Genomic DNA, 55470 nt, shown 5'->3' with positions numbered 1-55470 from the left:
TGTAGCAACTGGAGGACACAGAGCGGGAGTTTTAAGATCATCTTTCGTAGCTGAAGTAAAATCAGATTTAATGGGTGAGCAGACAATTCTTTGCGGATTATTGCAAACTGGTTCTATTTTATGTTTCGATAAAATGGTTGAAAAAGGAATCGATGCTGCATACGCTTCAAAATTAATCCAATACGGATGGGAAACTATCACTGAAGCTTTAAAACACGGTGGTATTACTAATATGATGGATCGTTTAAACAATCCTTCTAAAATTGAAGCTTACGAATTGGCTGAAGAATTAAAGGATATCATGCGTCCATTATTCCAAAAACACCAAGACGATATCATTTCTGGAGAATTCTCAAGAACTATGATGATTGACTGGGCTAATGACGATGTTAACTTATTGAAGTGGAGAGCTGCAACAGGAGAAACTAATTTCGAAAAAACAGCTCCACAAGAAGCTCCAATCTCAGAGCAAGAATATTTTGATAATGGAGTATTAATGATTGCAATGGTAAAAGCTGGTGTTGAATTAGCTTTTGAAACAATGACAGAAGCTGGTATTATCGAAGAATCTGCTTACTATGAGTCATTGCACGAATTGCCATTAATTGCGAACACAATTGCAAGAAAGAAATTATTTGAAATGAACCGTGTAATTTCTGATACAGCAGAATACGGATGTTACTTGTTTGATCATGCATGTAAGCCATTATTGACTGAATTCATGAAAAAAGTTGAGACTAATATTATTGGTAAACCATTTTCAACTTCAAACGGAGTAGACAATGCTGTGTTAATCGCTGTTAACAAAGAAATTCGTCAACATCCTATTGAAGAGGTAGGGGCTTGGTTGAGAGAGTCTATGACAGCAATGAAAAAAATTGGATAATAAAAAATTGGGAATTTCCGCAGAATCGGATTCTGCGGAATTTGCACTGTATCAATGATTTGTAATATTTTGAATTAGTAAGCACTTATTAAGAAAAAAGATATAGATGCATATTGCATTCACTTAACTTCAGAGAGTGAGTAAGTTAAGTGAAGCGGATCCCTAAAATGGGGTATATTTTGTAAAAAAGAATATACTTGTTGAAATTTCTGTTTTAATTAATAAAGATGCTGCTATTTTCAAAATAGAGAAAAGTCTCGCAGTGCGGTTACAAAATTAATTGTTATTGAAATTTGTTAAATTAAAAAAGGCATAATATCTATTTATTATGCCTTTTTTGCCTTTCTATTTTTGATTTAAAAAGCAAAATTTTAAATCAAACGCAAATAATTATCATATTTTATTAAAGAAATGTTTTTTTTTGATAAAATTTATGAATTAAATTATTTCACGGATACGTTCAGATTTAATACATTTATAAAAAAATTCAACAAACGATGAGCTATTACAAAATTGAAAATTTAGAACAATATTTTAAACATTACAATAAGTCAATAAGAGAGCCAAGAAAATTTTGGGGAAAAATAGCTGAGGAAAATTTTACATGGTACCAACAATGGGAAAAGGTTGTTGATTTTAATATGGCTGAAGCAGAAGTAAAATGGTTTACAGATGCTAAAGTTAACATTACCAAAAACTGTATTGATAGACATTTAAGCAAAAGAGGAGAGAAAACGGCAATTATTTTTGAGCCTAATGATCCTTCTGAAGAGGCTTTACATATATCGTATAATGAATTATACGAGAGAGTTTCAAAAATGGCAAACGTTCTTCGCGAGCAAGGTGTTCGTAAAGGAGATAGAGTTTGCATTTATTTACCAATGATTCCAGAATTGGCTGTTTCTGTTTTAGCTTGTGCTAGAATTGGAGCTATTCACTCTGTTGTTTTTGCTGGATTTTCTGCATCTGCAGTTTCTGCAAGAATCAACGATTGTGAATGTAAAATGGTAATTACATCGGACGGAGGTTATAGAGGAAATAAAACAATTGACCTTAAAGGGATTGTAGACGAAGCTCTAGAAACTTGTCCTTCTGTAACAAAAGTTTTAGTTGCAAAAAGAACTAATACTAATGTTAAAATGAAAGATGGTCGCGATATTTGGTTACAGCCATTATTAGACGCAGCTTTAGATAATAGTGTTGCTGAAATTATGGATGCTGAAGATCCGTTGTTTATTTTATATACTTCAGGGTCAACAGGAAAACCAAAAGGAATGGTTCATACCACAGCTGGTTACATGGTTTACACGGCGTATACTTTTAAAAATGTTTTCAATTACGAAGACAATGATATTTTCTGGTGTACAGCAGATATAGGATGGATTACAGGTCACTCTTATATATTGTATGGACCATTATTAAATGGAGCTACAACTGTAATTTTTGAAGGAGTTCCTTCCTATCCAGATTTTAGCCGTTTTTGGGATATCATCGAAAAACATAAAATTACACAATTCTATACTGCGCCTACAGCAATCCGTTCGTTAGCAAAAGAAAGTTTAGATTATATTCAAAAATATCCTCTTAAATCACTTAAAGTTATTGGGTCTGTTGGAGAGCCAATCAACGAAGAAGCTTGGCACTGGTTTAATGACCACGTAGGAGACAAGAGATGTCCGGTTGTAGATACTTGGTGGCAGACAGAAACAGGAGGAATCATGATTTCGCCAATTGCTTTTGTGACACCAACAAAACCAACTTATGCAACGTTACCACTGCCTGGAATTCAGCCAGTTTTGATGGACGAAAAGCGTAATGAAATTGAAGGAAACCAAGTAGTTGGAAGTTTGTGTATAAAATTCCCATGGCCTGGAATCGCTAGAACAATTTGGAATAATCATGATCGTTACAAAGAAACTTATTTCTCTGCTTTCCCAGGAAAATATTTTACAGGAGACGGCGCTTTAAGAGACGAAGTTGGATACTACAGAATTACGGGTAGAGTAGATGATGTGGTAATTGTTTCTGGACATAATTTAGGAACTGCACCAATCGAAGATGCAATTAACGAACACCCAGCTGTAGCAGAATCTGCAATTGTTGGATTCCCACATGATATTAAAGGAAATGCATTATACGGCTACGTTATTTTGAAAGAAACCGGAGAAGTTAGAGATAGAAATAATCTAACAAAAGAGATTAACCAATATATTTCTGATCACATTGGGCCAATCGCAAAATTGGATAAAATTCAATTTGTTTCTGGTTTGCCAAAAACTCGTTCTGGAAAAATCATGCGTAGAATTTTACGTAAAATAGCTGAAGGAGATAATTCTAATTTTGGAGATACTTCAACACTATTAAATCCGGAAATTGTAGACGAAATTATTAAAGGTAAAATATCTTAACCGAAAATATGTAAACCTAAAAAAAGCCTCTTAAATTTAGAGGCTTTTTTTATAGCAAATTATTGTGCATTTTTTAAACTTGCATCGTTTGCAAAAGTAAGTTGTTGCATATTACTTAAGTTAGTAAGCGACAGAATTCCATTTTTATTTTCATTAATTCCATTTATTTTAAAACAAAACTCATTTCCATCTTTATCTCGTAAAGTTATAAATTCAGCAGTATCATCTGAAAAGTTTTGACAAATGTGCGAGATTGTATATTTGTACATCACGCTCATCTTGTCGTTGTTGTAATTGTATACTTTTCCGTCAGGGGTGAAAGTCCATTTAATACTTCGGTTGGTTTTAGAGTGCCAATTTCCTAGGATACGTTTAGAAGAAGGGTCTTGATTTTGTGCAAAAGCTACTGACGCTGAAAATAAAAATAGCAATAGAAATAGTGAGTTTTTCATGGTTTGCATTTTATAAATAATTCTTTATCATAAAATTACAATTTTGCTCAATTTAAAAAATCAGTCAGCTTATAATTTTCTGTTAAAAACATCTACAAAACTATAAAAAATGCCTCTTAATAATTTAAGAGGCATTTTTTATAGTTTAAATCAAAATTTAGATTTTTTTTGAATTTTAAAAATCTACTTTATTCCCAATCTTGATTTTAATTTCAAGAATAAAAGTCCAATTCTGTACGCATCTTCAGCAGAAGAATTTCTATCGCTTTTTGGAATTTTATAAATTCCGCACAAATCATCCAGAGAAAATTGCTTATCGTTTATATCAGTCAATTTTCTGTACATGACATCAACATCCAAAGCTTCATTTTTAAGGCGACCACAATTTAAACGCTCCAAAGCGGCATTTAGCATTTCGACATCAAAATTGATGTGATGTCCAACCAAAATTGAATTTCCAATAAAATTAACCAAAGCTTCAAGAGCATCAGGCTCAGGCATTTTCATCATTTTGCTTTCAATGATAAATTCATTTGAAAGTCCATTGTCTTGTAAATACTTATATTGTAGTAAAACAGTCTCAAAACTTTCTTTAATAACAATACTGTCATCAATTATAGAAAATGCTCCAAGAGAAAGAATAACATCTTTATCCGGATTAAGCCCAGAAGTTTCAGTTGATATTACTACAAACTTATTAGGTTTAGTCTCGAATTTAGTTAAATAGTCTTTCCAGAATTCTGGATAGTCTTTGTTAATGTTTTTTAACCAGTCTAGCATATTTTATGAGAATTGTGTCAATTGAAATTTACTCTTAATCAGTTCCTCCAGGTCTTTCATTGGGGATAATGCATTTTTTAATTTCTCTTTGTCAGATTTTGACATTTCTCTTAAATTAATGTATTGGCCAGAGTCGTCATTTTTTAATCCTTCGACAGTTCTAAATTTAGAAAGGGTTAAGAAAGCTTCTGCGCAACTTAAATAAATTTCAGCATTTTTAGAATCTGTAATGGCTAATTGTTTGAATCTTAAATAAGTATTTTGAATTCCTTTTATATTAGCATTTAATATCAATAAACGTGCGCCGTCAATTAATGGCATTAAAGCTCTAGTCTTAATGTCAAATTTTTCTTTGTTAGGACCGTCTTCTTCAGTAATAAATTTCTTGAAGAAACTCAATGGAGAATTTCTTTTCAAAGCATCATTCCCTAAAAAGTCGAAGAATAAAGTGTTGTTAACGGCATTTTTGAAAATTACGTTTTCAATTGCTTCTTCTATTTTTGGTTCGCCAAAAACAATTTCATAATCAAAGAAAATACTACTTAAATCATTACTATTTTCACCTGGAGTATTCATCCAACTATTGTATTGTTTTGTCCAGTCACTCAATGATTTACACCAAAGCATATTACTTGCCATGTGTCCGTTTGGACAATAATCATATCCTACTTTTTCTAATATAGAAGTGGCGCGTTTTGCTAACCTTAAGAAATAATCTTTTACTTCTCTATATTTTTCAGGAGTAACATCTTCAAAAATTAAAATACTATCCTGATCTGTAAGTAATAATTGCTCCTTACGTCCTTGACTTCCAATGCTTAACCAGGCAAAACGTGCAGGAGGGGAGCCTAAATCTAAAATAGCTAATTCGACTGCTCTTTTTATAATTGCTAAATTAATTTCACTTGCAATATTGCTAACATGCGAAATTGGAATATTTTTTTGAATCGAATTCTGAATTAAATCAGATAAACGATCACGTATTTGTTTTAAATCTTTTGGAAGCTGTGAACGCTTAATTTCTTTGATTAATACACCTGGGTTACTTGCTTGTGCAACAATAAGATCGTGTTCAGAAATAATTCCTTTTACAACAGATTTGCTAGTACCATCTTTGGTAACGCATAAATGCGTAACATTATGTTTCAGCATTAATAATTGCGCTTCTGCCAAAGACACATTTTCTAAAACTGTAACAACAGGAGAAGACATAATTTTGTCTATGGTTTCAGTGATAGGATAGCGTCCAGTTGCAATTTTAGATGATAAATCGGCATTGGTTACAATACCAATCGGATGATTTTTTTCGCCACAAATTATGATATTATCTACCATAGAATCTGTCATTAAAATCGCAACATCTTTAATTATAGAGCTTGCCTGAGTTGTAAGAGGCGAATTATTATAATTAAGTGATTGAATGTATTGCATTTCTGTCTGCTGGTCAATGTAATCACTATCAGAGATTAGCTTGCCATTAGAGCTCATACTATCTTTTGTATGACGTGAATTTACAGCAAAACTTTCCAATAGAAAGTTTAAAACATCTGAATTATTGGCAACAAAAGGTCTAAAAACAGCAATCGGAATAGCGTAAATAATACTTTCTTCACGTGCTTTAGCCGTCATCATATAGTTGTTTTTTGCAAAAAACGGACGTAAACCAAAAATATCGCCTTCGTGACATTTGTTTATAATGGTTTCTTCAGCGTCTGCAATAGTCGTAAGATTAATGACACCAGAAGCTACAACATAAAAACTTTCATGAAGCGGATCATTATTTTGAAATAATACTGCATGCTTTTCTAAATTAATGACACGAATATTCGTAGCAATATCTGATAATTCCTGAAAAGTTAAATTATCAAATGGTTTGTATTCTTTTAAAAAATCTGCAATATGCTCAGCAACTGTATTCATATAAGTGATAATTTATTTTTAAAGTATCGAATGTAAAAATAGTAAAATAAAGTCTTACAATGAAAGTATCTTTAGCAGAAACTAATTATTTTAAAGAAATGTTAAAAGATAATGGTAATAAGACTTTAAAAAGTTTTAATCTTTTAGAATTTTGATTATTTCTAACTTTAAATATAAGCTATTTTATTGAAAAAAAATAATCCATTCTCAAGTAAGGCCTCGAATTTTTCGATATTTCAAAATTTTTCAATTTAAAAATCATACAGCCGATTTATGAGCATTTCGAATTATATAAAAAAGTCTCAACTAATAATTAATCCGTTAATAATCTCATGAGCTAAATTTTCAATATCTGAAAAAAAATAAAACTAAAACGTGTATAGCGGATTTATAAGCAATTTGAATTTTAAAAATATTTTGTTTGATGATAATTCGTGCATAATTAAACAAACCAAAATTTCAATATTTAAGAAATTTTGAAATAAAAAATCGTACAGCAGATTTATGAGCAATAAGAATTCCAGTTGAAATATCCAAATCTCGAAATTATGACCCATAAATTGGCAAGCTAAATTTTTAATATTTGAAAAAAAATAAAGTTTGAAATCATACAGGAGATTTATGCGAGTTTAGAATTTTACTCTTTTAAAGCTTAATATTTTTTTGAGAAGATTTATTTATAAGGAGAGTATGAGTTTATAATTTTTCAGTTTTCAAATAAAACTCTTAAATAAACTCATACAACGTATATATAGGAGGTTTTTAAAATATTCTATTTTACATAATATAAATTATAGTTCATTTGTGATATAACTTATTAACTATTACAAATGGCTTTAAAACGTTCCTCTTTAGAGAATTACACGCTATTACTTGTAGAACTAAACAAGATGCGTCACACAAACTTTAATGCAAAAACATTTTTGAAAAAAATGCGTCCATTTTGCAAAACCTCACATTTAAAGTTCAAAACATTATTTCTAAGAATCCGTGGTTCAAATATAGGAATTACAATTAAAGTTTGTACGGATTGCTTTATAGTAACTCAATCTTTTTGTGTTCATGAATTTATTTTTTACTGCAATTCTCAGAAAACGCTTATTTCAAAACTTCTTAAACATAATCTTCTAATACCTTAATATATGTCTACAATTTTACTTTTAATCCAAAAACGAGAAAATTTGCTTTTGGAATTGTCGGGATTAAATCATGATCTAAATGAGTATTCAAAAAATCCTGTAGAGACTGTCGATTTACTTGGTTTAAAATATCAGCATGATTTTACAATGAGAGAAATTAAAAATGTTGGTCAGCAGATAAATGTTTTTTTTAATTCTCAGATTTCAAATTATCAGCAGAAATTTTTTGAAGTCGAAAAGAAAATAACTGAGGCAATATCAAAGAAAGAATTTACAATCCATGATTTGCCAAAAAATCATTATTCACTTTGGCAAGATTCGGAAAATTGATTTTTTGCTACTCCCCTTTCGATTTTTTAATTGTTGCCGTAGGGTATAACGGCAACTAACTCACTCAAAACCTACTAAAAACAATGATTTCATATAGAGAAAGGCATCAAGCCCAAACCAAATTCAAAAACAATAATTTAAAACCTACTCTTATAAATATAGACTACTTAATTATCAATTTAGAGGGTCAACCGTTTGGAGAATTTCCTGAGCATTCAAAGTTTCGTTTAAAACCTTACGAATACGGAACTAAGATTTTTGAACTAAGAGCAGACCTATATTATGAAGATTTAAAAATCGGTATTTACACAGCAAAACCACGTTCTGCAATTATGAGCGAACAATTTGCACAGCTTCAATTTGAAAACAATCTATTTTATACATTATCTAACGACGCTTTAAAAGGTGTCATAAATGCTTTTTGCGATGAAACGAACTACTTATTTAAGTCTGTTAATAGACTGGATATATGCCTTGACAAGTCTGATATCAACAATTCTTACCGTAATTTATATAGTAATGTGGTTGCAGGTAACTACCTTATTTCAGGGCGTCCGAAAAATTTACAAAGCTATTTTGAAACGTACAAAGGAAAATCCATACTTAACGGTTTCCAAATAGGAAAAAGAACATCAGACAAAATAATACGATGCTATAACAAAACGCTGTCTTTACAATTAACTGAAAAGCCATATATAAACGAATATTACGCAAATAATGGTTTGAAAAACGACAATGTTTGGCGTTTTGAATATCAGTTAAATTCAGCGTTTTTTAGAGGATTAAACGAACATTCGAAAGGAGATATAAATATCAGTCAGGCAATGACTTGGGGTGTTTTTGATAAAGCAAATCTTTATGAGTTGTTGAAAATTGCAAATAAAGGTTTTTTTGAACTTCGTGAGAACACTGGTAAAAGTCAAATTAATAAAGAAAAGCAAATAGTTTTATTTGATTTTGATTTTTTACAAGCCCAAATTACCAAATTTAATCCTATAATCAAACGCTTGAAAAAGGTTGTTCTTTCTTCGACAACTATCAAAAAACGTCTTGCAAAATCTCTGTTTAGAGAATATTACGCAAACAATCAGGATATATCTTATATCGTTGCTTTAAATCTTTTACTTGAAGATTTAGACATGATTACCGAAAAACCACTTATAAATTGGTTCAAAAACAAATTGCATTTCTATATGCATGAGTTTAGAACAAAGGAAAAATTAGTAAATGATTTTGACTTTGAATTATTCCACGAACATCAACTTTTATTTTTATAAGCCATGAAAACACAGAATACAAGCCAAAAAGTAACTAAAACCCAGTTAATGCATATTCTTGAATTAAGCTATAAAACGGCTTGTAAAGAATATCAAACAATTATTGATTCTCTTGCTTTAAAAAGGAACTATTTAACGGTTCAAGACCTAATAAACTATGGCATATTATAGGGAAAATTAGGGAAAAATAGGGAATTATAGGGAATTTTAGGGAACGTCAATTAATAGTTGCAATAACCTTTGTGAAAGAAATTTAAACAAATAAAATTTATAACAAATGAAAATTGCAACTATTACAGGCGTTACAAAATCGCCAGAATTACAAGTAACAAAAGCAATCGGTGCTTTGATTCTTTCAAGTGATGTGGCTTTGTCAGCCTTAACTACTGAAAAAATCAGTATTTACATTGAACGTGGAAACGGTTCGAATGTCATTTTAGCAAACAAAGTGTTGCTTAAAGATTTCATTTTAGCAAGTACCTACGGAACAGAAAACACTCAATCCGATGCTGATAATGCTATGATTGCATTATGTGAATTGGCAGACGAAGGTTCTATTTATCTTGCAGATAAAGAGAGTATTAAAATTACTCTTGAAGATTTGATTTCAGATAAACGTTACGATTTGCACGGTATTGAAGAACCACAACAAACCAACAATTTATTTTTCTTCGAACAAAAATCTGTTGCTTCTGAGGAGTTCAACAAAAAAATCGATGTTCAGGGATTTGATTTGGCAGTCATGACTGTTGACGATTCAGTAAGTGATTTGTCTTACCAGTACTCAAATGGTCAGGTTGTAAAATATCTGCCATTCGAATTGCAGACTTTAAGCCGTGACATTGACCCAATCCAAGCTGTACTTTCAGACGGAAAAGTTGTTCAGGGTTTAACTGATAGATTAACCTTGCCTTTAGTAGCTGTTGTTGGTATTGAAATCAATAAGTCGCAAGGCTCAATTATTAATTTCGTCGTAAGATGTTTAAAAACTGTGTAAAATATGGGATTCTTTAAAAAAATTGGTCAATCCATTAAAAAAAATGTCTCGTTTAAAAATTTGGTAAAGGTTGCTACTACTGCCGTTGGTTTTGTACCTGGCTTTGGTGGGATTGCTCAGCAGGCAATAGAAAAAGTTACTGATTCAGTAGAGGCTAGAAAACAGCAAAAACGTGCTGAAGCTGAAGGTAAACAAGCGGAAGCTGATGCTTGGAGTGCTAAAGCAAAACAATTAGAACAACAGTTAGCAGATGGTACTGGTGCAATAGTAAATGCTGGTTCAAATATGTTTGCAAAATCAGTGGTAAAGGGTGTTAATGATGGTTTGTCAGATGGTGTTGTACAAGCTTCGGGGCAAATTGGTGCTACTGTCGTAAGTTCAACTATTAAAGTTTGGTTTGAAAGAAATTGGAAAATTGTTATTGGTGCTGTCGCTGGTCTTATTGCATTGATTTGGTTTTTAAGACGTGACCGCAATAATTCAGGCAGAAGAGTTGCTCGAAAAAGATAGCAAGCCGAAAAATTACTATCGAATCTATCTTATTGTATTTCTGATAGATTCGGCAGTAATCATAGTAAAAAAACTGACTGAAATTATATTATTAATTAAACACATTATAAAGTAATGGCACAAAATAGAAAGAATTCTAATAATCAGAATTACAACAATAATAAACAACAAAGCGTAAAGCATTCAGGAGCAAAGTATACCACTTATACTCCTGTTTCGGGGCCTAATCAAGGTGTAGAACAACACTTAACAACTGGTTGGAGATTATCAAAAGGCGAATTAATTGCAATTAAGTGCGTAACCACAACAAAATCAAATCTTTCAGATAAAGGTTGGTTCGGTTCTGTAGCATGCACTTTTACAAACACAAAAACTGGTGTTCAGTCTTTTCATTGGGGAACAATGCAGAAAAACGGCGGTAAAGTTGTAATTGACAGTATGGCGTTTGTAATTAATCCACGTGCAAAAAACGGTGGTTACGCTGGTACGTTTATCCGTTCGAACTAATGTTTAGGTTTATATTAAAGTTCCTCCCTCTTATACTTCATGAGGGAGTTGATTTACTCAAAGAACATTTAGAAAAAAGAAAACAATTAAAACAAAATAAGTCATGAAAAATTTGAAAGGAATTGTTTCGATAATTGGTATTATCGTGAAATATGGTGCGGTTGTAACTGCAATTTTAAAAGGTATTCAGGTTGTATCTGATGAATTAAGTAAGCTTGATTTTGGAAAGGATGAACCGCAATTACCTGCTAAACCTCAAACTGTAGAAGAAAATGAGTAGTTTTTTAGGTCGTAAGGATAAATCAAGGGGTATCCGCAATAATAATCCGGGCAATTTACGTTTTGTTGCGTCTAATAATTGGCTTGGAAAAATACCTTACGTAGAAAATACGGATTCCGATAAAGCCTTTGAGCAGTTTACAGAAATCAAATATGGTATTCGTGCAATGTTACGTGTTGTTATTAATAATATAGATAAAGGTAATGATACTGTTACTAAGATAATTACTCGTTATGCACCTCCTTTCGAAAATGATACAAAAGCTTATATAAGTGGTGTGTCTAAGGCGCTTGGGTTGCATCCTGACGAAAAGATTACAAATGTCGATGCTCTATTTTTAATAACTATTGCTAGAGCAATAATCAAACATGAGGTTGGAACAGATGCTTCTCTTGTTTTGGATTCGGACATACAAGATGCGATTGATGTTATCGGAACTTTTAATCTTAATAACGTTACGGTAACGGCTAAAAAGAAATTCAAATTTAATTATTTGATTATTCCCGTACTGCTTTTTTTTTATACTGTTTACAGCGTTACAGTCTAAACAAACGCCCAAAACGATAAAAATTATTAATTCAAAATTTAAACAAGATGTTAGATAAAATCAAACTTTTTTACGCAAACAATAAAACTATTGCAAATGTTGTATTAGTTGCTTTAGCAGGATTCTTAGCTTATAAATTATTTAAGAAAAAATAATTATGGCTCAAAGAGAGATAGTTAATAGAACAAAGAGCCAAGCCAATACTGTTTGGCTCTTTGATTTTCTGCAGAAATATTGGCTTTTATGTGTTGGTATCATTGTGTGTTATCCATTATTGAGAAAATGGTATGCTAAATTCACACAAGATGCTGAAGAAAAAGCTTTGGAAGATGCGGAAAAAGATTTAAAAATTGCTGTTTCTAACCCAATCACGAAAGAAATTGAATTGAACAAAATTACACTTCGTAAGGAAGTTCATAACATAGCAGAATCTTTAGCTGTTTGGTTGGGAACAAATAAGCAAACAAAAGACGCTCCTTGGTATACTTGGATAACTGAACCAATGTCGAACTTCGAAAATGAAAAAGAGACAATTAATGAGTTATTAAAAGTAAAGCAAGTTACAACTGTTCCTTTAGTAATTGGCTGTTATTATGTTATTACAAGACGTGATTTAAAAGCTGATTTGAAAAAATATTTATCAACTTCGGACTTGAAAAAAGTTCCGTTATTTAATTAATCAAGTATGAATTTTATTCAATATATAGATGATTCTTACGCAGTCAAGGTAAAAGAGATTAATTCATCAGAAGGTTTTTATATAAATGGTATTCAAACACCATTTTTTATATTATCTGTCTTTATTGGTAATAAGCGTGTTACTGGTGTGGAGTTTAACAATTATGATAGTTTACCTATGCTGTCTGTTATTAATGATTTAGGTAATATAGATTTAAATGTAATTCCTCAAAATTATTTTGCTACTGCTTTTACAGAAATTTATTTTAATATTCCTTTTGGTGGCGATTCTGCTAGTGTAGAGATTTCAAATTTTAGTGATTTTCAAACAAAACCGTTAAGGTATCTTAAAGAATATAAATTACCTCAATTTAGATTAGATGGCAGATTTTCTCAGGGTTCGGGTTATCAATTTGACACTAGGGTTTATTCGATGCTTAATATTGGTACTATTCAGGCGGATAATAAATTTTATGTAAATAGTTATGATACTTATTTAAATCATACTCATTTAGATACGGTTTATTATCAAGGGCAATCGGTTAATTACCTTCAAAATGGATATAACTTGGTTAATAGTTTTCCAGTTCAAAATAACGGTAGTATCATTCAATTTGGCGATTTTTATGTAAAAATGACAACAAATAAAACCTCTTATCCTTATGGTTTGAGAATTTACATTTTTACTGATATCCGAACTAATGAATTTTGGATTATTGTTAATTATGTTGAACAAGGTACAAGTTTAATTAAAAAAGCAGAATTTGACATTTCAACATTTGTCTGTGTAAACGGTGGTTTCAAAATCAAGAATCTTCTTCAAGATGTAGAGATACAAATCAGCACAATCTATGGCTAATACTACTCCTACTCCTTATAGCTGTACTATCTTTAATAAAGATAAAAGCATAAGACCAATAAAAGTTGAGTTTTGTAAATCAATATTTTATTTGCATAACTGGTGTAAGAATATCAAATTTGATTACCATTACATTAATATTTATAATCGAAAAACTGGAAAATACATTTCTCGACAATATTTCAATGAGTATATAATAGATAAGCCTTTGTATTAATTTACAAAGGCTTATTTATAAACTGTTTTAGATGCCTTGCAACATACCTTTAATTGCGATTGTAGAATCTTTAACATCAAGTTCAAGACCTGACTTAAGAATTAAAACTGATCCTACGCCTAATTTTTTGTTTTCATAAAATCCAGCAATTTGATCTGCTAAAATTAAACCTGTTCCACCGTTTACTACTTTGAATTCTAGTAATTTCATTTTTTAGTCTTTAATAATTAATAATTTTGAAAACTATAAAATTTATCTGACATATGCTATAGTTTTTTTAAGGTATAATTATTTATTCTTTTATAGCAATTGACAAAGTGAAATTAAAATTATTGGCACTATATTTGAAAATCTTTAGTAATTATAAACTCACAAATAAAACCACATGAAAAAAAATACTTTATTAAAAATTTTAATTGGATTAGTGGCGGTTCTTATAGTTCTAGTTTCACTATCGTTTATTGATTCTCATCGTGATTTTGAGGAACAATTAAAAATTGAAAAAGGAATTGATTCTGTTTTTCAAAATGAAGCTAAACAAAAGTATCTTCATGACTTAACTGTTAAGAATAGACAGTTAAGAAATTCTTGGACAGAATATATTGGCGTTAAGACTAATGACTATACTTATTACGAAGTTGGCGGTGTTGAAAATTTAAAAATTACTTGCACTAATGATACTCCATATAAGTTAGATGTGGTTTATGTTACTGTTTGTTATATTATCGATAATGGAACATGCTTCAAGACTGAGGATGTAACTTTTAATAATGTTCCTCCAAATTCTCAAATGTCTGTTAATGCTCCAAATTCTTCAAGAGGTAAAAAAATAAGTTTGGATATATTAGAAATCTATAGTGATGATTTGAATTTCTTATACAATCTTACTACACCTTTGCCAAATGGAACAAACGACCCTTACTTTTCAAAGCAAAGGCATAGATAGAAATCAATAAATGAACCCCAATAAAACGGGGTTTTTTTATGTCCATATTTTTTTTATACCTTTAGATTTCTACAAAATAGTGCTAAAAATTGATGTTGATAAAGTTGTTAACATCTTCTTGGACATACTGCAAATCATACTATAAATTATAGGTCAAAATAGGATAGTGGTACTTGTAGCGTAAGGCTTCGTAAAATCAGGCTTTCTATATTGTGTATTTGTATTTTAGGGAAATAACATTTATAACTTTGACAAAATAAAACCAGATCTCCTTTTAATTAAGAGGATTTGGTTTTTTTAATTTTTCTCTAAGTGATAAAATAAGCTCAATTGTTTCTGTATCTGCATCCTTTGCAATCTTATTTAAGCAAAGTTCTAAATCATAGAACTTTCTTTCTCGTAATTCCTCAATATCTTCTTGTTCTAATTCTTTTAAACAAGTTGTCAAGTTTTCTAAACATAATTTTGTATTATAGTTTACACCTGCATTCAAATAATAATCTAGTGAATAAACAAAACTCTGAAATGCCTCAAAAAATTCAGTTTTGCCAAGATGATTAATTCCATTAATATCCATAACCATTCCGCTAAGCTCATCATTTAATTTTCGCAATTTTATATCATATTCTTTTGTTTTTGCGTCAAAAGCAGTAATTAGATCTTGTGTTATACTTTTTTTCGCTTTTTTAATTTCATCAATAATCTTATTTTCCAATTCTTTTTCACTTGCTTTTATAGTTTTATTCTGAATATATTGGATTACGAAAGGAACAGCAATTGCTAAAACGGCAAAAGCGCCACTTAATACATATAGTAATTTATTCCATGAAGAATCATAAAACTCATTTACTTTGCTCAAAATCTCTAAAGTGTCATTTGAGTTGTTTACTGTTGCTTCAGCTATTGGTTTTACAGCTTCTAAAATTAATTGAATCATAATTTGAATTGTTTTTGATTGTGCGCTAATATAAATTTTTCAAATATTAAATCATTACGGAAAACCGTAATTAGAATACAATTGAAATTATTAGTTTTAAATAAAATTTTTTATGAATAGTAATAAACTGAAGAAAAAAGTACTACGTCACCTCTTGGTGTTTAAAGATGGAAGCCCTATTGATAAAATTATAGAGAAAACTGGGTTTGATGAAATAACGTTAGAGGTTGTTTTAGGTGCTTTGTTATCAGAGCAATATGTGGTCAGATCTAACGAATATAAAGGTTGTGTAATAACTTGGAAAATTACAGATAAAGGCATAAATGCATTATTGATTAAACAATTTGACAAGTTATCACTAGAAAATATTTTGAAAGTAGGACCACTTTTAATTTCAATTCTAGCTTTAATTGTTTCTATAATAGCACTTTTTGATTAACTCCGCTTACGCTCCGTCGCCTTTGCTTCGCTTCAGAAATTCCAGAATGTTAGTTTCAGTACGATTGGGGGCGTGCCCCTCAAACCCCCTGGATTCTTTTTTCAAAACGCTTTTTGGATTATAATAGAAAGTTATGTTTTCCATTAGTGGAACAATATGAGATTTATGGACACACAACAAGAATCAATAAAATGCTTCTGATTAGTAAACTTTTAAATTTTTAGAAATAACATTTATCAGTATGTTATCAATATTTTAAGTAAAAATCCTATATTTGACATTTACGATATACATCAATATGACAGAGAAAAAAGTACATCAAGGTAGAAATATTAAGCGTTTCCGGGAAATGTTGGGTATTAAACAAGAAGCCCTTGCCTTTGAATTAGGTGAAGATTGGAGTCAAAAGAAAATTTCAATTTTAGAGCAAAAAGAATTGATTGAAAATGATATTCTAAATCAAGTTGCTAAAATTCTAAAAGTACCTGTTCAAGCTATCGAGAATTTTGATGAAGATTCAGTAATAAATATAGTTACAAATACTTTTAGTGACTTTAAAGATAATGCTGTTGCTTCTCCTGTTGCGATGAATTACAACTGTACTTTCAATCCTTTAGATAAAATGGTAGAGCTTTACGAGCGTATGCTTGAGCAACAAAAAGAAATGATTGAAAAATTGGAAAAGCTTATAAATAAAGAATAAAGCTTATTCGTATAATTTATTCAAAATCATCTCTTTTGGCACAACATCACCTCCGCCATTTTTATTGAACTGGATTACGTTGTCGTTTACAAATAAAACTGCGCTAGCTGTAATTCCGTTTTTATCTTTTAGTTTTATTTGCGCTTTATCGCCATGTGGATAAACATGTCCGGTAACTTCCAAAATTCCTGAATTTAAATCTTTGTGTTCGCTTGTAACTTCTGCAGTTCCAAAAATCTTATAATTGGATTGTGCAATCGTAATGCTAAAAAGATATTCTTTCTTGCAGTCTTTGCATTTTTGACTTCCCCAAGTTCCTGAGAATTTATTCTGCTGTGCGAATGTTTGTAAAGAAATAAAAAATGCCAGGAAAAGAAATTTTTTCATTGTAGTTTGTTGTATTAAAATCTGAACCAAATATAAATCAAAAAGCATCACAAGTTTGTGATGCTTTTTTAAAAATTTTCTTAAATCTATAATTTTTTCAAATAAACCGATTTTCCATTTAATGACACGTCAACTTGATTTGTTTTTTCGTTAAACGTAGTTCGTAAAGCATTTCCGTTAAAAATAGTAACGTCGCCATATACATGGCCGGCTTCACTAGAATTATAATCAAATTTTACTTTTTTGTTTCCTGGTTCAATGCCCAATTTGTAACTTGAAAATTTTGTCCCTCTTAAATCAAAATCCTGCTGCGAATCGATAATTTTTCCGTCTGCATAGAAATTCGTAACCGATTTGCTTAATGAAATATCCGGATAATACTGGTTTACTTTTTTTAAGAGTTCGTATTGTTCAATACTAGCTTCTTCCTGTTTAGATGTAATGGTTTGCGCAAATGAAATCGTTGTGAATAAAATTGCTGCTAGTAAAAAGTACTTTTTCATATTTTCTAATTTAAAGATTAATAAATAGTTACACTAAATAATGCTGCCAATTAGTTTAATTTATTGTTATAAACTTTCTCAAGTTATACTACAAGGTATGAAATCTTTACCTTTGCAAAAAATTATAAGCCACTTTTTAAGATAATGACAACAAAAAAATATATTCAGCTGATCCTGATTTTAGGTTCTTTAACTGCGCTTGGTCCTTTTTCAATCGATATGTATCTGCCTGGTTTCTCAGGAATTGCGAAGGATTTAAATACTTCTGTAGCTAAGGTCTCTATGAGTTTATCCAGTTATTTCATCGGAATTTCTGCAGGACAATTGCTTTATGGACCTTTGTTAGACCGTTTCGGACGTAAAAAACCTTTATTTATAGGGCTCCTAGTCTATATTTTAGCTTCTTTAGGATGTATTTATGTTGCTGATATTGATGCTTTTATAATGCTTCGTTTTGTTCAGGCCATCGGAAGCTGTGCTGCAACGGTTGCTTCTGTAGCAATGGTTCGTGATTTATTTCCTGTAAAAGATATTCCGAAAGTATTTTCTCTGCTAATGCTCGTTGTTGGACTTTCTCCAATGCTGGCGCCAACTATTGGCGGTTATGTTACTGAGGATTTAGGCTGGCACGCTGTATTCTTTATTTTAATGTGTATGGGAATCGTGATTCTAACCGCTTCACAATTAGGACTTCCAAATACGTATCAGCCAGATACTTCTATTTCGTTAAAACCAAAACCAATTATTTCTAACTTTATTTCTGTTATAAAAGAGCCTCAGTTTTATACTTACGCATTTACAGGTGCAGTTGCATTTTCTGGATTGTTTTCTTACGTAGCCGCTTCTCCACTTGTTTTTATGGATATTTATAAGGTTGATGCTAAAACTTACGGATGGATTTTTGCCCTTATGTCTGTTAGTTTTATTGGTTCTAGTCAGCTAAATTCTATGCTACTGAAACGATTTTCTAGCGAACAGATGATTTTTGGAGCTTTAATTTCTCAATCTATTATAAGTATCATATTCTTGATTTTGGCTTTGAATGATCTTTTAGGATTGTATGAAACTATCGGAATGCTATTCTTGTTTTTAGCTTGTTTAGGAATTTCAAACCCAAACACAGCAGGTTTAACGCTTGCTCCTTTTGCTAAAAATACTGGAAGCGCTTCTGCATTAATGGGTGCTATTCAGCTTGGAATTGGAGCTTTGGCTTCATTTGCGGTTGGTGTTTTTGTAAAAAATTCTGTAACACCAATGGTGGCTATTATGACAACAACAACTATTACAGCATTTATAATTTTAAATATCGGTAAACGATTTATCAAACAAAAAGTAGAATTATCTGATAATGATGATGTCATGATTGGACATTAAAAGTTTTAAATTACAAAAAGAATTCCAAACTCTACAGTAAGCAAAAAGCCAAAATCAAAATGATTTTGGCTTTTTTTATTTTAGAATTTAAATTTTTTCTAAACCTAGCTTTGTTGTCTTTTTTCAGGTCTAATAATCATTCTAAGCGATTGATCTTTTGCAAAATAGGCAACCATCCAGTTCCAGAATGTATTTAGCCTGTTTCTGTATGTAATTAAAGATATTAAGTGAACGAATAGCCAGATAAACCAAGCAAAGAATCCTTTAAAATGCCATTTTGGACTTGGCAAATCTACTACAGCTTTATTTTTTCCGATAATTGCCATAGAACCTTTGTCTTTATAAGCAAACGGTTTTAGCGGTTTGTTGGCCACCATCGCTTTAAAATTCTTAGCCAGATTTAAACCCTGCTGAATTGCAACTTGTGCCACTTGCGGATGTCCGTCAGGAAAATTCGCATCACCAGTCAAAATTGCGGTATCACCAATGGCGTAAATATGATCTACAGCATTTACTTTGTTGTAAACGTCCGTTGCCATTCTACGTCCGCGGCCATAGCTTTCCTTTGGCATTCCTTCGAAAATTTTAGCAGAAACTCCAGCTGCCCAAATTAAGTTTTTGGTTTTAATTGTTTCTCCGTTTTCAAAATGTACCGTATCATCAACATAATCGACAACACGAGTATGAAGTTTTACTACAACACCAAGTTTTGTAAGTGCGTCAAGAGTATCTTTTTGCGACTCTTTGCTCATTGGTGCCAATAGAGCATCTCCTCCATCAACTAAGTAAACATTACTTGCAGATGTTTCTAATTCCGGATATTCTTTTAGTAGAATATTTTTTCTCATTTCGGCAAACATTCCAGAAACTTCAACTCCAGTTGGTCCACCGCCAGCAACCACGATTGTTAATAATTTTCGGCGTTTACGGATATCTTTGCAAATTGCCGCTTTTTCAAGATTTTTAAGAAGCGCATTACGCATTTCGATGGCGTCATTTAAAGTTTTCATCGGGATTGCGTTTTTCATCACGTTTTCCATTCCAAAATAACTTGTTTCTGCTCCAGTTGCAAAAACAAGGTAATCGTATTCTAGTTCTCCGTTGCTTAAAGTAATTTTCTTTTCAGTAGGAGAAACAGATAATAATTCGCCTAAACGAAATTGCAGATTTTTTTTGCCTGCAAAGAATTTTCTAAACGGATAGCTAATGCTTGATGGTTCTAAAAATGCCGTGGCAACTTGATATATAAGTGGTGGGAAAAAGTTATAATTATTCTTGTCTACAAGCGTTACTTGTATTTGAGGCTGATTTACAAGCTCCTTTGCCAGATTGATTCCTGCAAATCCACCTCCAATAATGACTATTTTCATATATGTTGTATTAAGTAGGATTATAAAATAATTCCTTATAAATATACAACTTTAATATGCAATGACAATTGTCATATTTATTACTTTTTGAATTTTTTAACAGGTTTTTCAACTATATCGATTTTGTTCTGTAGTACATAACTTGCCATTAATTTTTCGATTAGTTCGTCTTTCGTTAAGTGATGAAAAACAGTTTTTACTTTTGTTTTTAAATCAGAAGAAAGTTCGTGATTTGGTTTTGTTTTGAAGATTTGCTTTGCCCACAAAAGCATATTGTTTTCTTCAAGACTTGCTGCCGAAGGTTTTTTAAATTCAGAAAATTTAATTCCTAATTCTCTTTCGAAATCAGCAATTTCAAAAACTTCTTCTTGCTGTAAAACTGTCAAGGAAAGTCCTTTCGCTCCTGCCCTTGCCGTTCTTCCGCTTCGGTGAACATAATTTTCGTAAGTATCAGGCAAATGATAATTAATTACATAGGAGATTTCTTTCACATCGATTCCTCTCGCCGCCAAATCGGTTGCAACCAAAATATTGATATGTCCTTCACGAAACTGTTCCATAATTCTATCGCGAATTCCTTGTGTCAAACTTCCGTGAAGTGCTCCCGAAGAGAATTTATTGATTGCCAGATTTTTGGCCAATTTATTTACGGCAGCTTTTGTTTTACAGAAAATAATACCTCTTTCGCCGTCTCTAGAATTCAAGAAATGCATTAAAACTTCCAGTTTTTCAATAGGATCTACCACAATATATTCGTGATCAATTCCTTCGTTTCCAACAGTTTCCATATTCGCACTTATTTGAACTACATTTTTATGCAAATAATTCTGAATCAGCTGTTTTATGGTTCCAGGAAGTGTTGCCGAGAATAACAAAGTGCGGTGTTTCTTTGGCAGTTCAGCAATAATTTCGTCTAAGCTTTCTTTAAGAATAGCCACCATTTCGTCGGCTTCATCCAAAACTAAGTACTCGGCTTGTTTGATATCGATTGCTTTTCGTTGAATTAAATCGATTAAACGTCCCGGAGTTGCCACAACGATTTGAGCACCTTCTTTTAATCTTTCAATCTGCGGTTTTATTGGAGTTCCTCCGCAAATAGAAGCAATAGATATATTAGGAATATATTTTGAGAAATCTTCTAAATTTCTGAAAATTTGTTGTCCCAATTCTCTTGTAGGAACCAAAATTACAGCTTGAACCGTATTTGATTCTGCATTGACCAATTGCAATAAAGGCAATCCGAAAGCGGCAGTTTTTCCTGTTCCTGTTTTGGCTAAACCAACAATATCATGGGTTTCGCTCAAAAATAACGGAATTGTTTTTTGCTGAATTTCTGTTGGTTCAACAATGTTTAACTCGCTTAAAGCTTTTAAAATTGGAGCTGAAATTCCTAATGTTGAAAATGGTTTAGACATAATTATTTTAGATTTTTGACTTAAGATTTTAGATTTTAGATTTGCCAAAATCTTTTTAGGATTTTATTTCTCCTTAAAATTAGTGAACCATTAATATATTTAGAGGTTTTCTAAATATATTAATGGTTTATTTTATTTAAAGTTCTGCAAAGGAACTTTTATGACTTTTAAACTTTAGACTTTCAGACTAATTTATCAATCCGGCTCATTCATGATTTTCTCACGATATTTTTTACCTATTAATAAAGTTAATCTTTGTTTGTAATCGTCAACCAGCCACTCGCGGTAGTTTTTACTGCATTGGCTTAAACATTTAGAATAACGTTTAATACGATCTTCGATATCATCTTCTAATTCTTTAGCCAGCATTTTTGCTTCCTGAAGTGTTTCTGTATTGTCTACACACATTGCAGCATGCTGATCTAGAGATTTATCTAAAACTACTTTAGAACGAAGATTTTGTTTAATAATTAATTTATGTTCTTCGTCAACATCAAAACTAACATCGGCCGTTTTACTGAATTTAGCACGCAATTCTGGTGGCATGCTGTATTTGAAGAACATTTCTATTTCTTGGTCATCACGCAAGTTTTCTAAGTAAAATTCTGGTGATTTAAAAATATGCTGCCAGTTTACAGGATCACTCCATAAACCAAAACGAGCGGCGTTGTTTCCTAAATCGATAACTGTAAATTCATCTTTTCCTGGCAATTTACGAGAACCGCGACCAATCATTTGGAAATACAACGTCAATGATTTTGTTGCTCTGTTCAAAATAATCGTTTCTACAGTTGGCTCGTCAAAACCAGTTGTCAAAATTCCGACAGATGTCAAAATCGCATCTGGAGTCTTTTTAAACCATTGCAAAATATCTTTACGCTCTTCAGAACTACTTGTATTATCTAAGTGTCTGATGTCGTAACCAGCTTCTCTAAACGTTTCATATACATATAATGAAGTATGAATACCGTTATTGAAAATTAAGGTTTTCTTTCCTAAAGAACGCTCTGTATACGCATGAAGCAGTTTTTCCTGCATCAAAGTATTGGTATACAAATCGTCTGAAGATTTCACGGTATAATCACCATTAATACCCACTTTAAGCGAAGTCAAACCAACATCGTAGCTGTAAGTTGTTGCTTTTGCCAAGAAGCCTTTTTCGATTAATGAACCAATGGTGTCACCAACGATAAGTTCGTTGTAGCTTTGGTGCATTGGCAATTTTATATTTGAACTCAAAGGCGTTGCAGTTACTCCAAGAATAAAAGCATTTTTAAATGAGTTTAACAGTTTTCTAAATGAGTTGTAGTGTGCCTCATCAATAATAACCAAACCAATATTATCAAGATGAAGTTTTTCGTCATTAATACGGTTTTTTAAAGTTTCAACCATTGCCACGAAGCATGAAAAATCATTTTGGTCTGGCAATTCTTTTACTTTACTATTGATTATTTTGTTTGTAACGCCAAAACCTGTTAACATTTTTGAAGTTTGTTTACAAAGTTCAATACGGTGCGTCAAAACCACCACTTTTTTATCGTTATGTGATAAATAGCGGCGAACGATTTCAGAAAATATTACTGTTTTTCCTCCTCCTGTTGGAAGTTGATACAGTAAGTGGTGTTTCGGAGGAGCATTATCTAAACGGTCAAAAATAGCGTCAATATCGCCTTTTTGGTATGCATACAGTTCTTTTTTATCTTCTCTTTGTATTTCTAAAGTTTGAGACATTGTTTATTTTTGGATTTTTGCAAAAATACACCGAAAAAACAGTTATTCATCTTCTTTTAACCTAAAATAAATATTTTTTTTGAATAAAGATTTTTTATGAGAAAGGGTTTTAGTAGTCGATTTTCTCCAAAATTGCGTCAAAATCGTACTTATTTCTCCATTTTTGCTCCGAAGTTTCACTCTGAATTGCATTAATTCGCAATTTAAAATCATTAAAAATTCCGTTTGAGACAATATAATTTACCGCTTGCTCAAAAGAATTAAAGATGCTTTTGTAAAATAATTCCTGCTTGATGAAATTTTGCGAAGAAAACGTTTGCGCAATTTCAATATTGTAAAGCATAATATCGGCCACAACATACGAGTCAACACCCAACATCATAAAATGTTTGATTAATTTTTGAGCAACCGATCTTCTCATTTTGGCTTTTGGACGCCATTTTGCTCCAGGTTTTTTGATCGGAAAATATTCGTGTGAGATTTTAATCTTTGCATCCTGAAGCAATTTGTCTTCTTTTGGATTAAAAACAAAGTCATAATACACTTTTACAGGAGCAAATTTCTCGTACAATTCTATCAATTGTTCTTCTAATTGCTCTTTGGTCAATTCGCCTAAATATTTTTTTAAATCTCTTTTACTCATAGAGTAAAGATAATTTTCAAATTTTTAAATTCCAAATCCCATTTTTTACCTCATTTTACTGATTTAATTTTGATTTTTTAAACTCTAAAATCAATCCAGAATCCTTAATTTTGCTGCCATAAAACTTAAAATATATATACATGCTCAAGATTTTCAAAGTTACTGCCATTTTAGAGGGAATCTCTTATTTAGTATTGTTTGCCAATATGTTGATTATCAAAAATAATAATCCTGAACTTTATCATACATTATTACGTCCGTTAGGAATGACACACGGTGTTTTATTTATCGGATACATTCTTTTAGCCTTTTTATTGAAAAGATCAATGAACTGGGATTTAAAAACTTTTGCAATCATTCTAGTTGCTTCTCTTATTCCGTTTGGAACATTTTACATTGAGAAAAAATATTTAGAAACTAAAGCAAATGCATAAGCTTTTGGAGAAAATATTTAATTTTTTATATCCTGTTTTCAGAGACTGGGGAATGAGCCGCAATGTCGCGTCTTATACCAGTCTAATTTTTAATATTGCTATTTTAATAGCGCTGGCTTACGTAATTTATTACGCGGCCAAATTTATTTTAGTCACTTTGACTGCTGTTTTCGCTCAGCGAACCAAAACTAAGTTTGACGATTATTTAATTCAAAACAAAACCACTAGGTATACCGCCTATTTAATTCCGTTTTTCTTTATTTATAAAGCCGTTCCCGTTATTCTGGACAAATATGAATATTGGGAATCGATTTTCGGAAAAATAGTGGGAATCTATATTGTATTGCTTGGATTATGGATTGTTCGAACTGTTTTTAATTCGTTACGCGATTATTTAAAACAAAAACCTGAGTATAGCGATAAACCGATTGACAGTTTTGTACAAGTTATTATGATTGTGCTCTGGATTTTTGGAGTTGCCATGATTATTTCGACTTTATTCGGAATTAAAAAAGGTGAGCTATTAACCATTCTTGGAACACTTTCGGCTATTATTATCTTAATTTTTAGAGATACGATTCTTGGATTTGTTTCGAGTGTTCAGGTTGCCATAAACGACATGGTTCGCATTGGAGATTGGATTACAATGGATAAATTTGGAGCTGACGGAGATGTTATCGAAATCAATTTGACAACGGTTAAAGTTCGAAATTTTGACAACACGATTACCACAATTCCAACCTATGCATTAAGTTCAGATTCGTTTCAGAACTGGCGCGGAATGCAAAAATCTGATGGAAGACGCATCAAAAGACACGTTTTAATAAAAAGCAGTACAATTCGTTTTTTAAACGAAGAAGATTTGCATCAACTGCGAAAAGTACAGCTTATAACTTCATATATTGACAGCCGTCAAGCGGAAATTGATAAATACAACGATCTTAGGGGAATTGATAAAACGCTTTCGCTAAATGGCCGAAACATGACCAATTTGGGATTGTTTAGAAAATACATTATGCAATATTTACATGACCATCCGGGATTGAACAAAAATATGCATATCATGTGCCGACAGCTGCAATCAACCGCGCACGGAGTTCCGTTGGAGATTTATGTGTTTTCTAGCGATAAACGTTGGGCAAACTACGAATATATCATGGCTGATATTTTTGACCACGTAATGGCATCAGTAAGATATTTTGATCTTGAAATTTTTGAGCTTCCTTCGAGTATTGGTTAGATTTTTAACCGCAAAGTTCGCAAAGGTTTACGCAAGGTTCGCAAAGTTTTTTTAGACAAAGCTTTGCGAACTTTGCGTTTTTATAGGTTTAGTATATCAAAAAAACTTGCGTGCTTTGCGGTAAAACACACAAGCCATTCAACCTGAAACCTGAAACTTGAAACACCCCCTCACTCCTTCTCTATTTTCTCAAAAAGAAACTCAGGATTTTGATATTCAATAGGAACTTCTGGAACGTAACACGGAAGATTGAAATAAGTTCCGATCACTCCTTTTCCCAAATAAAGTTTTCCGTCTTTCTTTAAAATCGCTAACGGAACTCTTTTCCAAGCACCGCCGAAAGAAATGTAATGATAATCACCTCTAAGTGTATCACCTCTTAAATCGCCTCGTACATCGCCAGAATCTTTTCCCGTTCCGTAGTGATTAATTTCGTAGCGTCCATAAAAACGTTTGTCATTAATATGGATATCCAAAACCGCTGTGTCTTTATTGTTTACAGCACGATATAATTGACGGTTATATTTTTCTTTATCTTCTTTAGAATTGCAAGAAGCTAGTAATAAGCATAAAAACAGAAATAATCGCATAATTTATTTTTAGAAAAACAAAAATAGGTTTTTACTATGGGATTATTTCTTTAACTTTAAGAAAAACTTAAAACAAATACCATGGAAGATAGAGACACCTTTTTAAAAGAATTCAGAGGCGAAACTTTAGGAACCGTAAGTGCTCAATCTTCAGCAGATGAGATCTTTCAAAACCAGACCATCAGGCCTATTTTAAAATTGCAAAACGACTTATTTATTGCCGTTTTTATTAATTACGTAAACAAAAATAAACCTGATTTTTATTCTTATTCGGTTGAAAAGAAACTCCAGACCATCGAAAATTCCATACAAAAAGACATTAAATTCAGAAATTCTTTAAAAGGAATTGTAATGGCGCTTTTTACAGTTGACGAATACAATACTTATATTAAGAATTCTTCTGATTTGAATAAACGTATGATGAACTTGTTGATTGACCGATTGAAGAATCAGGTGCAGTTGTTTGAAGTGGAATCGGATTCTAAGTGATTTTAATGGAAATAGAAATTCTTCAAGATAAAAAACGAAGTTTATACGTTTACAAAAATAATGAATTGTTATTTTATTCTAAGGTAAAATCCAACTGGACAAACAAGGTTACAGAAATTTACAATCATAATGATATTTTGCTTTTAGAGGTGAAATATAAAATGACAATAATAAAATCTTCTTATAAGATTTTATTTCAAAATGAATTGGTTAAGGAGGAAATAGTAGAAATAACAGACACGAGAATAGTTTTTGATACTGACAAAAGATTATATACAAAACAAGATTATTTTATCGCTATAGACGGAAATTTTTCCTACTATTTTAAAGAAACTAGAATTTCTCAATTAAAACAGAAAAGTTGGGTTTCAAATCCAAAGATATTTTTAAGTATAAATGATGAAAACCTAGAATTTTTAAATCTAGTACTCTTTCATATTTTAGCAACAGAAGCAGGATATAGTTCTGATTAAAACAATTTAAAATTTTAGAATAAATCAATGTTCAACCAATTCCGAAATAAATTTCCTTTAACCGACGAAAAATGGAGCGAATATATCAGTTATTTTAACCGAATTGAAGTTCCTGCTAAAACAACCCTTTTAGAAGAAGGCGAAGTTTCAAAAAAACTTTATATCATAGAAAAGGGCTGTATTCGGGTTTGGTTTAACAATAACGGAAAAGATCTCACTACGCAATTCTTTTTTGAAAATGAGAGCGTTGCTTCTATCGAAAGTTTCATGAAGAAACTTCCGAGTCCGACCAATATTGAAACGATTGAGCCTTCAGTTTTGTGGTGGATTCATAAAAATGATCTGGATAAAATTCTAGAAGAAATCAAAGAGATCCCTGAATTGAGGGATAGTCTCATTAATAAGCTTTTTGAGCGTACTTTTGATTATATGAAATATTTCGTTTCGTTTATAAAAGATTCCCCTGTAGAGCGTTATTCTAATTTAATTAAAGAAAGGCCTCAAATCATATTGCGTGTTCCGCAACATTATATCGCTTCTTATTTAGGAATAACAACTGTGCATCTAAGCAGACTAAAAAGTAGACTATTAAGTAAAGAATAATTGACTTTTTAGTCAAACTTAAATTGACTTATATAACTTATATGATTTAAAGAAAAATTTGATAACAAATGTTATCGTCTGCCCATAAACGGCTGTCTAATTTTGCTTCATAAAATTTAATAATTATGAAAGCAGCAGTAGTTTATAAAAAAGGAGAATCTCCAAAATATGCAGAATTTGAAGAGCCAATTGCATCCAATGAAAACGAAATTTTGGTTTCGGTAAAAGCAGTAGCTATTACGAATTTGGATAAAGGAATTGCAAGCGGAGATCATTATTCTTCAGAAAAAGAAAATCAAAACGGATTTATTGTAGGAAGTGACGGAATCGGTACTCTAGAAAACGGAACAAGAGTTTACGCCCGCGGAATATCTGGAACAATCGCAGAAAAAGCTTTAGTAGAAAAAAACCGAATGGTAGCTTTACCAGACGGAATTGATGATGCAACAGCCGCAGCGATGCCAAATGCAGTTGCAGGTTCGGCAATGGCACTTCGTTTTAGAGCGGGAATAAAGTCAGGCGAAACCGTTTTAATAAATGGAGCGACTGGTTTTACAGGACAAATGGCTGTTCAAATTGCAAAACATTATGGAGCTAAGAACATTATTGTTACAGGAAGAAATGAAAAAGCGCTTAAAAGTCTTTTAGAATTAGGTGCCGATGAAATTCTTTCTCTAAAACAAGATGATGAATCTTTTGTTTCCCAACTAAGAGAAATCCATAAAAATACTCCAATTGATATTGTAATAGACTACTTGTGGGGACATTCGGCAGAGCTTATTTTTTCTATTTTAAAAGGAAATGGAAATTTTACACATAGAACCAGATATGTTTCTGTAGGTTCAATGTCTGGAGACACCATTCAATTATCGGCTCAGATTTTACGAAGTGTAGATCTTCAATTATCGGGTTCAGGATTAGGAAGCTGGACAAAAGAAGAAGTCAAATTATTATTTTCTGAAATTCTGCCCGAAATGTTTCTTTTGGCTTCAAAAAATATACTAAAAGTAAATATTGAAACAGTAAATCTATCCGATATAGAAAAAATGTGGAATGCGGAAGTTCCTGACGGAAAGCGTTTAGTTGTGGTAATCTAAAATTTTTAAACACATAGAAACATAGTTTATCGCTTCTTAAAAAGGTAAATAAAAGAAACTAGTTTCTCACACATAGCTATGTGTATTTAAACAAGTGAAACGCCTTTTATAGATTCCAAGAAGCTATGTTTCTATGTGTTTATATTTTAATATTCTAATAGCTCTTTCAAAGCTTGCTCGAATCTATTCTTTGGTAAAAACTGATCTTATTATTTTCTGAAATACTGCCTGAAATGTTTCTTTTAGCTTCAAAGAATATACTAAAAGTAAATATTGAAACAGTAAATCTATCCGATATAGAAAAAATGTGGAATGCAGAAGTTCCTGACGGAAAGCGTTTAGTTGTGGTAATCTAAAATTTTTGAACACATAGAAACATAGTTTATCGCTTCTTAAAAAGATAAATAAAAGAAACTAGTTTCTCACACATAGCTATGTGTATTTAAACAAGTGAAACGCCTTTTATAGATTCCAAGAAGCTATGTTTCTATGTGTTTATATATTTAATATTCTAGTAGCTCTTTCAAAGCTTGCTCGAATCTATTCTTTGGTAAAAACTGATCTTCAAGCGCTTTTGTAAACGGAATTGGCGAATCTAAACTCGCTACACGTTTTACAGGAGCATCTAGATATTCGAAGCAATTTTCCATAATTAAAGCCGAAATATCACTTGCAATTCCGCCAAATAGGGTGTCTTCTTGGTAGATTATAGCTTTTCCAGTTTTCTTAACCGAAGCAAAAATCGTTTCTGTATCAAGAGGCTGTAAAGTTCTTAAGTCAATTAAATCAGCATCAATTTCTGGATGTTGCGCTAAAGTGTCTAAAGCCCAATGAACAGTAGCTCCAAAAGCAATAATCGTTACCGATTTTCCTTCTTTTACCAAAGCCGCTTTACCTAAAGGAATAGTATAATAGTCTTTTGGAACATCTTGATAAATACTGCGGTATAATAATTTATGTTCGAAGAATAAAACAGGATTTGGGTCGTTAATTGCGGTGTTCAAAAGCCCTTTCGCATCGTATGGAAATGCTGGATAAACCACTTTTAAACCTGGGGTTTTAGTAAACCAAGCCTCATTGGTCTGAGAGTGAAATGGCCCAGCCTGAGTTCCTCCGCCGCAAGGCATACGAACGACAACATCGGCTTTTTCGCCCCAACGGTAATGAGATTTAGCCAAAAGGTTCACAATCGGATTAAATCCTGAAGAAACAAAATCCGCAAACTGCATTTCTACAATTGCTTTATAACCGTTTATAGAAAGTCCCATTGCAGTTGAAACTATGGCGCTTTCGCAGATTGGTGTATTGCGTATTCTGTCTTTTCCAAAAGCATCAACAAAGCCCTCTGTGATTTTAAAAGCACCACCATATTCAGCAATATCCTGTCCCATAATCACGAGGTTTTTATGGCGCCACATAGATTGTTCTAAACTATTTCGGATGGCATCTATAAAACGTATATTTTCTGAATCTGAATTATGGCTATATTCCTCATATTGAAATTCTTTATAAACATCATCTAATTCTCCGCTGTAAGTTGGTTCAATTTCAGGTTCTGCATTTGCAATTGCCCAATTTTCGTCAATTTCCTGTTTGATTTGGGCATGAAATTGTTCGTCTAATTCAGCAGTTAGAATTCCGTTTTCGGTCAAATATTTTCTGTAATTCGTAACAGGATCTCTCAGTTCCCATTGATCCATTAAATCCTGAGGGACGTATTTTGTACCACTCGCCTCTTCATGACCGCGCATTCTGAAGGTTTTGAACTCCAATAAAATCGGACGCGGATCCTCCTGCATTTCTTTCTTTAACTGAGACAGTTTATTGTAGATTTCTACAATATTATTTCCATCAATAATCCAGCTTTCAATTCCGTAACCAATTCCTTTGTCTGCAAGATTTTCACAAGCATATTGTTCGTTGGTTGGCGTTGAAAGTCCGTAGCCATTATTTTCAATGACAAACATTACAGGCAGTTTCCAAACGGCTGCAATATTTAGAGCTTCGTGAAAATCGCCTTCGCTTGTAGCACCTTCGCCAGTAAAAACAGCAGTGATTTTTTTATTGTCTTGAAGTCTGTTTGCAAGAGCGATTCCATCAGCGATTCCTAACTGCGGACCCAAATGCGAAATCATTCCTATAATATTGTATTCCTGTGTTCCAAAGTGAAAACTTCTATCTCGGCCTTTTGTAAAACCGTTTGCTTTTCCTTGCCATTGCGAGAATAAACGATGAAGCGGAATTTCTCTGGTCGTAAAAACCCCAAGATTTCGGTGCATTGGAAGCACATATTCAGATTGGTCTAAAACAGCGGTTACACCAACAGCTATGGCTTCTTGTCCTATTCCAGAAAACCATTTGGAGACTTTTCCTTGCCGAATCAAGATAAGCATCTTTTCTTCGATCAATCGTGGTTTTAATATTTTTTTGTATAAATCTAATAATTGCGCGTCAGTCAGGTTTTGGCGGTAAAAGATCATGTAATTTTTTGTTTTTTAGTGTTTCAAATATAACAAATTGTTGCTGTTTTATTAGAATACTAAATAAATTTTTAATCAGAAATTTGCTTTTAATGCCTGAGCTTAAGATTATTTTCTAAAATATTATCTACCTTTGTTAGCGAAAGGTACTTATGACACCTTTCTTCTTTAAATAAAAAATGTAAAGTATGCAAAACATTCCTAGTGTAGACTTACGTGATTTCCTTTCGGACGACCCGAAACGTAAACAAAAATTTGTAAATGAAATCGGCAGTGCATTTGAAAACATTGGCTTCGTAGCCTTAAAAGGTCATTTTCTTGATGATCAGTTGGTAGACGAACTTTATGGTGAAATTAGAAACTTTTTCGCCTTGCCAATAGAAACTAAGCATAAATATGAAATTCCTGGAATCGGCGGACAAAGAGGTTATGTTTCTTTTGGAAAAGAACATGCTAAAGGACGCAGAGAAGGAGATTTAAAAGAATTTTGGCATTTTGGTCAATACGTTGACAAAGATTCAAGATGGGCTTCTGAATACCCAGACAATGTTAAAGTTACTGAATTACCTCGTTTTAATGCGGTTGGTAAAGAAGCGTACCAAAAATTGGAAAAAACGGGTGTTTATGTTTTAAGAGCTTTAGCTTTACATTTAGGTCTAGATGAGTTTTATTTTGATAATTATGCAAAAGAAGGAAACTCAATTTTAAGACCAATCCACTACCCTCCTATTACTTCTGAGCCAGAAAACGCAATTCGTGCGGCAGCTCACGGTGATATCAACTTGATCACATTACTAATGGGAGCTCAAGGTAAAGGGTTGCAGGTTCAGAACCACAACGGCGATTGGATTGATGCCATTGCTGAAGATGATGAATTGGTAATCAACGTTGGTGATATGTTGTCTAGACACACTAACAATAAATTAAAATCTACAATTCACCAAGTGGTAAATCCGCCAAGAGAATTGTGGGGAACTTCACGATATTCAATTCCATTTTTCATGCACCCAGTAAGCGATATGCGTTTGGATTGCCTTGAAAATTGTATTGATGAAGAAAACCCAAAAAAATACGAAGATATTTCAGCTGGAGAGTTCTTATACGAACGTTTAGTAGAATTAGGCTTAATCAAAAAATAAGCTTAAATATTTTCTAGATATAAAAATTCCAAATTCCAAGTTTTTCTTGGGGTTTGGAATTTAATTTTTAGATATCTTTATGCTTGAAAATTTATTTTTAGAATAAAAAAAATATGGACTTAAAAGATCAATTAAAGAATCTGTTTCCAGATCATGTTGAATCAAATGAGCCTGAACAAGTTGAAGAACAAGACCACGTTCTTTACGTTCAGAAGGAACCTATGATTTGTAAATTTGAAAAAAGAAAAGGAAAACCAACCACTATTATTGAAGGTTATGAAGGTTCTGATGAAGATTTTAAAATCTTAGCCAAAGAAATTAAAACCAAATTAAGCGTTGGCGGAACTTTCAAAGACGATTCGATTATAATTCAAGGCGATTACCGAGATAAAATAATGGCAATCTTAAAAGAAAAAGGATTTAAAACCAAACGTGTAGGCGGATAACTAATTTGTTTAAAAAGTTTCATGTTTCATGTTTCAAGTTTCTCGAGATAACTTGAAACATGAAACATGAAACAAAAAAACAAAAACTTAGCAACTTAAAAAAAATGATACAATCATCAGAATTAATATTAAATCCAGACGGAAGCGTTTACCACTTAAACCTTCGTCCTGAACACATAGCACATGACATTATTTTTGTCGGTGACCAAAATAGAGTAGAAAAAATCACTCAATTTTTCGATTCAATCGAACATTCTGCTCAAAAAAGAGAATTCAAAACCCAAACCGGCATTTATAAAGGCAAAAGAATTTCGGTAGTTTCTACAGGAATTGGCCCTGATAATATTGATATTGTGCTAAACGAATTAGACGCTTTAGTAAATATCGATCTTAAAACGCGCCAGCCAAAAGAAAAATTAACTTCTTTAAACATTATTAGAATTGGAACTTCAGGCTCTCTGCAAGAAGATATTCCAGTGGATAGTTTTGTAATGTCTAAGTTCGGTTTAGGATTAGACAATATGCTTCGCTCCTATTTAATCGATGATGTTTCGATTACAGAAATTGAAGATGCATTTGTAAAACATACCAATTGGGATCCTAAAAAAGGAAAACCTTATGTGACGCAATGTTCTGAAAAATTGGAAAAATTAATTGAATCAGATCGAATTTTTAAAGGAATTACAGCAACTGCTGGAGGATTCTACGGCCCTCAAGGAAGAGTTTTGCGTCTGAATATTCAAGATGAGGAATTAAATAACAAAATGGATAATTTTAGTTTTAATGAAACTAAAATCACTAATTTAGAAATGGAAACTGCTGCAATTTATGGACTTTCTGCTCTTTTAGGACATAATGCTTTATCGTTGAACGCTATTATTGCCAATCGTGCTTCTGGAACTTTCAGTGCAGATCCGTACAAGGCTGTTGACGAGTTGATTGCTTATACATTGAATAAGTTAGCTGGTAATTAACTAGAGTTTTTATGCAAGACGCTATTCTTAAATTTGAACAGTTATTGAACGAAAATGTCAATTATATTCCGACAATAAACAATGATATTTTAGAAGTAAAAAATCCGGGAAAGTGGTCTAAAAAAGAGATTTTAGGACATTTGGTCGATTCTGCAATTCATAATTTGGTTCGTTTTACGGAAATTAATTATGCAGAAAAACCATATCGCCACAGACCGTATAATCAAATGGATTTAGTAAATTTAAATCAATATCAGGAAATAGATATTCAGGAACTTACGCAGCTATGGTTTACCATAAACAAGCAGATGATAAGATTAATGAAGTCTGTTGATGAAAAAGCTTTAGATTACAAAATCATTTTGGCCGACGAATCTGAAATAGATTTGAGGTTTTTAATGACCGATTATGTTGAACATTTAGAACATCATATTAATCAAATAAGAGCATAAATTATGTTTTTGAGAGTTGCCAGACATACAAATGATTTAGAAAAAATTGAAAATTTTTATGTTGACGTGCTCGGATTTGAACGCTTAGGCGGATTTGAACATCACAATAATTATGATGGCGTTTTTATTGGAAAACCTGGTTTAGACTGGCATTTTGAGTTTACTCAATCTGATGTTAAAGCCAAACATACTTTTGATGAAGACGATGTTATGGTCTTATACCCAAAAACTATTGCAGATTACGATAAATTAGTGAATAAATTAACGCAGCAAAATATTGCAGTTATACCATCGCTGAATCCTTTTTGGAATGAAAACGGAAAAATGATTCAGGATCCTGATGGCTACAGAATTGTAATATCTCCTTTAAAAGCTGTAATTAGCGAAATTGAATAATGGAACAGGAAACTCATAAAAAAATATTATTTAAATACTATAGTGATTATCTGGACGAAGTAGTGTCTGAAACCATGTGGGCAGAAATTATCGATCTGGAAAAAGGTCTTTTTAAATTGGATAACATTCCGTTTTTCGGTCCTTTGATTGCTACAGACGACATTTTTTATGCCGAATATGATGAAACAGAAGAACGTTTTATGCATAGAAAAACGATTCAAAATTCTGGAAATTCGATTGTTCAGGTTGCTGTTTTAGAAAAAGGTTTTGATAAAGAAATTATCAGAGAAAAATTGAAAACAATCAATTGTTTATCTGAGGCATTAAATGAAACCTTTTTTGCCGTAGAAATAGCCAAAGATGTAGATTACTCATTGGTAAGAAGCATTTTGAATGAATACGAATCACAAGACATTATAGAATTTGCAGAGCCTTGTCTTTCAGAAAAACACAGGGCAGATTTATTAAAAAACTAAACTAACCAAATTTAACCATAAGATTACGCATACGCATACCAAGCAACTTAACTTAAACTTAAAATAAATGAAAACTGTCAAAATTGCGGGTGTTCCGGAACACTTCAATTTGCCGTGGCACCTATGCATCGAAAACGGCGAATTTGAAGAAGAGAACATCGATTTACAATGGACAAATGTTCCCGAAGGAACCGGGAAGATGTGTCAAATGCTTCGTGACGGAGAAACAGATTTGGCTGTTATTCTAACCGAAGGAATTCTTAAAGATATTGCGGCCGGAAATCCGAGCAAAATTGTTCAGGTTTATGTGCAATCTCCCTTAATTTGGGGAATTCACGTGGATGCAAAATCAGATTTTCAAACGCTGAAAGATCTTAAGAACAAAAAAGCAGCGATTTCGAGAATCGGTTCGGGATCACAATTAATGGCTTATGTAAATGCAAATGAACAAGGCTGGGAAATGGATGATCTTGAATTTGAAATTGTAAATACAATTGATGGCGCTGTAGATGCTCTAACCAATAAAAAAGCTGATTATTTTATGTGGGAACGTTTTATGACGAAACCGCTTGTAGATAAAGGTGTTTTCAGACGCATTGACGACTGCCCTACTCCTTGGCCTTCATTTATTATTGTGGGACGAGATGAATTCTTGAAAAAGAATCCTAAAACGGTAGAAACGATTCTTAAAATAATCAACAAAACAACGGTTGATTTTAAAGAGATTCCAGAGATCGACAAGAAATTATCTAAACTGTTCAATCAAAAAGCAGAAGATATAAAAGAATGGCTGAAATTGACTCAGTGGTCACAGAAAAATTTGACAGAAAAATCTTTTAATAAAATTCAAAATCAATTATTTGATCTGGGAATTATTGATAAAAAAAGTATTTTTGTAGAAACCGTAAAAGCATTGTAAATACTGCTTTTTGATTCGTATGATGAAATTCCCTAAAATTGACTTACCGCAATTAAAATCTAAACTACAGGTGAAATCGCCGTGGGACAGGATTATTATTTCGATTTTAAGTCTTTTGATTACGATTCCGATTTTCATCATACTGCATCAAAATTTAATCGATTTGGAATGGGCATTCAATCTAGATCGTATATTTATCTTTATTTTTGTTTTTGCAGCTATATTTTTTCTTCTGATGTATCTCAGAACAATTATTATTTTGTGTGTTGCAGTTTATTTGTTAATTCTGTTTTATGGATCTGTAATTGGAAATTATGGTTTTAACGAAATCTCAGAAGATTACAATTCTATGATTTATACCATGTCTGACAATCCCTATCCGCAGGATATTATTGTGGCAAAACTGCTTCCGTTTCCAAATAAAACAAAGATTATCAATGCTATAGAATACCAGAATCCGAAAGTACGAAATTTTGCTATTATGGCGACTTCAAAGCATTTTAAAGGAATTAGAGGGTATTCAGATTATCGAACCATAATTCAGTGTTTTGCTGTTTTTAAAGAAATAAACGGCAGATGGAATTATGTAAACGATCCAAAAGATGGTGATTATATCGCAACCGCCAGCGAATCTCTAGAATATTTTTCTGGCGATTGCGACGATCACTCTATTTTGATGGCGGCTGCTGTACGCTCCATTGGCGGAACTCCTCGCCTTATTCATACCAAAGGGCATATTTATCCTGAAATTTTAATTGGTTCGATGATTGATCTGGAAAAAGTCAATTATCTAATCAAAAATGTTCTTTTTATAAAAGAGAGTTATGGTAAAAAACTGCATTACCATATAGATGAGCGCGGCCAAGTTTGGATGAACCTCGATTATACTGCAACTTATCCTGGCGGTCCCTTTATGTATGAGGAAATTTTAGGAGCTTTAACTCTAAATTAGCATACCCCAAAAAGCCATTCGGACTAATTTTAACTGCTAAAACAGTCATTTTATAAATATTTGGTTATCAGTAAAAGTCCCGAAAATAAAGACTTCCTGCACTAAAAGCAATTCATTTTAATAAGTAAAAAAAATCTTTATAAATATTTGATTTCGAATATTTTAATGTCATTTTTTTTTGTAACTTTTTCCTGTTTAACTTTTAATCACAAAATCATGAAAAACTCTAAATTATTTACCCTCGTAATTGCCATTGCTGTCGTTGTATTAATTGTTTCATGCCATATGAAAAGAGACAAGCTTGTGAATTCATGGAAAGTTACTGCTGTAGAACCAAAAGAAGCTGTTTCTGATTCTACAAAAAATGCGATTTTAACCAATGGTATGCTTACTTTTACTGAAGATGGGCATGTAACAGGATATTTGCTTCGTGAAATCACGGACGGAACTTATGCCTTAACGCAAAAAGGTAAAAAACTAGTTATTAAGGACGAAGTTGGAACACCTTATGTTTGCGAAAGCACTATTACAGATGATCAATTAATTCTGGACACCAAAGAAGCTAAACTGACATTTAGTAAAATTTAAATATAGAATTACAACGTAATTCAATGCTAAAAAACCATTCATTACAATTGTAAAGAATGGTTTTTTGATTTTTAGAACTAAATTAAATACCTTTGTCTCTCTTTAAATAAGCACCGCTGTATGTGAAAAATAATTTCTTTCAGGAAAATTTAGTAGGCAACCACTCTTTTGTGGCTGCTAGATTATTTATCTATAAAAGAAAGGAATTATGCTTATTCTTCAAAATATCTCCTATCAGCATGAGAATAAAGACATGCTGTTTCAAAACATTAGTTTTACACTAAATCATCACGAAAAAACCGCTTTGGTCGGAAATAATGGTGTTGGAAAATCTACTTTATTAAAAATTATCGCTGGGCAATTTATGCCTTTTTCGGGGCAGATTATACAGCAGTCAAAACCTTATTTCGTTCCGCAATTATTTGGCCAGTTTAATGATTTTAGTATCTCTGAAGTCTTACAGATAAAGGAAAAAATAACTTCACTTAAAGAAATACTTGAAGGTATAGTAACCGAAGAAAATCTTCAGTTGCTTGATGATGATTGGACAATAGAAGAACGCTGCAATGAGGCTTTGTCTTATTGGCAATTGCAAGATTTGGATCTGAACCAGAAAATGGAAACTTTAAGCGGCGGACAGAAAACAAAAGTATTCTTGGCCGGAATTATGATTCATGAACCCGAATTGGTTTTGTTGGACGAACCTAGCAATCATTTAGATTTTGCTGGTAGAACAGTATTGTATGATTTTATAAAATCTACTTCTAGTACACTTTTAGTGGTTAGTCACGACAGAACACTGCTTAATCTTTTGAATAAGACATTAGAAATGACAAAAAATGAAGTTTCGGTCTATGGTGGCAATTATGATTTTTATAGCGAACAGAAGAAAATTGAACATAATGCTTTAGAACAAGATGTTCAGAGTAAAGAAAAGGCATTGAAAAAAGCCAAAGAAAAAGAAAGAGAAAGTGCTGAACGCCAAAACAAACTAGATTCTAGAGGCAAAAAGAAGCAAGAGAAATCAGGGGTTGCCAGAATTATGATGAATACGCTTCGTAATAAAGCTGAAAACAGCAGTTCTAAAGTCAAAGACGTTCATGCCGAAAAAATCAGTGGAATTTCTGAAGATTTGAGACAGTTACGCTCGTCACTTCCTGCTATAGATCAAATGAAATTTGGATTTGATAATACTTCTTTCCTTAAAGGAAAAACTCTTTTTAAAGCTTCTGAAATTAATTATGCTTATGCATACCAATTTCTTTGGAAAGAAAATCTCAATTTTGAAATTCTTTCTGGAGAGCGTATCGCAATAAAGGGATTGAATGGCTCTGGAAAAACAACTTTAATAAAAATTATTCTTGGAGAATTGATTCCAACACAAGGTCAAGCCACTTCATTAGCAAAAAAAGCAATTTATATTGATCAGGATTATTCATTACTAAATCAGAATCTTAAAATTTATGAGCAGGCTCAGGCTTTTAATGACTGCGGTTTAGAAGAGCATGAAATAAAAATGAGACTGAATCGCTTTCTGTTTTCTAGAAACGATTGGGATAAACCTTGTAGCGCATTAAGCGGAGGCGAAAGAATGCGCTTAATGTTTTGCTGTCTAACTATTAGTAACGAATCGCCTGAGATTATCATTCTAGACGAGCCAACAAATAATCTCGATATTCAAAACATTGAAATATTAACTGCTGCAATCAATGAATATAAAGGAACTTTGATTGTGATTTCGCATGATCAAGCATTTTTAGAGCAAATCAATATAGAGAAAAGTATTTTACTTTAAAATAAAAAGGATCAGCGCTGAGAATTATCTTGGCGCTTTTCTTTTAGTATTAAATTCATTTTCAAATAATTAAAATAAAAATTCTGTAAATTGCAGTAAAAACTGATAAATTCAAGTTCACGTTTAATTAAAACCTAAAATTTTATGAAATCCAAAAACAGAATTTTTCCTGCCCTGCTTGCTTTTACATTATTAATAACTGAAACTGTACTCCCTTGTACAAGGATCGTTTACGAAGGCCTAAACGGAACAATTATTACTGCCCGATCGATGGATTGGCGCGGAGAGATTCCGGCCAATTTATGGATTTTCCCGCGCGGAATTGAAAGAGCTGGTGAAGTTGGAACCAGTTCGATTAAATGGAAATCTAAATACGGAAGCGTAATTACCAGTTCGTGGGACATTGCTTCTTCTGATGGAATGAACGAAAAAGGGCTCGTTGGAAATCTTTTATGGTTGGTAGAATCACAATATCCTGCATTTGAAAAAAACGGAAAAGTAAAAGGTTTGGCTGTTTCTTTATGACTTCAATATGTTTTAGATAATTTTTCTACCGTTACAGAAACCGTTTCTGCATTAGAAAAGAATGATTTTGTTATTACTTCGTCACACATTCCAGGAACGAATATTTTTGCAACAGTGCATTTATCAATTTCTGATGCAAGTGGCGATAATGCCATTTTCGAATATATAAACGGTAAATTAGTTATTCATCATGATAGAAAATATGTAGCGATGACCAATTCGCCTATTTTTGATCAGCAATTGGCCATCAATGCGTATTGGAAAGGTATTCCGGGCACTATTATGCTTCCAGGGACGAATCGTGCCGCAGATCGCTTTGTAAGAGCTTCTTATTATATTGATGCTATTCCGAAGACAGATAATATAAGAACAGCCTTGTCTAGCGTTTTTGGTGTAATAAGAAACTGTTCTGTTCCTTTAGGTATTTCCTCAGAAACAGAACCTAACATCTCCTCTACCCGCTGGAGAACGGTTGCAGATCAAAAAAATCTGGTTTATTATTTTGACAATGTTTTGAATCCGAATGTAATTTGGGTTGAATTCAGCAAAATTGATTTTAGCGAAAAAGGAAAAATCAAAAAATTAAGCTTAGCTAATAATGAGAATTATTCAGGTGAATCTTTGATTAATTTCAAGGAAACAAAGCCTTTTCAGTTTGCTGGACTTGATTAAGAATGACATTTCTAAATAAAACAAATATCATAAAAACTTCAAATTGAAAAGTTTGAAGGTTTTCTTTTTGAAAAAAAACTAAAAAAATATTGCGCAGTCAAATGACTTCATTATATTTGCAGTCAAATAACTGCGCAATGGAAATTAGAAGAGATGTTTTTCAAGCTATAGCCGATCCTACCCGAAGAGCTATTTTAAGTTTAGTTGCCATTCAGGCCATGACACCTGGGGCAATTGCCGAGAATTTTAATTCGTCAAGACAGACTATTTCAAAACATATTCAGATTTTGAACGAATGTGAACTATTACATCAAACACAAAACGGAAGAGAAATTTATTATCATTTAAATCCAGAAAAAATGAAAGAAATTGACAAGTTCATCGAGCCATTCAGAAAAATGTGGGATGATCGTTTTAATAAGTTAGAAGCAATTATGAAAAACTATAGAAAATAAACCATGGAAAAGAAAACAAAAATTCACGCCGAAGATGACAGATTAGATCTTGTTATTACGAGAGAATTTGATTTGCCAGTTGAATTATTATTTAAAGCTCACACCGAATCTGAAATTGTAGCGCAATGGATGGGTACAAAAGTGTTGAAGCTAGAAAGCAAAAAATATGGCGGATGGGAATACGAAACCAGGAATCCTAATGGAAATGTAGTTTTTAGGGCAAATGGTGTTTTTCATGATTTTGTTCCGAATCAAAAAATAGTACGCACTTTTGAAATGGACAATGTCAATTTTGCGCCTCAATTAGAATTTCTGGAGTTTGAAAAATTATCTGTTGATACCAGTAAACTGACCATGCAGATTATCTATAAATCTATCGAACATAGAATGACACAATTAAAACTGCCATTTGCACAAGGCTTAAATATGGCACATAATCGATTGGAAGAAATTGTAACTAAACTAAAATAAGCATCATGAGCAAAAGAAATAAAATTATCTATTGGATTGCCACTTTATGGTTGGCTTTAGGAATGACAGCAACTGGAATTGTACAGCTTATACCTGTAAAAGAAGAAGCCGAAATGATTCAACACTTAGGTTATCCGCTCTATTTTTTAACGCTTTTGGGTGTTTGGAAGCTTTTAGGGGTAATCGCAATTTTAATTCCTAAATTCGGTTTGTTAAAAGAATGGGCGTATGCAGGTTTCTTTTTTGCAATGTCTGGAGCTGTGATTTCGCATTTAGCTATCGGAGACGATGCATCGGCACTTTTCGGGCCAACATTATTAATTGTTTTAACTGTAACTTCGTGGTATTTCAGACCTCAAACTAGAAGATGCAGTTCTAATTAAAAACTTAAGAAAATGAAAAAGCAATTGACAATAAACGAGCAAGACGAATTATTGACCATACTCGAAAAACGTTTTGAAAAGAATAAAAACCGTCACGAGAATTTAGATTGGGCAAAAATTGAAGCCAAACTAAAAGCTAATCCATCAAAATTATGGTCTCTTGACGAAATGGAAAGAACTGAAGGCGAACCAGATGTAATTGGATATGATGCCAAAACAGATGAATATCTTTTTGTAGATTGTTCTACTGAAAGTCCGAAAGGTCGAAGAAGTATCTGTTACGATCACGAAGCGCTCGAAAAAAGAAAAGAACATAAACCCGCTGACAGCGCAATAAAAATGGCGGAACAAATGGGAATTGAAATCTTAAATGAAGAGCAATACAAAGACCTGCAAAAATTAGGGAAATTTGATGCCAAAACTTCAAGTTGGATTTTAACTCCGCCAGAGATTAGAAAATTAGGCGGTGCAATTTTTTCAGATTTCAGATACAATACCGTTTTTGTTTATCATAATGGTGCAGATTCTTATTATGCTGCGAGAGGTTTTCGCGGTTTATTAAGAGTTTAAGATAATTGCACGAAATTAGATTATGAGCTATTAAATAAATGTTTTGAAAACATAGCCTGTGGTTTCAACTACAGGATTCGGATTGTTTTTTGATTGTATTCCCGTGGTTAAAACCACGGGCTATATTTTAAAATATCAATGAAAAAGAGGTGTTTTAAAAGCCTCTTTTTTATTCTCTTAAAATCTTTTCCATCTTTCTTCCTTTGGCGATTTCATCAATTAGTTTGTCTAAGTATCGCATTTTTTGAATTAATGGATCTTCAATCTCTTCTACACGATAGCCGCAGATCACGCCTGTGATTTTAGAGGCATTCGGATTCATTTCTGGAGCTTCGGCAAAGAATGTTTGAAAATCTACTTTCTTTTCAATTTGTTCTTCAAGTTGCTTATCACTATATCCTGTAAGCCATTTGATTACGATGTCTAATTCTTCTTTGGTTCTACCCTTTTTTTCCACTTTTTGAATATATAAAGGATATACGCTAGAAAATAGGATTTTGTAGATTCTTTCCGTTTTCATTTTAGTTTGATTTAGGTCGAAATACGTTTATGTAAATATAATTCAAAAGCAGATAGCATAAAAATGCAAGCAATATTTAATATCTTAGATTCTCGAAAAACAACCTTAAAAACTCTCTTATGGAAAACAATTCAAACGATACAACACCAAAAGTGACAGGACTTGGCGGTATTTTCTTTTTTATGGATAATCCGAAAGAAACCAAAGAATGGTATGCTAAAAATTTAGGATTAGAAATCAACGAATGGGGTTCTTCAAGTTTTGAATCTAGAAATCTTGAAAATCCAGAACAGATTGAATCTACGCAATGGTGTCCTTTTAAGAAAGGAGACGAATATTTTTCTCCGTCTAAAAAAGAGTTTATGATAAACTATCGCGTTCAAAACATTGAAGGCCTTTTAGAAAAACTAAAAGCAAGCGGTGTGACAGTTCTCGACGATATCGAAACGTATGAATATGGTAAGTTTGTGCATATTATGGATAAGGAAGGCAATAAAATTGAACTTTGGGAACCTTGATTTAGTTATGAGTTATGAGTTATGAGTTATGAGTTATGAGTTGTTGCTAAACGTTGGAAAACAATATGTTTAATACATTAATTAAAATCAATTGCCATTCAAAAAATAGCCTTTTAAAATACATTGCGGGCAATTTATTAGAGAAACTGTACTGCTGTGAAATAAACTGTGCAGATATGGATAAATCTGTTTTGTTTGCACATCACGGGCGCGGATGCACCATCGTGGCATCTAAAATCTGTGAAAATGTGGTTATTTTTCAAAATGTTTCTATTGGAGCAAATTTGAAGTACAATAAAATTACAAATGAATGGGAAAACGTTGGAAATCCTATTATCGCTAAAAATGTGATTATTGCCGATGGAGCAAAAATCTTAGGACCAATAGTAATCGGGGAAAATTCTGTTATAGGCGCAGGATCGATCATAACTAAAAATATTCCTGCAAATAGTGTTGCTTATGGCGTAAATCACTTTAAAACAAAGAATAAGAATTATGATTTGATATTTAATCCAAACATGATTAATCCTCAGAAAATTATAGAAGCAAATAAAAAACTAGTCGCTGCGTTTGATCAGCAAAAATAATCACATTCCCGGCCAATATAGAAAATTGAATTTATGTCCGTCTGGATCGGCAAAGCCAAAAGTATAGCCCAATTGATAGTTTTCCGGTTCAGAGAAAATAGTTCCACCGACTTTTTTGACTTTATCATACCAAAGATCCACTTCTTCCCTGCTTTCTGCTGAAAGCGAAAAGACAATTTCATTCTCAATTTTAGCATTTACTAAATCGCCTTTTAAAGCAGTTTTAAATCTATTGGTAGTAAAAAAGTTGATTATAAAATTATTCTCTGCAATAGAAAAACTTACGATTTCATCTGTATTTTGTCCGTTTTGTTTAAAGCCTAGATCAGAATAAAATTTGATTGTCTGCTGTAAATCTTGCGAAACCAAGTTGGCCCATATCATTTTAGTTTTCATAAACTGTAGTTTTAATTGATTATATCTAAGTTAGTGATAATCAATCAAATTCTACAGGCTTATTTTAATTTATATATTTTTAAAAAGCAATTCCAAACTGAAAACCTATAGTAAAGCTAGCAGGATGATCGTTTCCAAAACGAACAGGCAACGGTACGGCAACATAGTAACTGCAACTACTATTTTTTATAATGGTTTTATTAAAAACGGGAGTAAAACCGTATCGTCCGCTGGTTTCAAAAGCGGCTCTTCCAGCAAAAGTGTAGCCTTTTCCAAGAGCAACCAAAACACCTGGATGAAATAATAAATTGGTTACTTTGCTTGTGCCTTGATCGTCTTTTATGTTGGGAACCATTTCAAATGAAAATCCGATTTTTTCATTTTTCCAGATATTTATTCCTGTGGGAAAGCCTATGGCGTAATAATCCCTGAAATTTACAGTCGTTTCATCACTGTTAAATGTTACAATAGGATGCATGATACCAAAATATCCTGTTATTTTTGGATAATTAGTTTGTGCAAAAGCTGAAAAACCTGCAAATAATACTGTAATAAGAAAAGAATGCTTAAAAGACATTGTTTAAAGTTTTGGTTATTTAAACAAAGCTAGAACCCTCTGCTGTCAAAAAATAGAACCCAGTTTACCTTTTGTATCTCGTTTACTTTTTTGACTTTTTTCTGTAAGCTGAAGGATTTTTTCCTGTGTGAAGTTTAAATATTCTTGTAAAATGACTTTGATCTGAAAAGCCAGTCATATAAGCTATTTCGGTTAAAGTATGAGTCGAATTTTCGATGAGATGGATTGCTTTTTCGATGCGAAGTTTTCTAACATATTCTCCGAAATTCAAATCTTCAAAATGTTTTGAAAATTCTCGCGATAAATAGGACGGATTTAAATCTAATTCGCTCGAGATTTTCTTTAAATCAAAAGTAAATTGAGCATCAATCTGATCTTGTATTATATTCTTTAAATCTTTTACCCATGAAGGAGTTTTTCCTGATGCTTTTTTGTCTTTAAGAAACTTATTATAAACATCGTGAAGTAGTTTCTCAAACGGACTATTCTGAAGATGATTTTGCTGATACAAATGCGTAGCCCAGCTGTATAAGGCATCGTAGAGAAGCATTCCTTTTTCTAGCAATTCATAATCGTCTTTGATATTATAAGCCAGCCCCGCAGAAATAGCCCAAAGTCCAGCTGATTCTTTTGCAATATCATGCCTATCGGTATCTGCGCCACGCACAATTCCTGCAATAATTTTAACTGCTGGATCTTTAATCTCGTATTTTTTTACAATGTAATCAAAAGTGCATTCTTCGTTGTAATGTGTAAACTCAACATTTGGAATATCAAACGGAATAGCATCAAATTCTTTTGCTTTCGTTATAACATCATCAAAAGGAACATAAATGAATTCAGATTCGGGATCAACAAACTTTCGAATTAGCCACGGACAGGCGATTCGGTCTATTTTGGGTCTTTCTCTGGTGATCCATTTCATATCAGAATAATGTTTCTTAAAATTTTAGCTAAGCTACATATTTATTTATAGTATTTCAAAAGCTTGAATTTTAAGTTTAAAGATTTCATTTAAAAAAGATTTGATGTTTTTCTAGAGATGAGTAATTCTTTTGTAAAGCTTTTTTCTATTTTTAGACTCTGATACTTTATAGAATAACATATGATCTTAGCCTTTGATACTTATTACTTTGACCAAAAAGCAAAAACAATTTGTCTTGAATTTGCAGAGTGGAATGAAGATGAAAATTTTAAAATTCATTCTGAAACAATAGACAATATTGCAGAATATATTCCTGATGAATTTTATAAAAGAGAATTGCCATGTATTTTGAGTTTGTTAAACCAGATTGATTTATCTGTAATTGAAGCAATTGTTGTTGATGGTTTTGTTTATTTAAATGATGAGCAGAAATATGGTTTGGGCGGTTATTTGTATGAAAAACTAAATAAAGAAATTCCGATTATTGGTGTTGCTAAAACGAATTTTGCTTCTATAAAAAAGAACAAAAAAGCGCTGTTTAGAGGCGATAGTAAGAAACCGCTGTACATTACTTCTATCGGAATTGATTTGGACGAAGCTTATAAAAAAGTCGAAAGCATGCATGGAGAATTTAGAATGCCGACTTTGTTGAAAGAATTGGATAGACTGACGAAGGAAAATTTAGAAATGGAAAAACACGAAAATATATAAGTGCAATATATTTATTATCAGGATATTGAAATTAGTCGTACTTGTTCTAAAAAAAAGTCGAACCATTTTTTTTAAGAAAATGCGTTCGACTTTTTTTATTCGGTCGTATAAATATAGTTGCTTTTGGAGATTTGTATCGAAATAAGTTTTAAACCTAAAAAATCGATACTATGAAAACTTCAGTAAAAATCTTAGCAACACTTTTAGTAATAAGTAATATTTCTTTCGGACAAGATATTACCAAAAAGATTGATTCAATAATAAAAGACAATTATCAAAAAAATCCAACTGTAGGCATTAGTGTTGGTTTTATTAAAGATGGCAAAGAATTCTATACTTCATATGGGAATTTGAATTCAAAAAGCGATGCGAAAATTGATAAAAACTCGATATTCGAAATCGCTTCGATCACTAAAATTTTGACTTCTAATCTAATTGCTCAAGCAGTTAATGAGAATAAAATTAAAACCGATGATTTTATAGATGCCTACCTTCCAGTAGTTTATATATTGCATCAAAATCTTCAAAACAAAATTAGAATTTCAGATTTAGCGTCTCATCAATCTGGTTTGCCTGATATAGATTTTGGGAAACTGATAGAACTTAATCCGCAACAGCCTGTAAGTAGCGTAACACAAGAAACATTATCTTCATTAATTAATAACTGCACAGAATTACAAGATTATGGTAAATATCGCTATTCAACAATAGGTTATACTTTGCTTGGTCAAATATTAGAAAAAATCTATAATAAAAGTTATGATGAAATTATTAGAGAAAAGATCATTCAGCCATTAAAAATGAAACATTCGCTTACTAAAGATTTTAATGTAAAAAACATCACTACAAGCCATAATCCAGATGGCGGAATTCAAGAGTTCTTTAAATGGAATATTACAGCTCCAGCTGGATTAATAAAATCAAACGCTTCTGATATGATTCTTTATTTAAAAGCTATTTTAAATGAAAAAAGCGTTGTTGGTAAAGCTGAATTGATTGCAGAAAAAATCTATTATAAAGACCAAAAAAGAGAAATGGGATTAGGTTTAGGGATTATGACAGATGATAAAAATACCATTTATTCGAAATCGGGAGATTCTATGGGGCAATCTTCAATTATATGCTACAATAGAGAAAAAAAATGGGGAATCATTATATTATTAGATCAGCGAAATTCAAAAATGAGACAAAATTTACTTAATACTATTTATGACAATGTTTTAAAATAAAATAAAGCAAAAACTCCTCAAGCAAATTGAGGAGTTTTGTTATTACAGTTGGTTAGCAGTGCTTAGAAAACGATTATACTCTTGAATTTTATTCTTTAATCTTTCTGCTAAATAAACGTTTCCGTCTTTAAGTTCGTTATGTATAATTTCGGCTTCCTCAATATACTTTAACTTTTTCTCGTCGTTCCAATAATAAGGAGGTTCGTATAAATTGCATATTCTATCGGCCATTTTCACCGCCCAGACTTCTATTGGCTGTTTTTTAATTCTGTTTAAACTATCACGCATTTTTTCAAATGAATCCTCAATTTCTTCATTTTTGGTTAATGCCAAAACTCCCGATGCAACTTGATGTCCAAATAAATCGATAACTTTTTCATAAGTAAATGCCGTGTCTTCTATAGTATCATGAAGCATTGCGCATTTTACAGCCAAATCGGCATTCATATTTTCTGTTAATCGTACGGCATTTAAAACTTCAAAAACGACACTTCCAATATGATTGATGTATTCTACCCTTTCTCCTTCATTGCTACCGCCATATTTTTGTCCGTCATGAAGTTTAGAAACCAATTGCCAAACATTTTGTATTTCGTCTATTGACCAGTCTTTTTGCTGTTGCATAATTTTAATTTTGATTGAATGTAATTTATTGCTTTTTTTCGAATATTGAAAACATTCAATCAACCTTCTGCTTTTCTTTTGTGATATGATTGTATATTAGCTTAAACTAAAAATGAATCTTTGTTACGAATGAACAATACTCAAGAGCCAATAGAAATAATACCTTTTCCAGAATTTGAAAATACTTTTAATAGTATAAATTCAAATGAAAAGTTTGTTTTTTTGCCTCTTGTTACACTTCAATTTAAGAAGCATTCAGAATTTGAAAATAAGAGTTTTTATTTTGTTTCTATTTGGGATACAGGAGATTATGAAGAAAGTTTTTTTAATGAATTTCGAAAAAACATTAGATGTATCAAATTCAAACTAGAAAACAATAAATATTTTTATCCAGAAAAATTGAATTTTCCTTTTGTTTCTTTATTGCCTGAAGCATATCATTTAACAAAACAACATTTTCAGCAAAATCTAGATTATTTTTTAGAACCTAAAAGCTATCATGAATTTTCCTCTGAAAAAAGCATTTTCAACCAAGGACGAGAATTTGTCTTTAATTCTTTAAATGGCATTGATAAATTTGAATCAAGTTATTATTATGAAAGGATAACGCAATATTTATATGCCAAAGAAAAATACAATCTTTTTGACAAAATAAATCCAGAGTTTACTTATTCTGAAACTTTTATCGGAATAACAACGACCGAAGAAGAAGTTATATCAAGATTTAATGAAGAGGGAAAATCTAAGAATGAACTCATAAACAATTTGTTAGACACGCCAGAATGGCTGCAGTCGCCTGAAGAAATTCCGGAAAAACTAAATTTAATTTTTATAGGAAGTGTTTATGAAGGAGATTTTACAAACGGTTCGGCAGAAATATATCTTTTCTGGGATAAGGAAAATGATGAAGCCTATCAATTTTTTCAGTGGACATAGACACGATTAAACATTAAGTTAGATTATTACGATGCATGAAATTTTAGAAATAAAAGAATTAAATATTGAGGATATAAAATTTCTTAAAAGAGAATTAAAAAAAACATATGCACTTTCGTTTTTTTTATCTCTATTAGGCATTGGATTGCCAATTTACTTAATTTATCTAACTCTTACCAATAGTGATCTTGAAGACAAAGGATTTCCATTATTGATGATTATAGTAATTTTTGGCTTTTGGACTTATGTCGCAATTAAAGCAATGATAACTACTAGAGAAGAAAAACAGAATTTATTATTGCAAAAAAAGATAGAAGGAAATCTGAAAGTTTTAGAAAAAGAAATTGTAACTAATGAAGGTTATGAATCGGATACACAATCGTATGAAATAACAATTTATTCTGAGATTGAACAAAAACACAGAAATATTTCAATTAATAGAAAAGACTATGATCAAATCGAAGTTGGAGATTTTGTCGGAATTACCTATTTTACAGACAATACTTCTATAAAAACATTGCTTTTTAAGGATCGAAATTTAAAGCACAAGTCTTTTACACACAAAAGAAAGTCTGATTAAAAATAAACAAAAGCTTTTATGACATCATTAATAAAATATTTTGAAAAGCTAGGTTTTCCAGAAAATACTTTAGCTGAATTTTTAAGTTGCATAAAAACAAGGCGATTTTCGGCAAATGAGCTAATTTTACTTCAAGGGCAATTGGAAAATTATTTATCTTTTGTAGATTCAGGAGTTGTTAGGTATTATGTGGTTGCAAACGACAAGGAAACTACTTTTGATTTTGCATTTAAAGATTCCTTTTATTGTGCATACGACTCATTCTATAATAGAGCTAAAACCGAAATTTACGTTCAGGCATTAACAGATTGTCAATTATATTCTATATCATACGATAATTTACAGCGCCTTTACGAAAAGTGCGAAACAGCAAAGAAACTCGGACGTATAGCAACTGAATACCTTCTTGATAAAAAAGTAAAAAGAGAATTAGATCTTCTGACTAAAACACCGCAAGAAAGATATGAAAGATTGCTATTTGAACAGCCTAAATACATTCAGCAGATTCCGCTAAAATATTTGGCTTCTTATATTGGAGTCGTACCAGAAACTTTAAGCCGAATAAGAAAACGCATTTCTTGACCAAAGTCAATTTGCAAACCATTTATTAAACTCAGATTTGTATGAACATTTTAATAATTAAAATCAAATACAAATGAAAATTACAATTACACATATCGACACGGCTTGCGTGCTGATAAACATAAATGGATTTAAAATTTTGACTGATCCTACTTTAGATAAAAAAGATGGTTTTTTTCCTCAATATGTTAGCAGTCCAATGGCATTTTCAAAAAAGTATTGCAGCCCTTCCCTATCTATTGAAGAAATTGGTAGAGTAGATTTGGTTTTGTTGAGCCACGATCATCATAGCGATAATTTAGATAAAAAAGGACGTATTTTTATTCAAACAGTTCCAATCGTTCTTTCAACAAAAGATGCTGTAAAACGTTTAAAAAATACCAATATCATAGGGCTTGACAACTGGCAGGAATATAATATTGAAACTGAAAAAATAAAAAATCTAAAAATTACCGCAATACCTGCTCAGCATACCAATATTAAAAGATTGAATAAAGTTATGGGCAAAGTTATTGGTTTTACTATAGAATGGGAAGGTCAGCAAAACGGCTGTTTATATATTTCTGGAGATACAGTTCTTTTTGAAGGATTGTACGAATTGGAGCAAAAGAAAAAAGTAGATATAGCCATTCTGCATTTAGGAGCTGGTGCATTTCCGTACTTAAAAAAGAATTTAAGAGTAACTATGAATGGCGAAGAAGCCATTGCGACAGCTCAACTTTTAAAACCCAGCATTGTAATTCCAATACATTACGAAGGCTGGTGGCACTTTAAACAATCTGTAAAATCCTTAAAAAATGAAATTGAAAAATCTGAAGTAAAAGAGATTATTTTGTGGCTTGAAAGTGGTCTTGAGACAATTCTAGCGAAATGAAGTCTTAGTAAATTTAGTTATAAAATTAGAATATCTGAAAACATGCATTAAAACAAAAAGAGACCGCGAAAGTCTCTTTTTGTTTTTTAAATATCTGAAAAGCTTACTTGTCTTTAATTAGTTTTTCTAAAGCTTTAATATGTTCGTCTTTAGCTTTTAAAAGTTCTACATTTAATCGTTTAATTTCTTCTAAAGCTTCAATCCATTTTTCCATAGGATTTACATTAAATAAAGCACTATGACCAGCATTTAAAAATGCGCCATTATCAAATGTATTCGAAATAATGTTTATCGCTTGTTCTTCATCAAAGTTCTGAAAAGGTTCTACAGGAATTCTCAAAGAACTAGAGATTTGTTTCAGAAGATTGTCTTCAATAACATCTTTTTGCTCCAGCATAGAAATTTTCTTTTGGTTCCAGTCTTCTCCCAAATCATAAGCCAATGCTTCTTGTTTTATGCCTAACATTTCTCTAAAACGCTTAACGTTTCTTCCTTGATGAATTTTCTGTTCCATAATGAATATTGATTTTCTGAAATTTCAAAGATAAAAAAACATCTCGTAAAATATCTTTTTTGTCAGATATTATATCCAAATCAGGAATGTTTTATTATGCTAATGCAATCTTATTTTTTTCAATAATTTTTCGCAAATTATTCAATGCATAACGCATTCTACCCAATGCTGTATTTATACTAATTTCTTTCTCCTCAGATATTTCTCTAAAACTCATATTTTGATACATACGCATTATTACTATTTCTTTTTGATCGTCAGCAAGCTCTTCGATAAGTTTTTTTATGTCAATTTGAATCTGATCATTAATAGCTTGATCTTCGATATTTAAAGAGTTGTTATATATGACAGAAAAAATAGAAAAATCTTCTGTATCTCTTTGCATTGGCATGCGTTTTACTTTACGAAAATGATCTATAATCAAATTATGTGAAATTCTTAGAACCCAAGAAACAAATTTTTCTTCTTCCTTATATGAATTGCTCTTAAAAGTTTTAATTACTTTGATAAAAGTATCTTGAAAAATATCATTAGAAATATCTTTGTCTTTAACCTTAGAATATATAAAACCATATATTTTAGATTCATTTTTTTTAATTAAAGTAGAAAGAGCCGCCTCGTTACCTTCCAAATATCTCTTTATCAATAAAGAATCAGGAATATTCAAATCAATCATATCATCAAATTTTTAATTTTGAGGCTACAAAAGTAGCATTGACTTAAATATTTTTTTATCTAATTGAGACTTTAAAATATTAAAATAAGCTTTTTAACATAATATTTTGCAAGTAAATCTCAACCTGAAAGGACAAGTATCTTAATAAGTAGTGCAGTAACGATGATTCATATGTCTTGTTTTTTTTTGCTTTTCTTAAACTTATATAAGATCTAAACTTTTCTTCTGTTCTTTATTAATTTGTTTATGCCTATAGAAATAATTATTAATATCAAGAAGTGCACTAAATAAGATTTAGGTTCATCATTGCCATTTACAAAAGAAAAAATGCGATTCCATCTTATTTTATTAAAGCCTTTACCATCTTTTTCCCAGCTGAGCCATATAAAAACGGGCTTGCCGACTATATGATCAAAAGGAACATATCCCCAAAATCTTGCATCTAACGAGTTATGACGATTGTCTCCCATCATCCAATAATAATCTTGCTTAAAAGTATAAGTGTCACTTACTTTGCTATTTATGAGAATATTATTATCTGTGATTTTCAAACTATTATGTTCGTATTCTTCGATAATTCGTTTGTAAAAAGGAAGCGATTTCAAATCTAGTTTAATGGTAGCTCCCTTTTTAGGAATATAAATTGGTCCAAAATTATCGATATTCCAACCTAAAGATGAAATATGAGGAAATACATTGCCATCTTCGCCTTTTGGTGTCAATTGTTTTTTAACACTTTTTACTACAGGATTACTCGCTATTAATTTTGCTTCTTCATCTGTTAATGTTAAAAAATATTCTCCATTATTAGTTAATGCAAAATATCCATTGTCATACTTTAATCCCTCACGAGCTCCATACCTAGACTTAAGTTCGTCTTGGCTTATTGCTTGTCCTTCAGTGTCAATCAAAAAATTATATTGAGCTTTTGCACTTTTTGGCAAGACTGATATTTTACCGTTAATATAAATATTTCCATTTCGAATTTCTAAAGAATCTCCAGCTACTCCAACGCATCTTTTAACTAAGTTTGTTTTTTTGTCAATTGGTTTGTAATAATTTCTATCTGGATTGAAATCATCCATTTTTCGTAAAGTGTCTGCGGGTTGATTAAAAACAACAATTTCATTGCGTTTAATTTTTTCTATTGCTGGAAGTCGAAAATATGGTAATTGAAATTTATTCAATAATGACGTTTTCTTTTTCGCAAAATCATCATTAAACATATATGATTTTAAACCTAAAAACGGAATTGAGTCATGTACCATAGGTAATGCAACTGAAGTCATTGGTACTCTTGCTCCATAATTTATTTTACTTACAAACAAAAAATCTCCCGTATACAATGTCTTTTCTAATGAAGAAGATGGAATTGTAAATGGCTGAATAATATAAGTATGAACTAGCGTGGCAACAATAATAGCAAATATTAGAGAGCTTATTGTATCTTCAGTTTTAGATTTAGGTTGCAAATCTCTATTCTCAATATATGCAACTCGTGAATTATAATTTAAAAAAGCAATATAGAATCCTAATGTTAGTAAGACAATTACAGTGTCTTTTGTGGAATTTTTCCCAAAGCTTCTTATAGTCTCTATCCAAACAATTGGAATCATCAAAAGATTGATAATAGGAATGAAAAGCATGAAAACCCACCAACGAGGGCGTTTTATAATTTTCATTAGTACAATTAAATTGTAAAATGGTATAAAAGACTCTTGTGATTTTTTGCCTGCTTTTGCATAAAGTTTCCAGGTGCATAACCCATGGATAATTTGCAAAATTAAAATAAAGACAAACCATTGTGATAAATTCATACTTCTGAAGTTTTATTATTTTGTTGCTTTTAACTCTAAAGCTATAATTGATTTAATATAGGTATCATTTTACCTAATTTGTTACAAAACAGTAAAACATTAGTTTTAAAGTCACAATGTTTCGCAATAGATTTTATATTCACAGAAAGGATAATGAACTTAATCGAATGTCTAATTAAATTTTTAAAAAAATATTATAACTTTAAAAAGCAAAAAGCCTGTAAATCAAAAGATTTACAGGCTTTAAAATTTTAATTTAAAAGATTGAAAAAAGTCATCTTTTCGTTTCTCAATGCTTTTTGTGGGGAGAGCAGGATTCGAACCTGCGAAGTTCACACAGCAGATTTACAGTCTGCCCTCGTTGGCCGCTTGAGTATCTCCCCAAAATGTCAATCTTAATCTATACTTTATTAAATCTAGAAAAAGGTAAAAAAAAACTCCTTAATTACTTTAGGAGTTTTTTGTGGGCGATGAGGGGTTCGAACCCCCGACCCCCTCGGTGTAAACGAGGTGCTCTGAACCAGCTGAGCTAATCGCCCTATTTTACTAG

Annotated in this window: 65 protein-coding genes, 2 tRNA genes and 1 pseudogene (1 of these 68 only partly in view); 45 read left to right on the top strand and 23 right to left on the bottom strand. The window is 31.7% G+C overall.

The genetic code is table 11. The features are described 5' to 3' along the window. Together ilvC and acs are read left to right on the top strand one after the other, a co-directional pair. Nucleotides 1-886, top strand: the 3' portion of a protein-coding gene (gene ilvC / locus ABXT06_RS04610) for a ketol-acid reductoisomerase (RefSeq protein ID WP_111291079.1). It extends 584 nt beyond the left edge of the window; the window shows 886 of its 1470 coding nt (coding positions 585-1470); the start codon falls outside the window, past its left edge; the stop codon is at nucleotides 884-886. Between the two features lie 497 nt (nucleotides 887-1383). Continuing rightward, complete coding sequence (gene acs / locus ABXT06_RS04605) at nucleotides 1384-3294, top strand: acetate--CoA ligase (RefSeq protein WP_354589688.1); 1911 nt, start codon at nucleotides 1384-1386, stop codon at nucleotides 3292-3294. A gap of 59 nt (nucleotides 3295-3353) precedes the next feature. Here the strand turns inward: acs and ABXT06_RS04600 are convergent, their stop codons facing one another. The 3 genes from ABXT06_RS04600 to ABXT06_RS04590 all read right to left on the bottom strand — a co-directional run bounded on the left by ABXT06_RS04600 (nucleotide 3354) and on the right by ABXT06_RS04590 (nucleotide 6446). After that, nucleotides 3354-3746, bottom strand: a complete 393-nt coding sequence (locus ABXT06_RS04600) for a hypothetical protein (RefSeq protein ID WP_354589687.1) — start codon at nucleotides 3744-3746, stop codon at nucleotides 3354-3356. 183 nt (nucleotides 3747-3929) lie between these two features. After that, nucleotides 3930-4526, bottom strand: a complete 597-nt coding sequence (locus ABXT06_RS04595) for a 3'-5' exonuclease (RefSeq protein ID WP_354589686.1) — start codon at nucleotides 4524-4526, stop codon at nucleotides 3930-3932. Between the two features lie 3 nt (nucleotides 4527-4529). After that, a complete protein-coding gene (locus ABXT06_RS04590) occupies nucleotides 4530-6446 on the bottom strand; it encodes a DUF294 nucleotidyltransferase-like domain-containing protein (RefSeq protein ID WP_354589685.1) in 1917 nt (638 codons plus the stop codon). Nucleotides 6447-7588: 1142 nt separating this feature from the next. Between ABXT06_RS04590 and ABXT06_RS04585 the strand changes: the two genes are divergently transcribed. The 9 genes from ABXT06_RS04585 (at nucleotide 7589) to ABXT06_RS04545 (ending at nucleotide 13570) form a co-directional block, all read left to right on the top strand. After that, nucleotides 7589-7915 (top strand): hypothetical protein, encoded by a 327-nt coding sequence (locus ABXT06_RS04585; protein ID WP_166924145.1) that lies wholly within the window; start codon nucleotides 7589-7591, stop codon nucleotides 7913-7915. 83 nt (nucleotides 7916-7998) lie between these two features. Beyond that, nucleotides 7999-9192 carry a hypothetical protein gene (locus tag ABXT06_RS04580; RefSeq protein ID WP_354589684.1) on the top strand — a complete coding sequence of 398 codons (1194 nt, stop codon included), beginning with the start codon at nucleotides 7999-8001 and terminating at the stop codon, nucleotides 9190-9192. 277 nt (nucleotides 9193-9469) lie between these two features. Continuing rightward, on the top strand, nucleotides 9470-10189 hold the full coding sequence (locus ABXT06_RS04575; protein WP_354589683.1) for a hypothetical protein: 720 nt from the start codon (nucleotides 9470-9472) through the stop codon (nucleotides 10187-10189). Between the two features lie 3 nt (nucleotides 10190-10192). Then, nucleotides 10193-10699, top strand: a complete 507-nt coding sequence (locus ABXT06_RS04570) for a hypothetical protein (protein WP_343694102.1) — start codon at nucleotides 10193-10195, stop codon at nucleotides 10697-10699. A 114-nt stretch (nucleotides 10700-10813) separates the two neighbouring features. Continuing rightward, nucleotides 10814-11206, top strand: a complete 393-nt coding sequence (locus ABXT06_RS04565; protein ID WP_343694103.1) for a hypothetical protein — start codon at nucleotides 10814-10816, stop codon at nucleotides 11204-11206. A gap of 103 nt (nucleotides 11207-11309) precedes the next feature. Further along, entirely contained in the window at nucleotides 11310-11486 is a 177-nt protein-coding gene (locus tag ABXT06_RS04560; RefSeq protein ID WP_343694104.1) for a hypothetical protein, read from the top strand. Next, on the top strand, nucleotides 11479-12033 hold the full coding sequence (locus ABXT06_RS04555; protein ID WP_354589682.1) for a hypothetical protein: 555 nt from the start codon (nucleotides 11479-11481) through the stop codon (nucleotides 12031-12033). Before ABXT06_RS04560 ends, ABXT06_RS04555 begins: the two co-directional genes overlap by 8 nt. A gap of 157 nt (nucleotides 12034-12190) precedes the next feature. After that, the gene (locus ABXT06_RS04550) at nucleotides 12191-12712 is read left to right on the top strand and encodes a hypothetical protein (RefSeq protein ID WP_354589681.1); all 522 of its coding nucleotides are present in this window, start codon (nucleotides 12191-12193) and stop codon (nucleotides 12710-12712) included. Nucleotides 12713-12718: 6 nt separating this feature from the next. Beyond that, nucleotides 12719-13570 carry a hypothetical protein gene (locus tag ABXT06_RS04545; protein ID WP_354589680.1) on the top strand — a complete coding sequence of 284 codons (852 nt, stop codon included), beginning with the start codon at nucleotides 12719-12721 and terminating at the stop codon, nucleotides 13568-13570. A 244-nt stretch (nucleotides 13571-13814) separates the two neighbouring features. On the opposite strand, the gene ABXT06_RS04540 is transcribed toward ABXT06_RS04545, so the two are convergent. Further along, on the bottom strand, nucleotides 13815-13997 hold the full coding sequence (locus ABXT06_RS04540) for a hypothetical protein (RefSeq protein ID WP_354589679.1): 183 nt from the start codon (nucleotides 13995-13997) through the stop codon (nucleotides 13815-13817). Between the two features lie 175 nt (nucleotides 13998-14172). Here ABXT06_RS04540 and ABXT06_RS04535 point away from each other — a divergent pair, with 175 nt between their 5' ends. After that, nucleotides 14173-14733, top strand: coding sequence for a hypothetical protein (locus ABXT06_RS04535; protein ID WP_354589678.1), 561 nt, complete (start codon nucleotides 14173-14175; stop codon nucleotides 14731-14733). A 274-nt stretch (nucleotides 14734-15007) separates the two neighbouring features. On the opposite strand, the gene ABXT06_RS04530 is transcribed toward ABXT06_RS04535, so the two are convergent. After that, a complete protein-coding gene (locus tag ABXT06_RS04530) occupies nucleotides 15008-15670 on the bottom strand; it encodes a hypothetical protein (protein ID WP_354589677.1) in 663 nt (220 codons plus the stop codon). Nucleotides 15671-15782: 112 nt separating this feature from the next. Between ABXT06_RS04530 and ABXT06_RS04525 the strand changes: the two genes are divergently transcribed. Then, nucleotides 15783-16109, top strand: a complete 327-nt coding sequence (locus ABXT06_RS04525) for a hypothetical protein (protein WP_354589676.1) — start codon at nucleotides 15783-15785, stop codon at nucleotides 16107-16109. Between the two features lie 298 nt (nucleotides 16110-16407). Further along, nucleotides 16408-16812, top strand: coding sequence for a helix-turn-helix domain-containing protein (locus tag ABXT06_RS04520; RefSeq protein WP_354589675.1), 405 nt, complete (start codon nucleotides 16408-16410; stop codon nucleotides 16810-16812). Nucleotides 16813-16815: 3 nt separating this feature from the next. On the opposite strand, the gene ABXT06_RS04515 is transcribed toward ABXT06_RS04520, so the two are convergent. Together ABXT06_RS04515 and ABXT06_RS04510 are read right to left on the bottom strand one after the other, a co-directional pair. Next, nucleotides 16816-17199: a hypothetical protein gene (locus tag ABXT06_RS04515; RefSeq protein ID WP_354589674.1), complete on the bottom strand. Its 384-nt coding sequence runs from the start codon at nucleotides 17197-17199 to the stop codon at nucleotides 16816-16818. An 86-nt stretch (nucleotides 17200-17285) separates the two neighbouring features. Next, entirely contained in the window at nucleotides 17286-17702 is a 417-nt protein-coding gene (locus ABXT06_RS04510) for a hypothetical protein (RefSeq protein ID WP_354589673.1), read from the bottom strand. 144 nt (nucleotides 17703-17846) lie between these two features. Between ABXT06_RS04510 and ABXT06_RS04505 the strand changes: the two genes are divergently transcribed. Further along, nucleotides 17847-19076, top strand: coding sequence for a multidrug effflux MFS transporter (locus tag ABXT06_RS04505; protein WP_354589672.1), 1230 nt, complete (start codon nucleotides 17847-17849; stop codon nucleotides 19074-19076). Between the two features lie 104 nt (nucleotides 19077-19180). Here the strand turns inward: ABXT06_RS04505 and ABXT06_RS04500 are convergent, their stop codons facing one another. From ABXT06_RS04500 to ABXT06_RS04485, 4 genes are all read right to left on the bottom strand, one after another. Then, a complete protein-coding gene (locus ABXT06_RS04500) occupies nucleotides 19181-20446 on the bottom strand; it encodes an NAD(P)/FAD-dependent oxidoreductase (protein ID WP_354589671.1) in 1266 nt (421 codons plus the stop codon). Between the two features lie 80 nt (nucleotides 20447-20526). Beyond that, nucleotides 20527-21861, bottom strand: coding sequence for a DEAD/DEAH box helicase (locus ABXT06_RS04495; protein WP_354589670.1), 1335 nt, complete (start codon nucleotides 21859-21861; stop codon nucleotides 20527-20529). Nucleotides 21862-22056: 195 nt separating this feature from the next. Further along, nucleotides 22057-23592: a DEAD/DEAH box helicase gene (locus tag ABXT06_RS04490; protein WP_354589669.1), complete on the bottom strand. Its 1536-nt coding sequence runs from the start codon at nucleotides 23590-23592 to the stop codon at nucleotides 22057-22059. A 109-nt stretch (nucleotides 23593-23701) separates the two neighbouring features. Next, nucleotides 23702-24235: a DUF6155 family protein gene (locus tag ABXT06_RS04485; protein WP_354589668.1), complete on the bottom strand. Its 534-nt coding sequence runs from the start codon at nucleotides 24233-24235 to the stop codon at nucleotides 23702-23704. Between the two features lie 140 nt (nucleotides 24236-24375). Between ABXT06_RS04485 and ABXT06_RS04480 the strand changes: the two genes are divergently transcribed. Further along, on the top strand, nucleotides 24376-24669 hold the full coding sequence (locus ABXT06_RS04480) for a DUF3817 domain-containing protein (protein ID WP_354589667.1): 294 nt from the start codon (nucleotides 24376-24378) through the stop codon (nucleotides 24667-24669). Further along, the gene (locus ABXT06_RS04475) at nucleotides 24662-25909 is read left to right on the top strand and encodes a mechanosensitive ion channel family protein (protein ID WP_354589666.1); all 1248 of its coding nucleotides are present in this window, start codon (nucleotides 24662-24664) and stop codon (nucleotides 25907-25909) included. The genes ABXT06_RS04480 and ABXT06_RS04475 overlap by 8 nt, the downstream gene beginning before the upstream one ends. A gap of 170 nt (nucleotides 25910-26079) precedes the next feature. Here the strand turns inward: ABXT06_RS04475 and ABXT06_RS04470 are convergent, their stop codons facing one another. After that, nucleotides 26080-26499 carry a hypothetical protein gene (locus ABXT06_RS04470; protein ID WP_354589665.1) on the bottom strand — a complete coding sequence of 140 codons (420 nt, stop codon included), beginning with the start codon at nucleotides 26497-26499 and terminating at the stop codon, nucleotides 26080-26082. An 81-nt stretch (nucleotides 26500-26580) separates the two neighbouring features. Between ABXT06_RS04470 and ABXT06_RS04465 the strand changes: the two genes are divergently transcribed. From ABXT06_RS04465 to ABXT06_RS04445, 5 genes are all read left to right on the top strand, one after another. After that, entirely contained in the window at nucleotides 26581-26988 is a 408-nt protein-coding gene (locus ABXT06_RS04465; protein ID WP_008464130.1) for a hypothetical protein, read from the top strand. Nucleotides 26989-26993: 5 nt separating this feature from the next. Continuing rightward, nucleotides 26994-27461 carry a hypothetical protein gene (locus tag ABXT06_RS04460; protein WP_354589664.1) on the top strand — a complete coding sequence of 156 codons (468 nt, stop codon included), beginning with the start codon at nucleotides 26994-26996 and terminating at the stop codon, nucleotides 27459-27461. Nucleotides 27462-27488: 27 nt separating this feature from the next. After that, a complete protein-coding gene (locus ABXT06_RS04455) occupies nucleotides 27489-28064 on the top strand; it encodes a Crp/Fnr family transcriptional regulator (protein WP_354589663.1) in 576 nt (191 codons plus the stop codon). A gap of 125 nt (nucleotides 28065-28189) precedes the next feature. Next, nucleotides 28190-29161: a quinone oxidoreductase family protein gene (locus tag ABXT06_RS04450; protein WP_354589662.1), complete on the top strand. Its 972-nt coding sequence runs from the start codon at nucleotides 28190-28192 to the stop codon at nucleotides 29159-29161. 233 nt (nucleotides 29162-29394) lie between these two features. Beyond that, nucleotides 29395-29517, top strand: coding sequence for a hypothetical protein (locus ABXT06_RS04445; protein ID WP_260677856.1), 123 nt, complete (start codon nucleotides 29395-29397; stop codon nucleotides 29515-29517). 147 nt (nucleotides 29518-29664) lie between these two features. Here the strand turns inward: ABXT06_RS04445 and ABXT06_RS04440 are convergent, their stop codons facing one another. After that, complete coding sequence (locus ABXT06_RS04440; protein WP_354589661.1) at nucleotides 29665-31641, bottom strand: alpha-ketoacid dehydrogenase subunit alpha/beta; 1977 nt, start codon at nucleotides 31639-31641, stop codon at nucleotides 29665-29667. Between the two features lie 188 nt (nucleotides 31642-31829). Here ABXT06_RS04440 and ABXT06_RS04435 point away from each other — a divergent pair, with 188 nt between their 5' ends. From ABXT06_RS04435 to ABXT06_RS04365, 15 genes and pseudogenes are all read left to right on the top strand, one after another. After that, nucleotides 31830-32780 (top strand): isopenicillin N synthase family dioxygenase, encoded by a 951-nt coding sequence (locus ABXT06_RS04435; protein WP_354589660.1) that lies wholly within the window; start codon nucleotides 31830-31832, stop codon nucleotides 32778-32780. 113 nt (nucleotides 32781-32893) lie between these two features. Further along, a complete protein-coding gene (locus ABXT06_RS04430) occupies nucleotides 32894-33226 on the top strand; it encodes a translation initiation factor (protein WP_202002749.1) in 333 nt (110 codons plus the stop codon). A 104-nt stretch (nucleotides 33227-33330) separates the two neighbouring features. After that, on the top strand, nucleotides 33331-34200 hold the full coding sequence (locus tag ABXT06_RS04425; RefSeq protein ID WP_160781289.1) for a nucleoside phosphorylase: 870 nt from the start codon (nucleotides 33331-33333) through the stop codon (nucleotides 34198-34200). A gap of 11 nt (nucleotides 34201-34211) precedes the next feature. Beyond that, nucleotides 34212-34652, top strand: coding sequence for a DinB family protein (locus ABXT06_RS04420; protein ID WP_354589659.1), 441 nt, complete (start codon nucleotides 34212-34214; stop codon nucleotides 34650-34652). Between the two features lie 3 nt (nucleotides 34653-34655). Next, a complete protein-coding gene (locus ABXT06_RS04415) occupies nucleotides 34656-35048 on the top strand; it encodes a VOC family protein (RefSeq protein WP_008464146.1) in 393 nt (130 codons plus the stop codon). Next, nucleotides 35048-35524, top strand: a complete 477-nt coding sequence (locus tag ABXT06_RS04410; protein ID WP_354589658.1) for a DUF4265 domain-containing protein — start codon at nucleotides 35048-35050, stop codon at nucleotides 35522-35524. The genes ABXT06_RS04415 and ABXT06_RS04410 overlap by 1 nt, the downstream gene beginning before the upstream one ends. Before the next feature lie 67 nt (nucleotides 35525-35591). After that, nucleotides 35592-36443, top strand: coding sequence for a substrate-binding domain-containing protein (locus ABXT06_RS04405; protein ID WP_354589657.1), 852 nt, complete (start codon nucleotides 35592-35594; stop codon nucleotides 36441-36443). Nucleotides 36444-36462: 19 nt separating this feature from the next. Beyond that, on the top strand, nucleotides 36463-37395 hold the full coding sequence (locus tag ABXT06_RS04400; protein WP_354589656.1) for a transglutaminase-like domain-containing protein: 933 nt from the start codon (nucleotides 36463-36465) through the stop codon (nucleotides 37393-37395). Nucleotides 37396-37611: 216 nt separating this feature from the next. Beyond that, a complete protein-coding gene (locus tag ABXT06_RS04395; protein WP_354589655.1) occupies nucleotides 37612-37983 on the top strand; it encodes a hypothetical protein in 372 nt (123 codons plus the stop codon). A 208-nt stretch (nucleotides 37984-38191) separates the two neighbouring features. Beyond that, on the top strand, nucleotides 38192-39778 hold the full coding sequence (gene abc-f, locus ABXT06_RS04390) for a ribosomal protection-like ABC-F family protein (protein ID WP_354589654.1): 1587 nt from the start codon (nucleotides 38192-38194) through the stop codon (nucleotides 39776-39778). A gap of 144 nt (nucleotides 39779-39922) precedes the next feature. After that, a pseudogene (locus tag ABXT06_RS04385) lies at nucleotides 39923-40975 on the top strand (linear amide C-N hydrolase). A 137-nt stretch (nucleotides 40976-41112) separates the two neighbouring features. Further along, nucleotides 41113-41430 carry an ArsR/SmtB family transcription factor gene (locus ABXT06_RS04380; RefSeq protein ID WP_354589653.1) on the top strand — a complete coding sequence of 106 codons (318 nt, stop codon included), beginning with the start codon at nucleotides 41113-41115 and terminating at the stop codon, nucleotides 41428-41430. 3 nt (nucleotides 41431-41433) lie between these two features. Then, nucleotides 41434-41901, top strand: coding sequence for an SRPBCC domain-containing protein (locus tag ABXT06_RS04375; RefSeq protein ID WP_354589652.1), 468 nt, complete (start codon nucleotides 41434-41436; stop codon nucleotides 41899-41901). A 5-nt stretch (nucleotides 41902-41906) separates the two neighbouring features. Then, on the top strand, nucleotides 41907-42284 hold the full coding sequence (locus ABXT06_RS04370; RefSeq protein ID WP_354589651.1) for a DoxX family protein: 378 nt from the start codon (nucleotides 41907-41909) through the stop codon (nucleotides 42282-42284). A gap of 12 nt (nucleotides 42285-42296) precedes the next feature. After that, the gene (locus tag ABXT06_RS04365) at nucleotides 42297-42854 is read left to right on the top strand and encodes a DUF4256 domain-containing protein (protein ID WP_354589650.1); all 558 of its coding nucleotides are present in this window, start codon (nucleotides 42297-42299) and stop codon (nucleotides 42852-42854) included. A gap of 169 nt (nucleotides 42855-43023) precedes the next feature. Here ABXT06_RS04365 and ABXT06_RS04360 read toward each other — a convergent pair whose 3' ends face one another. Next, nucleotides 43024-43374 (bottom strand): DUF2200 domain-containing protein, encoded by a 351-nt coding sequence (locus ABXT06_RS04360; protein ID WP_354589649.1) that lies wholly within the window; start codon nucleotides 43372-43374, stop codon nucleotides 43024-43026. Nucleotides 43375-43493: 119 nt separating this feature from the next. On the opposite strand from ABXT06_RS04360, the gene ABXT06_RS04355 reads away from it, so the two are divergent. Continuing rightward, nucleotides 43494-43892, top strand: coding sequence for a VOC family protein (locus ABXT06_RS04355; RefSeq protein ID WP_354589648.1), 399 nt, complete (start codon nucleotides 43494-43496; stop codon nucleotides 43890-43892). Nucleotides 43893-44068: 176 nt separating this feature from the next. Beyond that, nucleotides 44069-44479 (top strand): serine O-acetyltransferase, encoded by a 411-nt coding sequence (locus ABXT06_RS04350; RefSeq protein WP_354589647.1) that lies wholly within the window; start codon nucleotides 44069-44071, stop codon nucleotides 44477-44479. Here the strand turns inward: ABXT06_RS04350 and ABXT06_RS04345 are convergent, their stop codons facing one another. The 3 genes from ABXT06_RS04345 to ABXT06_RS04335 all read right to left on the bottom strand — a co-directional run bounded on the left by ABXT06_RS04345 (nucleotide 44480) and on the right by ABXT06_RS04335 (nucleotide 46377). Then, nucleotides 44480-44875 carry a VOC family protein gene (locus ABXT06_RS04345; RefSeq protein ID WP_354589646.1) on the bottom strand — a complete coding sequence of 132 codons (396 nt, stop codon included), beginning with the start codon at nucleotides 44873-44875 and terminating at the stop codon, nucleotides 44480-44482. 79 nt (nucleotides 44876-44954) lie between these two features. Further along, on the bottom strand, nucleotides 44955-45452 hold the full coding sequence (locus tag ABXT06_RS04340) for a hypothetical protein (RefSeq protein WP_354589645.1): 498 nt from the start codon (nucleotides 45450-45452) through the stop codon (nucleotides 44955-44957). An 82-nt stretch (nucleotides 45453-45534) separates the two neighbouring features. Next, complete coding sequence (locus ABXT06_RS04335) at nucleotides 45535-46377, bottom strand: chromate resistance protein ChrB domain-containing protein (RefSeq protein ID WP_354589644.1); 843 nt, start codon at nucleotides 46375-46377, stop codon at nucleotides 45535-45537. 180 nt (nucleotides 46378-46557) lie between these two features. Between ABXT06_RS04335 and ABXT06_RS04330 the strand changes: the two genes are divergently transcribed. Beyond that, nucleotides 46558-47088 carry an endonuclease V gene (locus ABXT06_RS04330; protein ID WP_354589643.1) on the top strand — a complete coding sequence of 177 codons (531 nt, stop codon included), beginning with the start codon at nucleotides 46558-46560 and terminating at the stop codon, nucleotides 47086-47088. 170 nt (nucleotides 47089-47258) lie between these two features. Further along, entirely contained in the window at nucleotides 47259-48317 is a 1059-nt protein-coding gene (locus ABXT06_RS04325) for a serine hydrolase domain-containing protein (protein ID WP_354589642.1), read from the top strand. A 42-nt stretch (nucleotides 48318-48359) separates the two neighbouring features. Here ABXT06_RS04325 and ABXT06_RS04320 read toward each other — a convergent pair whose 3' ends face one another. Beyond that, the gene (locus ABXT06_RS04320; protein ID WP_354589641.1) at nucleotides 48360-48941 is read right to left on the bottom strand and encodes an HD domain-containing protein; all 582 of its coding nucleotides are present in this window, start codon (nucleotides 48939-48941) and stop codon (nucleotides 48360-48362) included. 129 nt (nucleotides 48942-49070) lie between these two features. On the opposite strand from ABXT06_RS04320, the gene ABXT06_RS04315 reads away from it, so the two are divergent. The 4 genes from ABXT06_RS04315 (at nucleotide 49071) to ABXT06_RS04300 (ending at nucleotide 51913) form a co-directional block, all read left to right on the top strand. After that, nucleotides 49071-49877 carry a hypothetical protein gene (locus ABXT06_RS04315; RefSeq protein WP_354589640.1) on the top strand — a complete coding sequence of 269 codons (807 nt, stop codon included), beginning with the start codon at nucleotides 49071-49073 and terminating at the stop codon, nucleotides 49875-49877. 31 nt (nucleotides 49878-49908) lie between these two features. Further along, nucleotides 49909-50457 carry a hypothetical protein gene (locus tag ABXT06_RS04310; RefSeq protein WP_354589639.1) on the top strand — a complete coding sequence of 183 codons (549 nt, stop codon included), beginning with the start codon at nucleotides 49909-49911 and terminating at the stop codon, nucleotides 50455-50457. A gap of 18 nt (nucleotides 50458-50475) precedes the next feature. Continuing rightward, entirely contained in the window at nucleotides 50476-51039 is a 564-nt protein-coding gene (locus ABXT06_RS04305; RefSeq protein ID WP_354589638.1) for a Crp/Fnr family transcriptional regulator, read from the top strand. Nucleotides 51040-51112: 73 nt separating this feature from the next. Then, complete coding sequence (locus ABXT06_RS04300; protein ID WP_354589637.1) at nucleotides 51113-51913, top strand: MBL fold metallo-hydrolase; 801 nt, start codon at nucleotides 51113-51115, stop codon at nucleotides 51911-51913. Nucleotides 51914-52016: 103 nt separating this feature from the next. Here the strand turns inward: ABXT06_RS04300 and ABXT06_RS04295 are convergent, their stop codons facing one another. The 5 genes from ABXT06_RS04295 to ABXT06_RS04275 form a co-directional block, all read right to left on the bottom strand. Then, the gene (locus ABXT06_RS04295) at nucleotides 52017-52427 is read right to left on the bottom strand and encodes an XRE family transcriptional regulator (RefSeq protein WP_354589636.1); all 411 of its coding nucleotides are present in this window, start codon (nucleotides 52425-52427) and stop codon (nucleotides 52017-52019) included. Nucleotides 52428-52521: 94 nt separating this feature from the next. Then, nucleotides 52522-53103: an RNA polymerase sigma factor gene (locus tag ABXT06_RS04290; RefSeq protein ID WP_354589635.1), complete on the bottom strand. Its 582-nt coding sequence runs from the start codon at nucleotides 53101-53103 to the stop codon at nucleotides 52522-52524. Between the two features lie 212 nt (nucleotides 53104-53315). Beyond that, nucleotides 53316-54920 (bottom strand): signal peptidase I, encoded by a 1605-nt coding sequence (lepB, locus tag ABXT06_RS04285; protein WP_354589634.1) that lies wholly within the window; start codon nucleotides 54918-54920, stop codon nucleotides 53316-53318. 302 nt (nucleotides 54921-55222) lie between these two features. Then, a tRNA-Tyr gene (locus ABXT06_RS04280) sits at nucleotides 55223-55303 on the bottom strand. Nucleotides 55304-55384: 81 nt separating this feature from the next. Continuing rightward, a tRNA-Val gene (locus ABXT06_RS04275) sits at nucleotides 55385-55459 on the bottom strand. Between the last annotated feature and the right edge of the window lie 11 nt (nucleotides 55460-55470).

The sequence above is a fragment of the Flavobacterium sp. UW10123 genome (assembly GCF_040538975.1).
GTDB lineage: Bacteria > Bacteroidota > Bacteroidia > Flavobacteriales > Flavobacteriaceae > Flavobacterium.
The sequence above is the reverse complement of the archived record's forward strand: the minus strand, read 5'-3'. Positions and strand labels throughout refer to the sequence as shown.

What these genes read in the sequence shown, in the direction of transcription:
- acs (WP_354589688.1), top strand. Translation starts at nt 1,384, where the DNA reads ATGAGCTATTACAAAATTGAAAATTTAGAACAATATTTTAAACATTAC.
- ABXT06_RS04600 (WP_354589687.1), bottom strand. Translation starts at nt 3,746, where the DNA reads ATGAAAAACTCACTATTTCTATTGCTATTTTTATTTTCAGCGTCAGTA.
- ABXT06_RS04595 (WP_354589686.1), bottom strand. Translation starts at nt 4,526, where the DNA reads ATGCTAGACTGGTTAAAAAACATTAACAAAGACTATCCAGAATTCTGG.
- ABXT06_RS04590 (WP_354589685.1), bottom strand. Translation starts at nt 6,446, where the DNA reads ATGAATACAGTTGCTGAGCATATTGCAGATTTTTTAAAAGAATACAAA.
- ABXT06_RS04585 (WP_166924145.1), top strand. Translation starts at nt 7,589, where the DNA reads ATGTCTACAATTTTACTTTTAATCCAAAAACGAGAAAATTTGCTTTTG.
- ABXT06_RS04580 (WP_354589684.1), top strand. Translation starts at nt 7,999, where the DNA reads ATGATTTCATATAGAGAAAGGCATCAAGCCCAAACCAAATTCAAAAAC.
- ABXT06_RS04575 (WP_354589683.1), top strand. Translation starts at nt 9,470, where the DNA reads ATGAAAATTGCAACTATTACAGGCGTTACAAAATCGCCAGAATTACAA.
- ABXT06_RS04570 (WP_343694102.1), top strand. Translation starts at nt 10,193, where the DNA reads ATGGGATTCTTTAAAAAAATTGGTCAATCCATTAAAAAAAATGTCTCG.
- ABXT06_RS04565 (WP_343694103.1), top strand. Translation starts at nt 10,814, where the DNA reads ATGGCACAAAATAGAAAGAATTCTAATAATCAGAATTACAACAATAAT.
- ABXT06_RS04560 (WP_343694104.1), top strand. Translation starts at nt 11,310, where the DNA reads ATGAAAAATTTGAAAGGAATTGTTTCGATAATTGGTATTATCGTGAAA.
- ABXT06_RS04555 (WP_354589682.1), top strand. Translation starts at nt 11,479, where the DNA reads ATGAGTAGTTTTTTAGGTCGTAAGGATAAATCAAGGGGTATCCGCAAT.
- ABXT06_RS04550 (WP_354589681.1), top strand. Translation starts at nt 12,191, where the DNA reads ATGGCTCAAAGAGAGATAGTTAATAGAACAAAGAGCCAAGCCAATACT.
- ABXT06_RS04545 (WP_354589680.1), top strand. Translation starts at nt 12,719, where the DNA reads ATGAATTTTATTCAATATATAGATGATTCTTACGCAGTCAAGGTAAAA.
- ABXT06_RS04540 (WP_354589679.1), bottom strand. Translation starts at nt 13,997, where the DNA reads ATGAAATTACTAGAATTCAAAGTAGTAAACGGTGGAACAGGTTTAATT.
- ABXT06_RS04535 (WP_354589678.1), top strand. Translation starts at nt 14,173, where the DNA reads ATGAAAAAAAATACTTTATTAAAAATTTTAATTGGATTAGTGGCGGTT.
- ABXT06_RS04530 (WP_354589677.1), bottom strand. Translation starts at nt 15,670, where the DNA reads ATGATTCAATTAATTTTAGAAGCTGTAAAACCAATAGCTGAAGCAACA.
- ABXT06_RS04525 (WP_354589676.1), top strand. Translation starts at nt 15,783, where the DNA reads ATGAATAGTAATAAACTGAAGAAAAAAGTACTACGTCACCTCTTGGTG.
- ABXT06_RS04520 (WP_354589675.1), top strand. Translation starts at nt 16,408, where the DNA reads ATGACAGAGAAAAAAGTACATCAAGGTAGAAATATTAAGCGTTTCCGG.
- ABXT06_RS04515 (WP_354589674.1), bottom strand. Translation starts at nt 17,199, where the DNA reads ATGAAAAAATTTCTTTTCCTGGCATTTTTTATTTCTTTACAAACATTC.
- ABXT06_RS04510 (WP_354589673.1), bottom strand. Translation starts at nt 17,702, where the DNA reads ATGAAAAAGTACTTTTTACTAGCAGCAATTTTATTCACAACGATTTCA.
- ABXT06_RS04505 (WP_354589672.1), top strand. Translation starts at nt 17,847, where the DNA reads ATGACAACAAAAAAATATATTCAGCTGATCCTGATTTTAGGTTCTTTA.
- ABXT06_RS04500 (WP_354589671.1), bottom strand. Translation starts at nt 20,446, where the DNA reads ATGAAAATAGTCATTATTGGAGGTGGATTTGCAGGAATCAATCTGGCA.
- ABXT06_RS04495 (WP_354589670.1), bottom strand. Translation starts at nt 21,861, where the DNA reads ATGTCTAAACCATTTTCAACATTAGGAATTTCAGCTCCAATTTTAAAA.
- ABXT06_RS04490 (WP_354589669.1), bottom strand. Translation starts at nt 23,592, where the DNA reads ATGTCTCAAACTTTAGAAATACAAAGAGAAGATAAAAAAGAACTGTAT.
- ABXT06_RS04485 (WP_354589668.1), bottom strand. Translation starts at nt 24,235, where the DNA reads ATGAGTAAAAGAGATTTAAAAAAATATTTAGGCGAATTGACCAAAGAG.
- ABXT06_RS04480 (WP_354589667.1), top strand. Translation starts at nt 24,376, where the DNA reads ATGCTCAAGATTTTCAAAGTTACTGCCATTTTAGAGGGAATCTCTTAT.
- ABXT06_RS04475 (WP_354589666.1), top strand. Translation starts at nt 24,662, where the DNA reads ATGCATAAGCTTTTGGAGAAAATATTTAATTTTTTATATCCTGTTTTC.
- ABXT06_RS04470 (WP_354589665.1), bottom strand. Translation starts at nt 26,499, where the DNA reads ATGCGATTATTTCTGTTTTTATGCTTATTACTAGCTTCTTGCAATTCT.
- ABXT06_RS04465 (WP_008464130.1), top strand. Translation starts at nt 26,581, where the DNA reads ATGGAAGATAGAGACACCTTTTTAAAAGAATTCAGAGGCGAAACTTTA.
- ABXT06_RS04460 (WP_354589664.1), top strand. Translation starts at nt 26,994, where the DNA reads ATGGAAATAGAAATTCTTCAAGATAAAAAACGAAGTTTATACGTTTAC.
- ABXT06_RS04455 (WP_354589663.1), top strand. Translation starts at nt 27,489, where the DNA reads ATGTTCAACCAATTCCGAAATAAATTTCCTTTAACCGACGAAAAATGG.
- ABXT06_RS04450 (WP_354589662.1), top strand. Translation starts at nt 28,190, where the DNA reads ATGAAAGCAGCAGTAGTTTATAAAAAAGGAGAATCTCCAAAATATGCA.
- ABXT06_RS04445 (WP_260677856.1), top strand. Translation starts at nt 29,395, where the DNA reads ATGTTTCTTTTAGCTTCAAAGAATATACTAAAAGTAAATATTGAAACA.
- ABXT06_RS04440 (WP_354589661.1), bottom strand. Translation starts at nt 31,641, where the DNA reads ATGATCTTTTACCGCCAAAACCTGACTGACGCGCAATTATTAGATTTA.
- ABXT06_RS04435 (WP_354589660.1), top strand. Translation starts at nt 31,830, where the DNA reads ATGCAAAACATTCCTAGTGTAGACTTACGTGATTTCCTTTCGGACGAC.
- ABXT06_RS04430 (WP_202002749.1), top strand. Translation starts at nt 32,894, where the DNA reads ATGGACTTAAAAGATCAATTAAAGAATCTGTTTCCAGATCATGTTGAA.
- ABXT06_RS04425 (WP_160781289.1), top strand. Translation starts at nt 33,331, where the DNA reads ATGATACAATCATCAGAATTAATATTAAATCCAGACGGAAGCGTTTAC.
- ABXT06_RS04420 (WP_354589659.1), top strand. Translation starts at nt 34,212, where the DNA reads ATGCAAGACGCTATTCTTAAATTTGAACAGTTATTGAACGAAAATGTC.
- ABXT06_RS04415 (WP_008464146.1), top strand. Translation starts at nt 34,656, where the DNA reads ATGTTTTTGAGAGTTGCCAGACATACAAATGATTTAGAAAAAATTGAA.
- ABXT06_RS04410 (WP_354589658.1), top strand. Translation starts at nt 35,048, where the DNA reads ATGGAACAGGAAACTCATAAAAAAATATTATTTAAATACTATAGTGAT.
- ABXT06_RS04405 (WP_354589657.1), top strand. Translation starts at nt 35,592, where the DNA reads ATGAAAACTGTCAAAATTGCGGGTGTTCCGGAACACTTCAATTTGCCG.
- ABXT06_RS04400 (WP_354589656.1), top strand. Translation starts at nt 36,463, where the DNA reads ATGATGAAATTCCCTAAAATTGACTTACCGCAATTAAAATCTAAACTA.
- ABXT06_RS04395 (WP_354589655.1), top strand. Translation starts at nt 37,612, where the DNA reads ATGAAAAACTCTAAATTATTTACCCTCGTAATTGCCATTGCTGTCGTT.
- abc-f (WP_354589654.1), top strand. Translation starts at nt 38,192, where the DNA reads ATGCTTATTCTTCAAAATATCTCCTATCAGCATGAGAATAAAGACATG.
- ABXT06_RS04380 (WP_354589653.1), top strand. Translation starts at nt 41,113, where the DNA reads ATGGAAATTAGAAGAGATGTTTTTCAAGCTATAGCCGATCCTACCCGA.
- ABXT06_RS04375 (WP_354589652.1), top strand. Translation starts at nt 41,434, where the DNA reads ATGGAAAAGAAAACAAAAATTCACGCCGAAGATGACAGATTAGATCTT.
- ABXT06_RS04370 (WP_354589651.1), top strand. Translation starts at nt 41,907, where the DNA reads ATGAGCAAAAGAAATAAAATTATCTATTGGATTGCCACTTTATGGTTG.
- ABXT06_RS04365 (WP_354589650.1), top strand. Translation starts at nt 42,297, where the DNA reads ATGAAAAAGCAATTGACAATAAACGAGCAAGACGAATTATTGACCATA.
- ABXT06_RS04360 (WP_354589649.1), bottom strand. Translation starts at nt 43,374, where the DNA reads ATGAAAACGGAAAGAATCTACAAAATCCTATTTTCTAGCGTATATCCT.
- ABXT06_RS04355 (WP_354589648.1), top strand. Translation starts at nt 43,494, where the DNA reads ATGGAAAACAATTCAAACGATACAACACCAAAAGTGACAGGACTTGGC.
- ABXT06_RS04350 (WP_354589647.1), top strand. Translation starts at nt 44,069, where the DNA reads ATGGATAAATCTGTTTTGTTTGCACATCACGGGCGCGGATGCACCATC.
- ABXT06_RS04345 (WP_354589646.1), bottom strand. Translation starts at nt 44,875, where the DNA reads ATGAAAACTAAAATGATATGGGCCAACTTGGTTTCGCAAGATTTACAG.
- ABXT06_RS04340 (WP_354589645.1), bottom strand. Translation starts at nt 45,452, where the DNA reads ATGTCTTTTAAGCATTCTTTTCTTATTACAGTATTATTTGCAGGTTTT.
- ABXT06_RS04335 (WP_354589644.1), bottom strand. Translation starts at nt 46,377, where the DNA reads ATGAAATGGATCACCAGAGAAAGACCCAAAATAGACCGAATCGCCTGT.
- ABXT06_RS04330 (WP_354589643.1), top strand. Translation starts at nt 46,558, where the DNA reads ATGATCTTAGCCTTTGATACTTATTACTTTGACCAAAAAGCAAAAACA.
- ABXT06_RS04325 (WP_354589642.1), top strand. Translation starts at nt 47,259, where the DNA reads ATGAAAACTTCAGTAAAAATCTTAGCAACACTTTTAGTAATAAGTAAT.
- ABXT06_RS04320 (WP_354589641.1), bottom strand. Translation starts at nt 48,941, where the DNA reads ATGCAACAGCAAAAAGACTGGTCAATAGACGAAATACAAAATGTTTGG.
- ABXT06_RS04315 (WP_354589640.1), top strand. Translation starts at nt 49,071, where the DNA reads ATGAACAATACTCAAGAGCCAATAGAAATAATACCTTTTCCAGAATTT.
- ABXT06_RS04310 (WP_354589639.1), top strand. Translation starts at nt 49,909, where the DNA reads ATGCATGAAATTTTAGAAATAAAAGAATTAAATATTGAGGATATAAAA.
- ABXT06_RS04305 (WP_354589638.1), top strand. Translation starts at nt 50,476, where the DNA reads ATGACATCATTAATAAAATATTTTGAAAAGCTAGGTTTTCCAGAAAAT.
- ABXT06_RS04300 (WP_354589637.1), top strand. Translation starts at nt 51,113, where the DNA reads ATGAAAATTACAATTACACATATCGACACGGCTTGCGTGCTGATAAAC.
- ABXT06_RS04295 (WP_354589636.1), bottom strand. Translation starts at nt 52,427, where the DNA reads ATGGAACAGAAAATTCATCAAGGAAGAAACGTTAAGCGTTTTAGAGAA.
- ABXT06_RS04290 (WP_354589635.1), bottom strand. Translation starts at nt 53,103, where the DNA reads ATGATTGATTTGAATATTCCTGATTCTTTATTGATAAAGAGATATTTG.
- lepB (WP_354589634.1), bottom strand. Translation starts at nt 54,920, where the DNA reads ATGAATTTATCACAATGGTTTGTCTTTATTTTAATTTTGCAAATTATC.